This window comes from Candidatus Neomarinimicrobiota bacterium, from assembly GCA_012964825.1.
GTDB lineage: Bacteria > Fidelibacterota > Marinisomatia > Marinisomatales > S15-B10 > UBA2125.
The window spans coordinates 1-57,671 of record DTTI01000073.1; the positions used below are offsets into that span (position 1 = coordinate 1).

Below are 57,671 nucleotides of genomic sequence, written 5' to 3' on the forward strand. Positions count from 1 at the left end.
AGGTGCCTCGGGGCTGGTCGATGGTTCACGAAATAACCGCTAATTCGGTCACTCTGGATAAACTTAGCAATAGCAAATGGGATGAGCTATTCCAGGAAAGAAAGTATATTGTAAAAGATACGCTTGAAAACGGTAATCCACGAAAGTTCAAAATACGTTATCCTGGCCTCTTTCGGTTGGGAGTATCCAAACGGTTTGACCAGGACTTAACAATTGCCGGGGACCTGGTAGCTGGTTTTACTAACAGGCTAGGTGTTCATCAGAAGTGGAAACTTTCAACAGGCCTTCAGTTCAACAGGTTCAAGGCTTTTCCCCTCCGTTTGGGTTATATGTATGGCGGGAAATATTTAAAAGAGCTTGGGTTTGGGGCAGGCTTTCACGCCGGGCCCATTATTTATGATTTTGCTCTTTCTTTTCGAAACGGTGTCTGGATTCACAATATGAAAGGAATATCTATTTCATTTGGTGTAGCCCTCACCAGTTTCAAGAGCCGCAAGGATAAGACGCCTCCCAGCCAGTAGCTATTTTCTCGCCCGCATCAACAATATAATTCCTCCCAGACAGAAGACAATATTGCCAATCCATGCCGACAAGGCAGGCTCAAGTATTCCCTTGTAGCCAAGCGTCTGTCCGAACCGAATAAAGGCGTAGTAACCGAAAATCAAAAATACGCTCATTCCAGCGCCAAAGGCGAGGCCTGTCCTCGGTTTAAATGCCACAAGAGGAAATGCAAATAGAACAACAATCACGTTGGTGAAAGCGAAAGAAATCTTACCGTAAAGATTTACCTCCCAGCGGGTCGTGTCCACACCGCTCTCATTTAACTCTGCGATAAATGTTTTTAGATTGCTGTAGTTCTTTTCCTGGGGGGAGGTTGCCTGTCTCGTAAGATCTTCCGGGCTGAAGTTGATGGTGAGCACCGTATCGCTCCGGGAGAAATAAACTGCGGTCTCAAAGCCGTCAGGGTGGAATTCTCGGATGGCGTAAGTCTCAATTCTCCACTTCTCATCTTGGGGAAGCCAGGTCATTCTATTTGCATCGATACGCCGTGTAAGTTTCCCTTCTTCCATAAAGTGAATCAAAACACCGGCAGCCTTCAGAGTCTTTGGTGTATATCGATCGATAGCGATGTGAAAATCATCGGATTTCCTCAGAAAGATGTCACGTTTTTTTGTTGAATATCGTTTACCACGAGACTTAATCAAGTACTCCTTTTCAATTTCTCGCCTTTTCTGATTTCCGATTGTCACGACACGGTCATCAAAAAAGAAGGAAGCTACGCTGATAATTATAGAGCATATGATAAGGGGAGCGGCAATCCTGTATAGTGAAACGCCGGAGGCCTTCATGGCTGTCAATTCATTTCTTCTTGAGAGAAGACCCACTGTGAAGATGGTAGAGACAAGGACCGCCATGGGCAGGCCGATACTAACAAACCATGGCAGTGAGTAGAGATAGTAAGTGATAATCAAATTACTGGGGACTTCCGCATCGATGAACTTGTCCATATTCTCAACGGTGTCCACGACAATAAAGATAATCAGAAACCCGAAAATTGCGACGCCCAGGAGGGACAGGAATTGATGAATGACGTAGAAATCAATCCTTTTCATCGCTCAGTCAAGTTACTCAGGGCATTGAGAAAAAGGGAGGAAAAATCACTTTTCTCTCTCTGGCTCACCGCCTATATTGACACCCTTTGTGAACGGACAGACCCGTAAACTTTCTCTTATCGCCGTATTTATCGCTCTTGTGGTGTGGGAATTGTTGGTTCCCACGGGCAATGTGACAGACTTCCGGGTTTCTTTTTCCTCCCTTATACCTCCGTTGTTTGCCATTTCCATGGCACTCATTACAAGAGAGGTGATCCTTTCACTGTTTTGCGGTGTTTGGATCGGCGCTACCATGCTCATGGGATATAACCCCGTGGAGGGGCTTCTGAAGACCATCGATACTCATATTTTGAATTCCATCACTGATACTGATCAGGCGGCCATACTGCTTTTTACCCTCGGTTTCGGCGGTGTCATCGGTGTGGTCAGCGCAAATGGCGGAATGGGAGGCGTCGTTGAAAGTGCCTCGCAGTACGCCAATACACGAAAGCGAAGTCAGATGGCTACTATGCTCATGGGAGTGGTCATTTTCTTTGACGACTATGCCAACACTCTTTTCGTCGGAAACATGATGCGTCCGTTCACCGATAAGCTCAAGGTTTCCCGGGAGAAACTTGCCTATCTCGTAGATTCCACCGCAGCACCGGTGGCGAGTCTTGCTGTTATCAGCACATGGTCTGTTTTTCAGATGTCGCTCTTGGAAACACCCTATAAAGAATACGGTATTGTGGAGAATCCTTACATTACGTTCCTCAATTCCATTCCGTACTCTTTCTATTGCATTCTCACAATCGCATTCATGGGTTTCTTGATCTGGTCAGGCCGCGATTATAGCAACATGCTCAAAGCGGAGCGTCGTGCTCTCAATGACGGGAAGGTTCTGGCTGATGGTGCACAACCTCTCACAGATACAGAACTGTCCAAGGATGGGGGATTGAATTCAGGCACTTCACACTGGACAAACGCCATGGTGCCAATTCTTTTGCTTGTTGTCATAATTGTCATCGGGCTGTACAAGACTGGGACGGACGCACTGGCACCCGGTGACGATCATTCCATCAGAAATATCATCGGCTCCTCCGATCCATACCGTGCTTTAATGTGGGGTTCTTTTATAGCGGGATTTGTGGCCATTTTTCTTTCTTATGGAAGAAATCTCCTCACCTTAAGGGAAAGTCTGGAGTCTTGGGTAAAGGGAGCCAAGTCAATGCTTATGGCTTGTATGATCCTTGTTCTAGCCTGGACGCTGGGAGATATCTGCAGGGAGGTTAAGACGGCTGATTATATCATAAGTTTAACTGAAGGTTTTCTCACTCCGGCCCTTTTGCCGCCGGTCACTTTTTTAACCGCGGCTGTGGTCAGTTTTTGTACAGGTACCTCTTGGGGAACTATGCCTATTCTCGTTCCCATCGCTGTACCGTTGGCTTTCAACCTTTTGGGAGGAGACCCCAATTCTCTTGTTGGTGAACCCATCTATCTTGCAACTTTTGCCAGCGTTCTCTCGGGATGTGTATTTGGTGACCACTGTTCACCCCTATCTGATACAACAATACTCTCTTCAATTGCTTCCGGCTCGGACCATGTTGATCATGTAAAGACTCAGTTGCCTTATGCTTTAACCACAGGGGTTATCAGTCTTGTTTTCGGTTATTCTCTTGTGAGTTACCTGCCGGTGGGGGTGGCTATTTTGTTGGGTGTTGCGGCAGCTGTGGTAGCTGTAAGGCTGTTGGGACGAGAGCCTTAATCTAACCTCATTTTTTCCTTATATGAATTCGCTCGACCTGACTTGGAGTGGAACGAAGGATTCTTATTCTGAAACCGGCTGACTCTAATTTTTCCCCGGGTGTAGGAATTCTTCCTAGCCTGTGGATGATGAAACCGCCGATTGTTTCATAATTCCCTTTTGGCAGTCTGACGCCGGATTCCGATTCAAGTTCTTCCAGATCCATGCGACCATCCATAACAAAACTACCATCGGTGAGCCGGGATACTCGTTTCGTCTCCTGATCAAACACATCTTCAAATTCACCAAAGAGCTCTTCGATGAGGTCTTCAACCGTAACCAGACCGGAGGCCTTTCCATCGACCCCTACAACAATGGCGAGCGTTGACCGGTATCGCTTTAATTCCCGAAGTGCTTCGCTGGATGTCATCGTTTCGCTGATAAAGAGCGGTCTGTGAGCAATTTCATATAGGGATTCAGCCTCTGAGAAAAGGTCATGAAGGAAAACGATTCCCTGGATCTGATCGAGGGAATCCCTGTAGAGAACAAGTTTGGAGAGGCCGGTTGATGCCATGAGTTGGACGGCATCCTCAACAGAGGCGTCTTCATGCAGGCCTATGATGTCGGCGCGGGATGTCATGGCTGCCCGGACCGGTTGTGAACCGAAATCAAAAATATTGATGATCACCTCTTTTTCTTCCGCTTCTAATTCTTCACTTACTTCCATTTCATCAAACAGAATCTTCAGTTCATTTCGATTCAAAAAGTGTGTGGTTGATTTTTCCTTCCCGTCAGGGAACAGGGACGCGTAGCTCCGAGCAATCCAGACAATAGGAGTGAAGAGAATCTCCGACGCCCTAAGAAATGGCGTGTTGAAGACAGCCATTGAAGTGGCCCTTTCCCTGGAAAAACTTTTTGGTAATATTTCACCGAACACCAGGATAACAGCTGATATTGTTATAAGGATCCACAGTTGCGGCAGACCCAAGTGGATGAGCGTGATGGTGGCGTAAGATGAGGTCAACACATTTGCCAGATTCGTCCCAACAAGGACAGTGATGAGGTATCTGTCCGGTTTGCCCAGAAATTGCTCAGTAAGATTTACGGTCCCGTATCCCCGCTCGCGCCAAACTGCCAGTTGGAGAGGATTTGCCTGATGGAATGCAATTTCAGTGGCTGAGAAAAATGCTGAGAGGACTAGGCCGATGATTGCTAAAGTGGGTTCTACCATATACACAATTTACACAAAATCAGTTGAGCGAAGGGCTGTTCAGAGGTAAATGGAATACACTTCATTGAGACAGTGGAGGTTGATTAACTTTTTCAAGATAAGAGGACCACTTCGGACAATGGGTGAAAAACTGAACAGGGCTTCTCTAGCAACGGAACAGCAGAATCCTAATTCCATTGATCTCGATTCCAAATCAGTGGCTGAGATCCTGGAAATTATCAACATGGAGGATAGTACTGTGGCGGGATCCGTTCGTGAAGTGCTCCCTCAAGTGGAAGAGGTGGTGAATCTGGCTGTTGGTGCCATCAGGGGCGGGCGACATGTTGTTTATATTGGTGCCGGGACGAGCGGTCGTTTGGGTGTTTTGGATGCTGCCGAATGTCCTCCAACATTTTCAGCACCGCCTGACTTTTTCCAGGGTGTTATTGCAGGCGGAGAAAAAGCTCTCAGACGTTCAATTGAAGGGGCCGAAGATAAACCTTTGGATGCCGAAAGGGATTTGGACTTGGTGGATCTCACAACGGGAGATGTGGTCGTCGGCATTGCCAGCAGCGGAACAACAACCTATGTACTCCACGCCCTGGAATATGCGAAAACCAAGGGGTGCTCCACCGTCTTTCTCATCTGTAATCCTTCTCTGCTTGTGGATATTAGAGTGGATGTGCTCGTTGCGGTGAATGTGGGCCGGGAGGTTATCACTGGCTCCACCCGTATGAAATCGGGCACTGCCACAAAAATGATACTTAATATAATATCAACGGCCACCATGGTACGGCTAGGAAAAGTTTACGGCAACCTCATGGTGGATCTCAAAGCTGTGAATGAAAAGCTGGTGGACAGAGGTACCCGCATTGTCTCCCAATTGACAGGCCTGGACTATGATTCAGCAAACAGTTTGCTTATGGATTCCAGAAAAGAGGTGAAGACAGCCATCGTTATGCATCACAAAAAGTGTGATTACAGCACGGCCAAACAGACATTGGATGAAAATGACGGCTTTCTGAGGCCTGTTATCGAAAAGGCCAAATAATCATATCTAGAAACAATGCCTGCTGATCTGGACACTCTACAGAAGAAACCGTGCCTCACCATGGTGGGGCTGATGACAGGGACCTCCATGGATGGTCTTGATATCTGCGTGGCCGAAGTTGATTTAAAAGAGGAGTCAGCGCAGTTCAATGTGCTGGGAACAGGATCAGTTTCATACAGTGACAAAATGAGAGCGGACGTTGAAACGTGCCTGGAGGGTGACTCTGATGTGATATCACAGACTCATGTTTCTCTGGGCAGGTTCATGGCGGTAGAGACAGAGAAGTTCTTGCGTGCGAACGAATTAATCATCATAGATGCCATCGCCATGCATGGACAGACCGTCCATCATGTGAGCGGTGAATCGAGTCTCCAGATAGGGGAACCGTCCTTTCTGGCTCAAGCTCTCAATGTGCCAGTGATTTTAGATTTTCGTAGCGCCGACATTGCCGCGGGAGGCACCGGAGCACCCCTGATTCCAATTGTTGATAAATGGCTGTTTCAACGCCGGGAGGAGGCGGTCATCTGCATGAACTTGGGTGGCGTTGCCAATGTCACTTATCTTCCCTCCAAAATTTCGGATGAACCGATACTTGGTTTTGACACCGGTCCTGGTATGGGACTGTTGGATGAAGCCTCAAAAGCCCTTACAGGGAACAATTTTGATGAGGACGGCACTCTGGCTCAGGCTGGTACCGCTCATGAGGAATCAGTGGAGGGGTGGCTCCGTCACTCCTTCATTACAGCATCACCGCCCAAATCCACCGGTAGAGATGAGTTTGGTGCCGATTGGATCTCGGAACATCTACCTGATATGAAAAGTTGGAAAGTGAATGATGTTTTGGCAACACTATCCCTTTTTACCGCTCAGAGTGTGGCAGTAAATTGCCGAGAGAACCTTCCGCTTGACAGTGTTAAACAAATCTTAATCTCAGGCGGAGGTGTCTACAACAAATCTGTGATGAATCAATTAAAAACTGAATTTTCTTCTATTTCAATTCTCACTTCCAATGATTTCGGCATCGATCCTTTTATGAAGGAAGCGCTGGGCTTTGCTATGCTGGGGGCGGCACACCTGAAGGGAATTCCGGGTAATCTCCCTTCTGTGACGGGTGCCTCTGAGGCTGTTATTCTCGGTAAACTGATTGTTTAGAATCACACCATGAAAATTAATCCATACATTTTTCGACAGTATGATGTAAGAGGTATTGTTGAGGAAGACTTTCCTTCGGAGTTTGTTTCAGGGTTTGGCAAAGCATTTGGGACACTCGTCAAGCGGTCCGGCGTGCGAGAGGTCGCTCTCAGCGGTGATGTCCGGTTAAGTACACCTCAGCTTAAAAAACTTTTCAAAGAAGGCGTGCTGAATACAGGAGTTGACATCATTGACATCGGTACGCTACCCACACCTGCTAATTACTACAGTATGTGGAAGCTGGATGCCGGCGCCGCAGTCCAGATTACAGGGAGCCATAACCCTTCAAATATGAACGGATTCAAAATGTCCCTGAAAAAGGGTGCTGTGTATGGTGATCAGATCCAGCAACTGAAAGGCTTCATGGAGCGAGACGATTTCGAGAGCGGCGAAGGGACTGAAGTGAGGTACAAGATTCTGGATGAATATATTGAAATGATACAGAGCAAGATCACGTTTGACCATCAGATGACCTTGGCCATGGACAGCGGCAATGCCGCGGCATGCCTCGCTGCCCCATCCATATTTAAAGGATTAGGCGCCGATCTTACTGAATTGTTTTGTGACGTGGATGGTAACTTTCCAAACCATCACCCGGATCCAACTGTTACGGAGAATCTTACCGAGCTGATCTCAACGGTTAAAGGTGGCAACTTTGATGCTGGCCTTGCCTATGATGGCGATGCCGACCGTATCGGTTTAGTGGATGAAAAGGGGGAGATCGTATTTGCCGACCAGATCATGGCTCTTATGCTGCCCGAAATCGTGAATGAAGGGGACGAGATCCTTTTTGATGTCAAGTGCTCACAGGCACTGGAGGAAGAGATAATCCGGCTGGGGGGGAAGCCTGTCATTTGGAAAACGGGGCACTCGCTTATCAAACAGAAAATGAAGGAGCTCTCCTGTAAGTTCGGTGGGGAGATGAGTGGCCATCTCTTTTTTGCTGATGACTATTTTGGTTACGATGACGCCATTTATGTATCAGCGCGATTCGTTCAGATGCTGTCTCGCCAGGACAAAAAACTTTCTGAACTTGTTGCGGCTTTGCCTCAGTATCACTCCACACCGGAGATGAGGCTCAACTGTTTGGATGATGAAGAAAAATTCAGGATTAACAAGGAGGCGACGGCTTATTTTAATGAACATTACGATTGTCTGGACATTGACGGTGTAAGGATCAGATTCCTTGACGGCTGGGGGCTTGTCCGGGCATCCAATACACAACCGGTAATCGTTTGCCGTTTTGAAGCGAAAAGTGAAGATAGGATGAATGAAATCAAGAACCTTGTTTTGAATAAGATAAGTGAACTAGGCGACGTGGAGACTCCAGCGGATGACTGATGATTTTTCCGGCAGAGTTGAGCGATACCGTAACCTTATTGATGCGGCTCTGTTGGATATTGGTAAAAACGATGAACCTGCCTATCTCTACGAGCCCATACGTTACGTTCTTTCCGGCAAGGGTAAGCGACTTCGTCCCACTTTAGTCTTTATTTCCGCTGACGCCTTCGGCGCTAGCGAAGATGTGGCACTACCGGCAGCCATGGCTGTTGAGATTCTTCACAACTTCTCCCTCGTTCACGATGACATCATGGACGGTGATGATCTCCGGCACGGCAAAGAAACTGTTCACAGACGTTGGGACAACTCCGCGGCCATTCTGACCGGTGACGGCATCTTTGCTCTTGCCTATGATCAGCTTACCCGTCTCGATGATGCGGCCACAGAAAGTCTGAAAGTTTTCACAGATGCCACACTGAGACTTTGCGAAGGTCAGGCAATGGATAAGGATTTTGAATCCCGTAAAGGGGTTAGTGTGGATGATTATCTAGAGATGGTCCGGCTCAAGACTGGGACACTTCTCTCCCTCTGCTGCCGGCTCGGTGCCATCGTGGGCAGTGCATCTTCGTATCAGACTGATCAGATTGGGCGGTTTGGCGAACGGGTAGGGCAGGCATTCCAGATTCAGGATGATATCCTTGAGATCTATTCGAGTTCAGAGAATATGGGGAAGAGCCTCGGCTCTGATGTTCTAGCGGGGAAGAAAACATTTCTCACTTGCAGTGCTGAGGAGGATAATGTTTCTCAGTGGTCTGAATTCAGGGCCAGTCTTAGTGGGGAAGATTTGAGCGCAAAGATATTACCGGAACTGCGACAATACTTTCACGATAACGGAATCCAGGTAACGGGAGAGGAGAAAGTGAAACACCTAGTGAATGAGGCACTTTCATTTCTGGGGGATATTCCTGAAAATAAACGGGAGAAATTTGAGTTGTTTGTGCAGATGGTGATGGAGAGAAAGCATTAACCATGGACTTCAGGAAGCTTGACCCGGCAGATATGCACGGTCAGATAGTCAATTTTCCTAAGCAGATTGAAGACGCATTGGCTATTGGAGGGGGCCACGATCCGAAAGGTGATTTTTCAGATATTTCTTCAGTTGTGATCGCTGGTATGGGCGGCTCTGCCATAGGTGGTGACCTCATCCGAGCTCTAACCGTAGACAGTACCAGCGTGCCCATAGAAGTGGTCCGTGATTATCGACTGCCTGCCTGGGTGGATGGCAAAACTTTTGTTATCTGTGTCAGCTATTCGGGCAACACTGAGGAAACCCTCTCTTGCCTGGATGACGCTCTGGAGCGGGGTGCAAAGGTTGCCGGAGTCACCTCCGGCGGGAAATTGGAAGCGAGGTTAAATGGTTTTGACAGTGATGTTATCAAAATTCCCGGCGGCAATCCGCCGAGGGCTTCTATCGGTTATGTTTCCATTCCTGCCATTGTGCTCTTGCAAAAGATCGGGTTAGCTGACGAATCACTTAGCAAAGATCTCCAGAGCGCTGCCGTCGAGCTGAAAGAACTGAGAGATAATTTTGCCGAACCTTCTGACAGTAACCCCACATTCTCTTTGGCAAAAACTGTTTATGACTCTGTGCCGATCATCTATGGTGATGCCCGTTACACAGGTGCTGTAGCGCTTCGCTGGCGCGGACAGTTCGAAGAAAACGGAAAAATGGCCGCCTTTCACCACACATTGCCGGAGATGAACCACAATGAAATTGTTGGGTTCAAGAATAATCCAGAATTACTGAAACAGATGGGCGTTGTCTGGTTAATTGATAAAGACCAGCATGAGAGAACTGCATTGCGACAGTCACTGACTCGTGAACTGATTGGCGAGACTGTTCGCTATCAGAAAGAGGTCCGGAGCCAGGGGAATTCCCTGGTAGGACGCTTACTCTATCTTGTCCATTTCGGGGACTGGGTAAGTTATTGGTGTGCAGTGTTGCATGGGGTTGATCCCACACCTGTGGAAAGGATAGAATCGCTGAAAGCGAGACTTGCAAAAAATGACTGATTTGGTGGTTAAGAAGGTTGCATTGAGAACAACGATCACCTAAATTAAAGCAGGCTCGAACTCATCATCTATGATACCGGTAGAAGTCACACGCATCTCTTTTTACCCACCAAGCAAAGGGTATGCCGTGGTACTGCAAGAGATCGGCGGCGAAGAAAGAAAGCTACCGGTCATTGTAGGATCTTTCGAGGCCCAGTCCATCGCCCTTGCCATGGAGAAGGTGGACACGCCTCGACCCATGACTCATGATCTATTAACCTCCATCCTTGAACAGATGGAAGTCGATGTTAAAGCAGTTGTTGTTACTCATTTGTCTGAAGGGACTTTTTTCGCCGGTATCAGGATAGATATTGATGGAGACGATGAGGCTGAGGTTGATTCGCGTCCCTCAGATGCCATTGCGGTTGCGCTGAGGTTGGGAGCGCCAATTTTCGTTGATGAAGCTGTCATGAATGAAGCAGGCGTGGAAGATGAGGAACAATCTTCTGTTAGTTTTGAAGAATTAGTGCACAGTCACGATAACAACCGGCGTAATATTCTCGAAGATAAATTGCAGAAAGCCATTGACGATGAAGAATATGAGCGGGCAGCAAAGATCAGAGATCAGCTTATGGAACTGGAAAAGGGGGCTTCCAAGGTCTGATCAGGACTTTATAGATTCCAGTGTTTTTTGAGAAGCCGTTTGTTCAGCGGCTTTTTTTGTTGGTCCGGATGCTGAACCGTGAGTTCGCTGGCCAATTTTTACAGTCACTTCAAAGATCTTTTCGTGCTCAGCACCTTCCGTGTCAGTGATGTTGAAGCGGGGTGTCTCCATACCGTTGGCCTGGCAGTGTTCAATTAGCAGACCTTTGTAATTGAGTGTTTTCCAGGCTTCTCTCCGCTTTTCCCAGACTGTTCTGTTTATCAGCTTTCTGCATGGTTCAAGCCCGCCGTCAAGCCTCATGGCGGCGATAAGCGATTCAAAAACATTTGCCAACTGTTTCTCAGACACTTTCGGTTGACTCAGGTCCAGAGAGGAACCTGCTTTTATGTACTTCAGGAGATTCAGGGAAGCACCCATTTTCGCCAGGTATCCCTTTTGCACAAGCGTTGACCGCCGCTGTGTCAGCAAACCTTCTCTTGCCTGAGGGAATTCCCTTATGAGCAGGTCCGACACCACCTGATCAAGGATGGAGTCCCCCAAAAACTCCAGCTGCTCGTAATTGCCGGTCACTTCGGGATTTTTAGATTTGTGTGTCAAAGCAGTTTTGAGCAAGGAAGAGTCTCGAAAAAAATAGTCCAGCGCTTCCTGGAGTTCTATGAGTTTGCCGTTTCTGTGAACAAACCGCCAAATAAGTCGTCTGAAAAACTTTCTGAGCAGATTCAGTTTTCCCACTGCTTTACGATAAGCACAGCATTGTGCCCACCGAAACCAAAGGTGTTTGACATAGCCACCTTGACATCTCTCTCCGCTGCAATATTAGGTGTATAGTCTAGGTTGCAGTCAGGATCGGGCGTTTCATAATTGATGGTGGGGGCAATCTTATTATCTATAATAGTCATGATGCATGCGACGGCCTCGATCCCGCCGCTGGCACCTAAAAGATGCCCAGTCATAGACTTGGTTGAACTGACACTCAGGCTGTCGGCACAAGTACCAAACAGTTTCCGGATAGCTGCAGTTTCATTCTTATCATTATACGGAGTGGACGTGCCATGTGCATTAATATAGTCAATATCTTCAAGATTGAGGTCAGCGTCGGAGACGGCTCTTTTCATGGCACGAACAGCACCTTCGCCGCCGGGGGCGGGAGCAGTGATGTGATAGGCATCGCTGGTGGCGCCGTAGCCGGCTATCTCACCGTAAATAGTGACGCCCCTGGCAGTGGCATGGTCCGCCGCTTCCAGCACCAGAAGCCCTGCCCCTTCACCCATGATAAAACCGTCCCGTTTCAGATCGAATGGCCGAGACGCTTTCTCCGGTTCATCATTATTGCTTGAGAGAGCTTTCATGTTTGAAAAACCGGCATAGGCAATAGGTGTGATAGCAGCTTCGGAACCTCCGGTAAGAATGACATCAGCGTCTCCGTACTGAATGAGTCTGTAGGCGTCGCCGATTGCGTTCGTGGCACTGGCACATGCTGAAACAACACTGTAGTTTGGCCCTTTCATTCCCCATCGAATTGAAATATATCCCGGTGCGATGTCCGGAATGAACATGGGGATGAAGAAAGGGGAAATGGCACGGGGACCACGGTTAATCATTTTCCGGTTCTGCTCTTCCATGGTTTGAAGACCGCCGACGCCTGAACCGAGGATGACACCGAATCGGTCCATATCATTAATACCATTTTCCAGATTGGCATGCTTTAATGCTTCATCTGCGGCGGCCATGGCCAAAACTGCGAACTCGTCGAGGCGGTTCAGCTCCTTTTTATTGAGATAGTCATCGGGCTGGAAATTCTTTACCTCTCCGCCAATCTTGACGGCGAAATCTGAGGTATCGAATTTGGTAACAGTGGATATCCCGCTCTTGCCCGCGAGCAGACAGTCCCAGAAATGGTGGACACCCACACCGAATGGGGAGACAATTCCCATCCCTGTGACCACGACGCGCCGTGGCACGGTTATCAGCTGGCGTGTGAGTCTATATAGTCTACGGCGGAGCCTACAGTGGTAAGCTTCTCGGCTTCCTCATCAGGAATTTCCATGCCGAACTCTTCTTCGAGCTGCATAATCAATTCAACCGTATCGAGTGAATCGGCGCCAAGATCATCAACGAAAGATGCTTCAATGTTGATCTTATCTTCATCAGCACCGAGCTTGTCCATGATAACTTCCTTCACCTTGTCGAAACTGGACATCTGTTTTCTCCTTTACATGTAGAGACCGCCATTAACGGCAATTGTCTGACCCGTAATGTAAGCTGCTGCGTCGGAAGTTAGAAATAGTGCCGTTGCGGCAATCTCTTCCGTATTCCCAATTCTCCCCAGGGGAATCTGTTTGATCATTTCTTCTTTCATTTTATCGTTCAAATCGGTTGTCATGTCAGTATCAATGTAACCCGGGGCGATGGCGTTAACGGTGATATTACGTGACGCCAGTTCACGAGCGACGGTTTTTGTGAGACCGATTATTCCGGCCTTTGCTGCCGAATAGTTGGCCTGCCCCGGATTGCCCATCATACCTGATACCGATGTGATATTAATAATCCTGCCGAAACGGTTTTTCATCATGTGAGATATGACTGCCTTAATGCCGTTGAAACATCCTTTGAGGTTCACATCAATCACACTGTTCCAGTCACCTTCTTTCATCCTGAGTAAAAGATTGTCTTTCACAATGCCCGCATTATTTACAAGCACATCAACGCTCCCAAACTTTTCCGTAGATTCTTTCACAGCTTTTTCAAAGGCGGTCATGTCCGAAACATCCATGGGCACAGCCAGTGCGGTTCCGTCATTTTCTTCAATCTCAGCAACTACCTTTTCAAGGTCTTTCGCAGTCCTGCTGGCGCAAGTCACCTTGATGTCGCTCTCAGCAAACTTTTTAGCGATAGCGAGACCGATTCCGCGGGAAGCACCAGTGATAAATGCCGTTTTTACTTCAGGCAATAGCCAACTCCTTTATCTGGTCAAACCGCTCTATTCCTCTTGTTGAAAGGGTACGATCTATACGGTGGTTAAGTCCCTGAAGGACGCGTCCAGGACCGACTTCAACAAAATCTGTTGCACCTAAATCCCGGAGAGTTTCTACAGTTTCGATCCATCGGACCGGATTGTCGAGTTGGCGAATCAGATTTTCTTTAATCTCATTCGGTTCCGAAACAGCCTCAGCGGAAATATTCATCACAACGGGGAACCGTGCACGGCTCAGGCTAATTTCATCAAGAGCCTTTTTCATGGACATTTTCGCGGTGTCCATTAGCGGAGAATGGAAAGCGCCACTCACATTCAGTTCAATTGCTTTAATGGCGCCTGATTCTTCTGCCAGCTTCATGGCATTTTTTACCGCATCAACATTCCCGGAAATTACAATCTGCCCCGGAGAATTGAAATTCGCCGGTACTGCTACTTCTACTCCTTCAGACGCTTTATCACAGATGCATTTTACAGCGTCAGCATCAAGTCCGATGACGGCGGCCATGGTACCTGAGCGTTCCTGTCCGGCCCGGCTCATGGCGTCACCCCGGAGTTTGACCAGTTCCAAAGCCTGTGTGAAAGTGAAAACGCCGGCGGTTGTGAGGGCGGAATATTCGCCGAGACTGTGCCCGGCTGAAAAACTCGGTGTAAGTCCTTTCGCCATTATGAGTTCTGCCAGTGCAACGCTGGCAACAAAAAGTGCGGGCTGAGTGACTTCGGTCCGCCGAAGGATCTCTTCAGGTCCTTCAAAGGAAAGTTTTGCCAGGTCTATACCCATAATGTCATTGGCCTCTTCGTACCTCCTCTTTGCTGAAGCTGAGGCCTCAATTAAATCTTTTCCCATGCCAACTTTTTGGGAACCCTGACCTGGAAAGAGGAAAGCCGTAATCATACGCACTTCCCCCATCTGATTAGAGTGGCTCCCCACGTAAACCCTGCTCCGAATGCGGCCAGGACAACAAGGTCTCCCTCTGCCAACCGACCCTCATTGACGGTCTCGCTCAAACCAATGGGGATAGTGCCGGCAGTGGTGTTGGCAACTCGGTCAATGTTTACCAACACTTGTTCTTCACTCAACCCCAGTCGCTTGGCGGTGGCATCAATGATTCTTTTATTTGCCTGGTGTGGAATAAAAAGGTTCACATCTTTATTTGAGAAACCATTCCTTTCCAAAAGTGTCTTAGCGGCATCAGCCATTCCCCGAACAGCCGACTTGTATACTTCCCGACCGTCTTGTTTCAAGTAATGCAACCGCTGGTCCACCGTTTCGTGAGTTGCGGGCTGGCGGCTTCCGCCGGCAGGCATATAGAGTCGATTACCGCCACTCCCATCTGTGAACATGATTGAGTCAAGAATACCATCATCCCCTTCAGTTGGTTGAAGGAGCACAGCGCCGGCACCGTCACCGAAAAGAACACAAGTGGAACGATCTTTATAATCAAGGACTGAGGTCATAGTGTCGCCCCCAATGACAAGCGCTTTATTGTGCCTTCCACTGTAAATGAGACTGGCGGCCGTTTCCAGCGAAAAGAGAAACCCCGAACAGGCGGCATTCAGGTCAAAAGCCCAGGCATTGGTGGCACCGATTGAATCTTGGACAAGTGCGGCAGTAGAGGGGAAGAACATGTCCGGCGTCACCGTTCCAACAATAATCACATCAATCTCCTGGGCACTTGTGCCGCTTTTTTCCAGAATCTGTTCAACAGATTTGATTCCCATATGAGATGTGGCTTCTCCCTCAGCCACAACGTGGCGCTCCCGGATGCCTGTCCTGCTTTGAATCCATTCATCGGAAGTGTCAACAATCTGCTCGAGTTCGGTGTTCGTCATGACGCGATCAGGAAGATAGTGGGAAACGGCTGAGATGGTTACCCGCAAAATTATGTGCTTTCTTTAATGAGGGATACAGTGGATGAGATATTGTCCCTGATGGATCCAATTAGATCAGTCTCGACACATTTTTTTGCCGCAAATACGGCATTCTTTATAGCTCTGGAAGGAGAACTGCCGTGACAGATGATAACAACACCATTCACACCAAGGAGGGGGACACCGCCGTACTCTTCATATTCGAAGTGTTTCATGGCTTTGGAAAATATGGAATTGAACAGTTTTTTCTCATCTGTGGAATTGACTTTATCTTCCAGCTGCAGTGAAACGTTCCGGTGGACATGGGCTATCCAGCCTTCAGCAAATTTCACAATATTATTCCCCAGAAAACCGTCACAAACTATTACATCAACATCTCCGTCAAAGAGATATCTGCTTTCAATGTTTCCTTTGAATGATGGAAGACATTTTTTCATCAACTTGTGGGATTTAACGTAAACCTCGGTACCTTTTGTTTCTTCGGCTCCAATGTTAAGGAGACCTACAGAAGGATTTTGAACCCCTTTAATATGAGATATATATTTTGACGCCATGACTGCAAACTGAAGAAGGTGAGAGGATTTAGCTTCGGTATTGATGCCTGCGTCGCAAAGAACAAGACCGTTCTGACCAACGGGAAAGTAAACACCCAAAGCTGGCCGCTTAACACCTTCGATTCTACCGAGGAGGAAGAGCGAGGCTGCCAAGATTGCTCCCGTGTTTCCAGCACTCACGAAGGCTTTTGCTTTCCCTTTTTTCATTAGGTTAATGCCTGAAACAATTGAGGAGTCCGGCTTTTGTTTTATCACTTGAGATGGCCGATCTGTCATCTCGACTTCCTGAGAAGTATGATGTATTGTTACTGATAATGATTCATTTGAATCAGTCAAGCTCTCTTTGATCTTGGACTCATCTCCAGTAAGAGTGAGATCAATTGTGGAGTCGTCGGATACGGCTTCCAGAGCACCTTCAATGACTTCTGACGGCGCGTGGTCACCCCCCATGGCATCGACGACTATTCTCATCGAGATTGTTAGCTGGTAGGTGTGGTTACCGGCCTGCCTCTATAATAGCCACAGTTGGGACATGCCCTATGGGGCATCTTGGGCTGATTACATTGCGAGCAACTTGAGATGGTTGCTTCCTTCGTTTTCCAATGTGTCCGCCTTTTTCTACTACGGGCTTTTGACTGTTTTCTTTTTGGAAGTGCCATATTAATTCTCCATGTCAGATAGGTTTATTTCTTTCATAGGAGCCCAACGTTCATCCATCTCATTTTTTTCACATTGACAGCTCGAAGAATTCAGGTTTACGCCGCATCCGGCACACAGTCCTTTGCACTCTTCGCTACAAGTTTCCTTCATGGATTTCTCAAGAGCGATCGAATCTCGTAAAGCCGGTGAGATATCAATTTCATTTTGATCTATGGGGAAAAGCATTATATCAGAATCTGTGGACTCATTTATGATAGAAGCGTCTTCTGTGACAAGTATTCGGAAAGTGCCATTCACTGTTCTACCGAAAAGTTTTAGGCATCGGTCACAGCTCTCTTTCAAATCAGCGGTAACTTCACCTCGTATATCCAGGGTAGAACCGCTTCTCTTGATATTCAATGTTACGGGAAGATTATCTTGAATAAAGGACAAATCGTCAAGTCCCAAATTGCTGACTGATGCAGTGCAATGGAGTGCCTCCGATGATTCATACAGTTCCCGTCGAGAAAGTTTCATAACAATGATTGCGAAATTACCCTTCTAATAAACTCCAAGTCAAGCATTCCTGTTGATGCTGGTAAAAAAAAGGGGCGTGTTGCCCCTTTTTTCATCAGTTTTATTGCTTCAAGAATTAAGTCTCCTCAGACGATTCGTCCTCATTTTCATCGCTGTTATCCGCACTTTCATCTGAGTCATCGTCTGATTCTCCCGATTCTTCTTCGTCATCCGATAAAGAATCTGAATCGAAGGACCAATCATCCTCATTTTCCAGCTCCAGTTCTTCCTCATCTTTCCTTTCTAGGAGATTTTCTTCATCGGTTTTCATCCTGAAAATTATCACAGCAATCGTCTGAGCCACAATCTCCACACTGAGTCCGTATGAGAGTACGGTGCCGACGATTAAGAAAAGTGATGTGGCAATGAATACAGCGCCGAAGTATTCCATTGGGCCAAGGGCTCCGGATGCATCTGGGAGATAGACCGTAGAGAGTAACCCGTCAAAAGTAAGAGCTTCAGTGATGGGAGAGATCGGTTCCAAAACCTTATCAGAAGCCCAAGATACCATTCTGCCAAGTTTCGATCCCATGAGTGAATCATGTCCGAAAACAATATTGATAAGGCCGTAACCCATGCACAAGAAAGAAGAGAAGATGGTCACACCTGCATAAACAAGTGCATAGAGTAACGGGAGATAGAGAAGTGTTCTCCACGGTTGTGACCAGGTTATGGAGTAATTCTGGAAGACGGCGCCCATTGTGTCCTCTTCCATGGTGCCCACAACGGCATGGGTGAAAAAGATCGATACAACCAGGACAACTATAGTGTAAGCCACAAAAACAGAACCGAAGAACCAGAGCAGGTAGGGTATACCGAAGAAAAGTTCACCGAGATACGGAATTTTTCCGATGAGAGCAAAGACAGCAGCAATGACGACGAAAAAGAGCACAATGACTGCAATGGAGAGATGAGTAAAAACAGGCGCATGCCAGTGTTTCTTAACAAACTTCCATGCGTCGCCAGAGGAGTAAAATTCGTCCCCTTTGAGTTGCTTGTAAGTCACTCGGGCTACAGCTGTAGCACCCAGTAGAATAGCCACGATCCAGGCGAGACATCCCAAAAGCCAAACAACCAAGGCTACCGAACCGTAATCATTTCCTATGAGGCATGGGTAGAGTCCGTATTGCGACCACACTTCTCCCATAGACCAGCCGTTTAGGAGGAAGGAGAGATGAGTGATAACAAAGTAGGCAACATATCCCACGAGGTTTGCTTGAAGAAGAATCCAGATTTTTTTCCCTCCCAGTGCAAGTCGCGGCGCCCTGAAAATGTCCCTAACGTCAAAGTGAAGTTTCATAGGTTGCATCTTTTAACCCTTTATTGATTTGATTAAACTACTGATCCACGCGGACTTTGTCTATCCAAGCAACGATACCGGTCCTTGAGTTGATTTCATCAGCTGCTTTCTTTGCCTCATCCCGCGAGTTAAAGGCACCAATCCGTACCCTGTACCAGAATTTGGTACCCGGACGTGCTTTCTGAATATAGGCATCAAAGCCCATTTTTCTAAGTTCACCCATTTTCCCTTCAGCTTCTTTTAAGGTCGATTCAGAATAGATCTGTATGGTAAATCTCCCTTCAACTGAAGCTAATTGATCTGCTTTTGGCGCTGGTGGTGGTTTTGGTGACTTTTTCTTTACCGGTTTAGGTTTTTCTTTCACAGGGGGAGCCGGGGCTGGTGAGGGAGGCTCCGGCGATGGTACCTTAGGAGCTAGAGGCTCTTCAAAAGTTACCGTTTTTTCAACAACTTCTTCTGTTTCAGCAAGTTGGGTGTCAACCAAAATTTCCGTCGTAGTGGAAGACGAAATCTTGAAAAGATATTCATTGCTAACGATGGCCTCACCAGTGCTATTGAAGATGATCAATTCAAATTTGTAGTCACCCGGGGCATCGGGCTGGAATGCCATTTCGCGGCCGCCCTGGCGAATATAGAGGTTACTGTAAGTGAGCAAGCTTTCATTCGGAAAAGAGAGAATATCCCAACCGTAAGACGGATTTTCCACACCCACAGGCTTTTCAATCTGAATGCTGTAATAGTTGCCAACCGTTCCCTGGTGTGAACTATAACTCTCACATGTTGTTAATGTTAATGAAAGAACAGATAGAAGAGGAATGTATAGTTTCGAGAATGGCATACGTACTGAATGGGCGTTTAGTCGGTAGAAATTTCGAGGGAAGAAAAGAAAAATGCAATTTCTTTTACTGCATTCTCATTAGAGTCAGATCCGTGAACGGCGTTGTTCTGAATGTTCTCGGCGAAATCTCTTCGAATTGTCCCTTCATCTGCCTCTTCAGGATTGGTGGCACCGATCAATTTTCGAAAAGATGTCACGGCACCCTCTTTTTTAAGTGCCATGGGTACGCACGATCCTGAAGTCATGAATTCAACAAGGTTGTTGAAGAAAGGCCGCTCCCTGTGAACAGCATAGAAAGCTTCAGCTCTTTCCCTGGTAAGCATTACTTGTTGCATGGCGAGGATCTGAAAACCGCCGTTAAGAATTCGGTCAATGATTTTCCCTGTATTGCTTTTACTGACTGAGTCTGGTTTTATAATTGCTAAAGTGTGATTGCTCAAGTTTAGTTCTCCAATTGTTGCTGCATTGCAATTCCAATATCGGCCGGACTTGCCACCACCGAAATCCCAGCATTTCTGAGGGCTGTCATTTTATCTTCCGCCGTCCCTTTTCCCCCATCGATGATGGCTCCTGCGTGCCCCATTCTTCTTCCAGGAGGGGCTGTTTGGCCCGCGATAAATGCCACCACCGGTTTATTAAATCCGGACTCTTGCATCCATGCTGCAGCTTCTTCTTCAGCTGAGCCGCCGATTTCGCCGATCAGAACGACACCATCGGTACCGTCATCCTCAGCGAAGAGCGAGAGCAGATCGATAAAGGTGCAACCGATAATAGGATCACCACCGATGCCGACACATGTGGACTGACCGATGTTCAGCTCCGTCAGCTGGTACACTGCTTCGTAGGTGAGCGTTCCGCTTCTTGAGATGACGCCGATTGGGCCCTCTTGGTGAATAAAACCGGGCATGATGCCAATCTTTGCTTTTCCAGGAGAGATAATGCCGGGGCAGTTTGGCCCAATCATTCTGGTATCTGTTTTACGAACGAAGTTTTTCACCTTTACCATATCCGCAGCCGGAATACCTTCGGTGATACAGACAACAAGTTCAACACCTGCATATGCAGCTTCCATGATGGCATCGGGACCGAAGGGAGGGGGAACGAAAATGACGGAAGCGTTGGCATCTGTTTCATTGACAGCTTCCGCAACGGTGTTAAAGACGGGCAAGTCAAGATGTGTTTGTCTGCCCTTTCCGGGAGTGACACCGCCCACCACGTTTGTCCCGTAAGCAATCATCTGTCCACCGTGGAAAGACCCTTCCTTTCCAGTAAAGCCCTGGACAATGACCCGAGTATCTCTATTAAGGAGGATGCTCATCCCTGTGTAGCCGCCTCCACCGCTTTTTCAGCACCATCTTTCAAGCTGGTAGCAATAATGAATTCAAGAGGGGATTCTTCCAGTAATGTGACGGCTTCTTTAGCGTTTGTTCCCTCAAGTCTGACAACCACGGAAACTTTTACATCCATGGTGGAAAGGGCGTCTACAACACCTTGGGCCACGCGATCACACCGGACAATGCCGCCGAAAATATTGATGAGAATAGATTTTACGTTAGGATCAGTAAGGATAAGCTTAAACCCCCGTGAAACGGTTTCAGAATTAGCAACACCGCCCACATCTAGAAAGTTGGCAGGTTCTCCCCCGGATAGTTTAATAATATCCATAGTGGCCATGGCGAGGCCCGCGCCGTTAACCATACATCCTACATTACCGTCCAACTTTATGTAATTAAGCTGGTAACTGGCGGCATCGGTTTCGCTGGGCAACTCTTCTGAGGTATCTCGCATCTCAGCCAAATCATTGTGACGGTAAAGACCGTTGTCGTCAAAGTTCATTTTGGCATCCAGCGCCATCACCTGGCCGTCGCCTGTAACCACCAGGGGATTGATCTCCGCCAGTGAACAATCATAGTTATCAAACGCTTTCCAGAGGGCCATAAATGTTTTAACGCCATTCTTCAACTGATCGTCATCCAGCCCAAGAGCAAAGGCGAGCTGTCGCGCCTGGAAAGTTGTGAGGCCAAATTCAGGATAAATCCAAACTTTTATGATCTTTTCCGGCGTCTCCGCTGCCACTTTTTCAATCTCAACACCACCTTCTGTTGATACCATGAAAACAAAATTTTCTTTGGAACGATCGAGAACAATTCCAGCGTAGAACTCCTTTGCAATGTCTACTCCTTCCTCAATAAGCAGCCGGTTCACCTCTTTTCCTTCCGGTCCCGTCTGATGGGTTACAAGCTTCATCCCAAGGATTTGATCAGCCAGTTTTCGTACCTCCTCCATAGTCTTGGCAATCTTGACACCACCGCCCTTGCCGCGGCCACCAGCATGAATCTGTGCTTTCACCATCCACAGATCGCCGCCTATTGCTTCCGCCGCTATCACGGCCTCATCAACAGAAAAAGCAGGGATGCCCGCCGGTACCGGGACGCTGTTCTGTCTGAGAATCTCTTTCGCCTGATACTCGTGAATCTTCATGACTGATTAGTTATGACTGTGCCTGTTTGTCCTGAAAGTGCTTCAGCTACGGAATCGATGGCAGAGATGAGCACCCGCTCACCACCTCTTTTGATGAAATTCACGGCAGCAGAGATTTTCGGTTCCATGGTGCCGGGTGCGAACTGTCCGTCTTTTAAGTGTTTTTTCGCATCTCTCATTGTCATGCGGTGAATAGGCGCCTCGTTTTTCTGTCCAAAGTTAAGAAATACAGTTCTGACGTCCGTCAGAATGAAAAAATCGCGAGATCCAATTTCGTTTGCTATAATGGCCGATGCAAAGTCTTTGTCCACCACTGCATCAAAACCTTCCATGTCGCCATTGTCAATGGAGTACACGGGTATACCTCCACCACCGCCGGCGATCACAATTATTCCAGCATTCACCAGTTCTCGGATGACATTCGCCTCCACAATTGAGATTGGTTTCGGCGAAGGGACCACCCGCCGCCAGTCTCCCGATGATGTCTCTCTTACAGTCCAACCGTAACGGTCAGCCAAAGAAGCAGCTGTTTTTTCATCATAATGTTGGCCGATCTCTTTGGATGGATTTTCTATTTCAGGATCATTCTTATCCACTAATACCTGCGTGATTATGGTGACCACATCTCTATGAATATTTTCACTTTTCAGAAGGTTTTGAAGAGACTGCTGGATCATGTATCCCATGCCGCCTGCAACATCCGCCACGCAGATTCCCAAAGGTAGGATAGGTGCCGTGTCAGCGGTGAGTTCCGTTCTTAGCAGGGCGTTTCCCACTTGAGGTCCGTTGCCGTGGGTGATGACAAGGTCGTACCCTTCCGAAATAAGGTGCATGATGGCGCTCATGCTCTCCCGCGTGTGGCGGAATTGGTTGGTGATGGTATCCACTTCTTTTTGGGGAGAGATGGCGTTTCCTCCCAGTGCCAGAACGGCGGTCCTGTTTCCGTCCTGTGTCATTTCATGAAAGGAGTCAATACCTCAGCTACTGTCGGTTTTCCGATCTCTTTCAAGTCGTAAGTTACACGTACCGATGGCTTTTCAATATGGAGTACTTTACGCAGATCTATAGGCGTTCCAATTAACACCGCATCACAATCGGCGGCATTGATGGTACTTTCCAGATCTTTTATTTGCTGTTCGCCGTAGCCCATGGCCGGTAACAGTTTTCCAATGTCGGGATACGTCTCAAACGTCTCCGCAATTGTTCCGGTGATCCAAGGCCTCGGATCGACGATCTCACTGGCACCGAACTTCTCCGCAGCTACTACGCCGGCGCCGAATTTCATTCCACCGTGTGTCAGGGTGGGACCATCTTCCACCACTAGGCACCGTTTTCCTTTGATAGCATCAGGTTCCTCAACTTTCACAGGTGAAGCAGCTTCAATGACGGTGGCGCTGGGATTAACCGAGGCTATGTTAATTTTTACTGTTGCTACGTTCTCAGGATCGGCTGTGTCCACCTTGTTGATCACTAACACGTCTGCCATCAGGAGGTTTGATTCGCCGGGATAGAATAACAGTTCATGTCCGGGTCGATGGGGATCTACGACCACAAGAAAGAGATCGGGCTTGTAGAACGGCATATCGTTGTTACCGCCATCCCAAAGGATAATGTCTGCTTCCTTTTCAGCTTTGTCAAGAATGGCCCCGTAATCGATGCCAGCGAACACTACCGATCCGCGGACAATGTGAGGTTCATATTCCTCCATCTCTTCGATAGTACAGTCGTGCTTTTTCAGGTCCTCTATGGTGGAAAATCGCTGGACTTTCTGTTTTGCTAGGTTGCCGTAAGGCATGGGATGACGAATGATGGCCACTCTTCTTCCTACATCGGTCAGCACTTCTGCCACCCGTCGACTCGTCTGACTTTTCCCGGATCCTGTTCTAACGGCGCCGATTGCTATTACCGGCTTATTAGATCTGATCATTGTCTTTTTGCCGCCCAAGAGCTTGAAATTTGCCCCACACTTGAGGACTTCTGACGCCTTGTGCATAACGTATTCATGGGAAACGTCACTGTAGGAAAAGACAACATCATCAACCTTCATCCCCAGTATCAATCGAGACAAATCTGCCTCGTCCAGGATGGGAATTCCATTGGGATAAAGCTCACCACTGAGCTCAGGTGGATATCGTCTGCCTTCGATGTTGGGGATTTGCGTCGCAGTGAAGGCTACTACCTCACTGTGAGGATCGTTACGGTAGATTACGTTGAAATTATGAAAATCACGCCCGGCGGCCCCCATGATGAGGACTCGTGTTCTGTTCATATCTATTCAGGCCTTTCGTAGCTTCTGATTTATTCTAAAAAAACTCCATGCCGAAACAGTTGTGCAGGAGTTGCTAGAAAAGGGGGAAGCGCTAACTAAATCCGAAAAAGTTTCTGAACCCGAGAATTCTTTGGATAAACTTAATCATTCGTCAGCCATGAACGGGTAGCGGTAATCCTTGGGGGGATCGAAGTTCTCTTTTACGGTTCTCTGGGAGACCCAGCGTGCAAGGTTCCAGATAGAACCCGCCTTGTCGTTTGTCCCTGATGCTCTGCTGCCGCCGAACGGCTGCTGGCCTACCACCGCTCCTGTAGGTTTATCATTGATATAAAAATTTCCTGCGGCATGAGTAAGTGCTTGAGAGGCATCATCAATGGCTTTTCTATCCTGAGCAATAACACATCCTGTCAGGGCGTAGATGGATGTCTGATCAATCAGTTGCAGTGTCTCCTGCCATTTATTTGAATCGTAAACAAAAATAGTCAAGACAGGGCCAAATATCTCTTCTTCCATCGTTTTGAAGTGAGGATCGGTAGTAATGATAGTGGCCGGTTCAATAAAGTAACCAACCGAATCGTCATATCCTCCCCCAGTGAGAAACTCGGCGTCGGACGATTCTCTTGTGTAGTCGATGTATTCGATAATGGAGTCGAAAGCGGCCTTATCGATGATTGCATTCATAAAGTTGGTGAAATCCTCTACATCGCCCATTCTGATGGATTTCACCTCTGCCACATATCGCTCCTTGACCTCTGGCCAGATGGTTGACGGAATGTACGCCCGCGAGAGGGCGGAGCATTTCTGACCCTGATATTCAAATGCACCCCGGACCATGGCGGTCACAAGTGCGTCGGCATCGGCTGATTCATGAGCTATGCAAAAATTCTTACCGCCTGTTTCACCGACGATTCGGGGATAGCTTTTGTAATTGGCGATGTTCTCGCCCACTGTTTTCCACATACCTTGAAAAACAGCTGTTGATCCAGTGAAGTGTACCCCGGCCAGGTCCGGATGACGCATGACCGTGGGGCCCACCTTTGAGCCCGCTCCCGGTATAAAATTGATGACACCGTCTGGGAGTCCGGCTTCCTTGAACAGTTCCATAAAAAACCAGGCAGGATAGACAGCGCTTGATGCCGGTTTCCAGAGCACCACATTTCCCATAAGAGAAGGTGCTGTGGGGAGGTTAGCCCCGATGCTGGTGAAATTGAAGGGACTCACCGCGAAAACAAAACCCTCCAGAGGACGATGCTCGACCGTGTTTTTAGTGGGGGGTGGAGAATGCATGGGCTGATGGGTGCTGAGTTCCTGTGCATAATAGGGGTTGAAGTTGAAAAAGTCAGCCACCTCACAAGCCGCGTCAATTTCTGCTTGAAAAACAGTTTTGCTCATGTTAAGCATGGTAGCAGCATTCAGTGTTTGCCGCCATTTACCGGCAACCAGTTCACCCATTTTGAGGAAAATTTTTGCCCGTTTTTCAAATGGAGTAGTAGACCAGCTTTTCCAAGCTTCTGTGGCTGCATCAATGGCCTGGTTCACTTCCGATTCACCAGCCTGATGAAAATGGGCGAGAACGTACTTATGGTTGTGAGGGATGATACACTTTCCGATATTGCCGGTCTTTACCTCCCGGCCACCGATTATCAGTGGGATCTCAATCTCCTGACCTTTCAACTCATCGATTTTGGCTTTCAGTTCATCTCGTTCGGGCGTTCCGGGTGCATAGGATCGAATAGGATCATTTTCAGGCTTAGGAACAACGAAATCACTCATGAGTCAAAATCCTTTCAGCTTTAGAGTTCTTAGGAAACGAGCGAGCGAATTTAGGGGAAGATGGAAGTTGTAGGCAAGGGCAAGGTCTCACCACACTTCTCTGAAGAGCCTCTCCCAATTTTTTCCTAGAATTTTTTCTACGCGGTCCACACTGTGACCTCTTTCCAAGAGTTTATTTCCGATCATTTCCATCCTAAGCGCTGAATTCATGTCTTTAACAAAGAAAAATTCATCTTCCCTCGGAGCGGCAATACCTGCGGAATTCCTGATTTCAGCAAACTTTATGTGTTGAGCTATGTATTCATCAGTGACGACATGTGGGGTGATTGACAGATCACTGCCGATTCCTACATGATCCTCTCCGCACACATTAACGGCATGTTCTATGTGGGCTAAAAGATGTTCAGAGGTTGGTTGATCATTTGCATTCAAAAAAGGCATCATATAAATGCCGATGACCCCTCCGCGATTAGCCATCAGTTTAAGTTCTTCATCGCGTTTGCTTCTGGGATGATCATAGACTGCTTTGCAGCCACTGTGTGTTATGGATACAGGCTGATCAGATGCGAGGATACTCTCGCGAGTGGTTTTAGTTGAACAGTGGCTTAGATCAATGAGAAGACCCATCTCATTCATCTTATTGACTACTTCCTTACCGAAGCTGGTTAGTCCGCCAGCATTTGGTTGCAGACATCCGTCCCCTACGGAATTCTTAAGGTTATATGTGAGCTGAACTATCCGAATTCCAAGATTGTGAAAAGTGACTAGAAAATTCACATCTTGTCCAAGCATATTTGTGTTTTGAAACCCGAAAATCAACCCCAATTTTCTATCTTTTTTAGCTTTAAGAATGTCGCCAACTCTCCTGATTTTCATCAGAAACTCAGGATGTTCTGCAATTTCCCTTTCCCAATAACCGATGCTTGACACAGTTTGTTCAAAAGCTTTATCACCTATTCCGCTGTTGACTGTAACATTTACTGCTGTAATTCCTGATTTTCGGCTGTTACTCATCATTTCATCGGTTAATGGGCTGTCCATTCTTCCTGGAACGTTAAAAGGGCCAGGCGAAGCGAGATTGTCAATTATGACAGATCTGTCGTAACGAAAGTGTCCACTTGGTGGAGCAGTTTGGAATGAACCGATTGATATGCCGGTTGCGGGAAGAATAGCAGCGGTTAGAGTTAGTTTTGTGAATTCTCTTCGCGTAATGCGTTTGGTCATAATTGTGTCCCCAACATTACCATTATAGTTAAATAATCCCGCCACCCAGCGCCACGGAGACCAGAATCAAACCAATCCCAACGATCTTTCGGATTTGATCCATGGTCACTTTTTTTAGAACTCTCTGACCGATAAAGACACCAAGAAACGCCGCCGCACACGCCGCGCCCATGAGTGCCATATTCTCCCCGCTGATGGATGAAAGATTTACACCGTAAACAGAGATACGTGTAATGTCAACAAGGCAAGCGATGGTTACACCCGTCCCAATGAACGCTTTTTTGCTCAATCCGGAACTGGCCAGGAAAGCACTCCGCATGGCGCCCTGATGCCCGGAAAGCCCGCCAAAAAATCCACTCACCAGTCCGCCCACAGGTAGGAATTTGGGACCAAACTGGAGATTCTTATTTTGTGGCAAGAGATCAAAAAGTGCAAAGAAGAATATCAGAACGGACATGGTGAAATTTACGGGTAAAATGACCATTTGGTAGCCCGCCAATGAATAGGACAAAAGAGGGGGCTGTTCAGCAAGTTTCACCAAAAGTTTCGCTCCGCCGTAAGCAGCCACAATAGCGATAAACCCAAACTTTGTTAGAACATCAATTTTGCAATGGCGACCGAAGAGCGTCAGTTTTAGCAAGTTGTTCGCCAAGTGGACAACAGCAGTGGCCGCCACGGCGGCTTGCGGAGGAAAGAGAAGAATCATAGCTGGTAATAGGAGAGTACCTAGGCCAAAACCTGAAAAAAGTGTCAGCCCGGAGGCGACAAAAGCAACAAGCGCAACCAGAAAGTAGTCCAAAGCTATTTTAACAGTTCAAGGACCTTTTCCGGAGGCCGACCCAGCACTGCCCGCCGGCCAGTTACAGCAATGGGGCGCTCCATCAGTTTGGGGTGCTTCGCCATTGCGCTGAACAGGATGTCATCATCCTCAAGGGACTTTTTCATGTTGAGCGTCTTAAACTCGGCCTCGCCTTTTCGGATGAACTGATTTGGTCTGAGACCCATCATTCCTGCCAGGGATCGTAGTGTCGATTCATCGGCGGGATTCTTTAAATATTCGATGATCTTCGGTTCAACCCCGTTACCTCTGAGAAGCTGCACGGCTTCCCGGCTTTTTCGTCAACGGGGATTGTGATAAAGTGTGATCTTACTCATCAGTGGAAACTCCTTATAAAGTTTGTCATTTTTTCCTTGTCCAATTTAATGCTCAAGCTAGACCCCACCGATTCTAATCTCTCTATTATGATTGATTTAGACAGAACTTGTAGGTAATTTTGAATCTCCGCGATTAATCCGAGGAGACCACTTTACAGAACATTCATCTTTCGAGTGAGCAGGTGAGTATAGTCAAGAATGGTATAGGTTCGGCAGGCTGGGTATCCGGCGACATAGCTATAGACTTAGGAACGGCCAACACTTTGATTTGGGTTCGTTCCAAGGGTATCATCATTAATGAACCTTCCATCATTGCAAGAAACATAAATGACGGATCCGTTCTGGCTGTAGGCAAAGAGGCCAGCTTGATGGTTGGGAAGACACACCGGGATATTGAAACCATCTGTCCTCTCAAGGATGGTGTTATTGCAGACTTTGAAGCGACAGATGGGATGCTCCTCGGTTTTGTGAAGAAAATCAATTTCAGTCCCATTGCACGGTTCAAGATGGTGATCTGCGTGCCGAGCGGTGTAACGGGGGTAGAGCGAAAGGCGGTGCGGGATTCTGCTGAGCGCGCAAACGGAAAAGAAGTTTACCTTATCGAAGAGCCGGTGGCTGCTGCGATAGGAATCGGAATAGACATTTCCCGACCGGTGGGGAATATGATTGTAGATATTGGCGGTGGCACCTCCGAGATCGCGGTCATCGCTCTCAATGGGGTAGTAACCAAAGAGACGATCAAGATCGCCGGCCACGAAATGGATGAAGCTATTGTTCAGTGGTTCCGCAATGAGCACAAACTTGACGTTGGTGAACCAACGGCTGAGAAGATCAAGATAAAAGTCGGCAGCGCAATGCGAATGGATGAGACGCCTATCCAGATAAGGGGGCGGGACTTGGTTTCAGGTATCCCCAAAACGGTTGAAGTCTCCTCCGACGAGATCCGTCAAGCTTTGAAGGATTGTGTTACTCAGATCGTCGATGTAATCAAAAGAGCACTTGAAAAGACACCCCCCGAGCTCGCCGTTGATATCCTTGAAAGGGGTATTATTCTTACCGGTGGCGGTTCAATGCTTAAAGGGCTTGATCAGAATATCAGGGAGAGAACAAATCTTCCGGCAAACTTATCTGAACGTCCCCTCACAGACGTGGTGAGAGGCACCGGTATGGTTTTATCCGATATTAAGAAGTACACAGATGTGCTTTTGTAGCTGTTGATGCGAAGGCTCGTCGGCTTTATTGTTGATAATCGTGACTGGTTCTTTCTCACTTTCTCAGTAGCACTCTCACTTCTCCTCCTTTCGAATAACGAGTCACCTGATGTTCAGATCCTCCGTGGGAAGGTCAATTCCGTTCTGTCCGTCATTTACGCACCCGGGAACTGGGTACAGGGGATTGGTACCCTGAGGGAAGAGAATGACGTCCTTAGAGCAAAGGCTGTGCAGCTCTCTCTTCTCAATTCTGAAATGTTGCAATACAAGACCGAGAACGAGCGTCTTAAAGCCATGCTGGATTATAAGGAATCGGTGGGCATGTTTCTTTTGCCTACCCGGGTGGTCAGCACTGGACTTTCACCGCTCATGAAAGTGGTGAACATCAATGTCGGTTCTCAACAAGATGTGAGGCCTAACCTTGCCGTGGTAAGTGTTGACGGTGTGGTGGGAAAAACCGTCTCAGTGGGTCCGACAACAACCGTGGTTCAGCTTATGACGGACTACAGCTTCCGGTTGAGCGTCAAAATGGAGAAAAGCGGGACTATCGGCATTATGCGCTGGAGAGAAGGAGATGTCTTTGAAGTGTGGGAGATCCCCAAAGCTACGGGGATTGAAGTAGGTGAGAGGATTGTCACTTCGGGCTACAGTGACATATTTCCACCCAATCTGGCTGTGGGCTATGTTACAGGCACCATTGACCAGCCTGAAATGCTGCACAAGGTCGCTGTATCGAAAGCCAACACCGATTTTACCACTTTGGGTCATCTGTTTGTCATAGGCGGTGAATAATGGCGAATCGCGTTGTACCTTTTTTGAACGGTTTGGCCGTGCTGTTTCTTCAGATGATCCTAAGCGATTTCCTCACCATAAGGGGTCTCCGGCCTGATTTTATTCTTATATTCGTGGTTTATCTTTCACTAAGATGGGGAAGTCTCACAGGAGTTGTTGCCGGTTTTACCCTTGGGCTGGTGGAAGATATTTTAAGCGCCGGTTCGCTCATGGGCCTTGCACCACTCACGAAGTCACTCACAGGATTCCTGGTGGGAAGGCTTCAGGGGAGGTATATCCGTATGAGCCCAGTTACTTTTCATGCTGCTTGGGTCGGAATAATGATGGCTCATTTCTTCATTTTCATTTATGTCAATTATCAGTCTGTTTTTGAGACCAACTCAAGTATCTTTTGGAAAACCTATATCTTCTCTGCAGTCTACACATTCATTTTCATAGGTATGTTTCAGGTGATCAAACCCCTCAGCACCATCAAACCACCTGCTAATTGAGAAAGCTGTGCTGAGGACAGAAATTTATGTTCCTGTCCGGAGACGGGACGTTTCTTTTGCGGTGATCCTGCTGTTGTTTGCTTTGCTGTTGGGGCGGTTTTACTACCTTCAGATTTATCGACATGACCAATATAAACTTGTGGCCGACGCGAACAGGGTTCGCATGGTTACCAACCCGGCGCCACGAGGTCATATCCTCGACAGGAACGATAAAATCCTAGCGGCTAACCAATCCATTTATGCTGTTTCAGTTATCAAGGATGAACTCATTGATGAAGATGTGCAGATGAGTATGATGGCCAGATATCTCGATCGGGATCAAGAGGATCTTCAGCAAAATTTAAAGAAGTATCACCAAGGACGTTTCCTACCAGCTCTTATAGCAAGGAACGTTACTTTAGACAAACTGAGTCTAATTGAAGAACACAGGAATGAGCTGCCCGGAGTTTTCTCTACAAAATTTCCGGTGAGATTTTACCCCAGTATGACAGATATAAGAGCTTCCCATGTCCTCGGCTATCTTCGTGAAATCACTACAGAAGAGCTCAATGCCACGGAGGAGGGTGATTATGCGTTAGGTGACTATTCTGGCTTTCAAGGGCTGGAAAAGTATTATGAGTACTTACTGAGAGGTGTTAAAGGTGTTGAATTCAGGCAGGTTGATGCTCTGGGGAGGGAAGTGGGCACTTTGATCGATCGCAAACCGATTCTCTCCAAGCCGGGGGAAAGCTTGCGCCTTACACTGGATGCGGGCCTGCAGTCAAAAGCGGAATCATTGCTTGATGGTAATCGAGGCGCCGTGGTGATTATGAATGCAGAAACAGGTGGAATTCTCGTCATGGCCAGCAAGCCCGATTTTCCACTGAGTGATTTTTCCGCCGGCATGAATCTGGACAAGTGGCGGAGTTATTCCGCTGACGTAGACCGTCCCCTCTTTAACCGGGCCGTCCTTGGGCTCTATCCACCCGGTTCTTCAATGAAACTTATAACAGCCATCGCTGCACTTGAGCGAGGTCTGGTGGATGAGAAGTGGAGCATTCAGTGTACGGGTAGTTACGAATTTGGCGATCGGACATTTGGATGTTGGCGACAGAATGGACATGGTCGTGTAAATCTTTCGAGGGCAATAGTAGAGTCGTGCAATGTTTACTTTTATCAACTGGTTGAGCGAATGAACATCGATACATGGGCTGCTTACGCGAAACTGTTCGGTTTTGGAATGCTAACAGGGGTAGATCTGCCAGATGAAAGCAATGGCCTGGTAGCGGACAGGGCCTACATGAACAAAAAATACGGGCGGTGGGGGTGGGCCAAAGGATCGCTTCTGCACCTTTCTATTGGCCAAGGCGACATTTTGGTAACACCTCTGCAAATGGCCCAGTTTATAGGAATTGTTGCCATGAAAGGGGAGAAGCATCGGCCAAGGCTTGTGGAAAAAAGTACGATAGACGAGACGGTAAGAATACCGATAAAATCAGCCACTTGGAGAGCCATTCACAGAATGACATTTGATGTTGTGAACAAGAGTAGTGGTACCGCCTTTGACAAAGAATTGGCAGCATCCGATGTGAGGGTGTACGGAAAAACAGGTACGGCTGAGAATCCCCACGGAGATCCTCATGCTTGGTTTGTCGGTTTTGCCGAAGGAGAAGGCGAGACTTTTGTCATCAGTATTATTATAGAAAATGGCGGGACAGGAGGCTCTACTGCTGCACCCATTGCTGCGAAATTAATCAAATCATATTTCAGAGTGGGAAGCGCCAACCTGGCCGCACAGTCATGAACTTCTACAATAAACTGAAAGATGCCCCTCTTCACTGGCTCGTTCTGGTTTTCATTCTGAATGTATTTGGTCTTATGGCTCTGTACAGCATTTCCCAAGATAGTGTTACCCTTTCCATGTCATCCCGTTTTGTGAAATTTCTCTTCTGGTTTTTTCCTGCCATTGGAACTTTTTTCTTCTTTTTTGCCATACCAAAGCGATTTATTCACGAATACTCCTACATCGCTGTTGTGCTCGCTTTCGCTTCACTTTTTCTCCCTTATCTTACTGGACCTGTTGCAGGAACATATCGCTGGGTATCACTGAGCGGAGTCAGTTATCAGCCGGCTGAAACTATGAAATGGCTTGTTATTATTGCCCTTGCAAGATACTTGTCAGATAACAGGTTCAAGCTGAAAAAGGCCCGGTCTATGTTCGTGCCCATTGTTGCAGTTCTTATACCGACCGTTGTTGTTGTCAAACAGCCGGATTTAGGTTCGGCTGTCATTGTTATGGCGCCGCTGATCCCGCTGCTCTATTGGGTAGGCGTCAAACCTCTTCACATTTTTCTGCTGTTAGCACCGATATTGAGCATCATCACTGCTTTTAACTATTACACTTTCACAGCCTGGATAATTCTGATAGCTGTTGTTCTGTATCTCTCCCAGACGACACTTCGGGTTATGCTGACTAACTTCTTTGTGAATATTTTCCTCGGTCTGCTGACTCCTTTACTATGGAACGGTCTGCATATTTATCAGAAGGAACGCGTGCTTGTTCTTCTTGATTTGACCCGAGATCCACTGGGTGCTGCGTATCAGGTGATACAGTCTCAGACAGCCATAGGCTCCGGCGGCCTCTGGGGTAAAGGCTTCGGGCGGGGTACTCAGACACACCTGAAATTCCTCCCTGAGCAGGAAACAGACTTCATATTTTCAGTTATAGGAGAGGAATTTGGATTTATTGCTGTGGCATTCATTCTGGTTCTTTTTGCCGTCCTGGTGCTTGACATGGTTCAGCGTGCCTACAGAACTTCGGAGCGTTTCCCCAGCCTCGTATTGTTCGGTATTGCTGCACTTTTTATGTCTCACATCTTCATAAATGTTGGTATGACTGTGAATCTTCTACCAGTAAAAGGTTTGCCTTTACCGTTTATCAGCTATGGCGGGACTTTCCTTGTTTCCTGTTATTCCATGCTGGGTCTGGCCATGAACATGAGCGTTGAGACCAACGATTGAATAAACCGGCCTTACTCTCAGAAACTGCTTGAAGTATGACCACTAAACAGATTGGTGAAATTGACAAATAGAGGTAAATTTGACTACGTTAATACCTGATGAGTAGCCCAATTTGTCTTCTGGCGACTATGAATCGCAACTCTGCCTCCCAATTTTCCCGTCTTTTTCCACTTTTTTTCTGTGGTGTTTTTATTACTGCTTTTACCACGGCTCAGACCCAGTCATTGCAGGATAGAGATTTGAAAGACAAGGTGTCCACACTGGAGACGCAAGTGAACCAGTTGCTTGGTATTGTCATCCCTGATGTGGAAAATGCAATGGAGAGTATGGTCCGGGCGAAAGCTCAATCCGACAGTACCACCATTTTAATCATTAACCGGATCAACACGATCCAGAACAAAATAAGAACTCTAGAGAGCAAAGCAGCTTACACGGACAGCATCAACTTTCAGCTCCTTCAGCAGCTGATGATGATTGAGAATAAAATTGTTACGCTGACACGAAGTTTCAATGAACTTTATGATCTCAAATCAGGCACCATTGATGTCTCAGCATCTAGGATTAGCGGTGATGATTATAAGAGAAGCTATATTGGTGCTCTGAGTTCCTACAATGATGGTAACTATGACTTGGCTATTCAGGGATTTGGGCGCCTAGTAACAGGAGATCCTGATCACAAGCTTGCAGATAACAGTCAATTCTGGCTTGGCGAATCCTATTATGCTTTGAAGAACTATAAACGGGCTGTACTTGAATTCGAAAAAGTTTTCCAGTTCAAAGAACAGGACAAGTGGGACGATTCACAGTTAAAGCTTGGAATCTGCTATCAAAAGATTGGCAATACTGAGAAGGCAAGGGCTGAGTTTCAGAAGCTGGTAGACCATTACCCCGGCAGCGAATATTACCAGCGAGCGCAACAGTACCTTCGTCAGTTGTAACCCGCTATTCTATTTAGATATTTTTGGAGATTCAATAAATGAAAATATATTTTCTTGCATCTGAGATTGTTCCCTTTTCTCAGACATCTTTCCTCGCGACTTTTTGCAAAAATGTCCCAATCAAGCTTCAACAGCAAGGACACGATATCAGGCTTACCTCCCCTAAGTACGGATATATCAGTGAGCGCAAGTATACTCTTCGTGAGGTGATCCGACTCAGAAAGATCGAATCAGAGATTGGCGGCGAGATTCAAATCGCTTCAGCGAAATCAGCTTTTATTCCAAAAACAAGAGTTCAGGTTTACTTCATGGAACATGCTGACTGGTTTCAACCATTAACAACACTTCTCTACAAAGCGAAGAACGGCCGGCCGCTGTCTGATAATGATAACCGGTTTGGTTTTTACAGTAAGATTGCGCTAGAAATGCTGGTTAATCTTTTTTGGGCGCCTGACATCATAATCTGTAACGATTGGCAATCGTCTTTTGTCCCTATCCTTTACAACCAGCTTTTTTCCGATCTGGAATTCTATAAGGGTATCAAGACAGTCCAGCTTATTCACTCAATTGATGATTATTCCAAAGTTTCAGCTTCATCCTTCGAAAAGCTGGGAGTGGAATTGCCAAAAGAGTTTGCTCGCGATGAACTCAATTGTCTTGCGGTAGCTGCCACAAATGCAGATCTTGTCATTGCTGTGGATGGTCCTAATGCCAAGATTTCAAAGGAACTTTCAGGCCATGCAGACTTTAAACCCCATATTGCTGGCATCAAGAAAAAACTTAAGGTCATAAATCTAAAGAATGTAGATGAAACTTCAGTTGAATCAGCCGCTGACAGTATTCATAAAATTCTTCAACACACTTTCAGCTTGACATAGGCCTTTCCATTTTAGTTTTCATCATCTCTAAGACCGGCGAATGAATCATCTCGGCTTAAGGATTCCCTGCACCATCGTTTCACTTTTCCTCATTTCCTGTGAAAGTGAAGCTTTTGTCACAAATTTGGATGATGCTCCGCTTCAGTCCCAGGTAGCCTCAACAGCATCTTTCCAGTTTAAGACTTATCAGGTGCCGCCAACTCTTGGAGGACTACACAGCATCTATGTGGGACGCAACGAACAATTTGACGCTTCCCGGACGCTGGTGGAATTTGAATCTCATACCATTTTAAACTGGGCAAACTTTGAGATAGACAGCGGTTATTTTCAGTTCACGCTGGACAGCACTTTCTCTGGCGATATCCCTGATGAAAGTACAATTACTATGGGTTATTTCAGGAGGGATTCCAACTATGTTGAACTGGAATCTAACTACACCAATGTTGACTGGATAACTGAAGATTTCCCAAAGCTTTCCTCCAGATTTGCCAGTGATACCACAGGACTGATACATCTTCGGTTCTCCGTGGACTCCACACTTGTTACAACCCTAGGCGATACAGCGGAAGGGAGCTGGCTCTATCTGCTGGGGTCACCTGAAGACTCTGATTTCATGCTGAAATTTTATTCTTCTGACAGTCCTATCTATGGACCTATTCTGAGAATATTCATGCATCAACCAACAGATGACTCAGACACCTCAGAAACAGTTGTGGACTCGACCCGTGTTTTCAACGGTCAGTCGGATGCGACACTTTTCATTCCACCCAGCTTGGAGAATGGCCTTTTTGATTCAAGCTACAGTTACATTGGCGTTGCAGCTGGTTTGGTGACAGTTGTGAAAGCTGATTTAGCTTCCATGAATATTCCCAAAAATGCATCCGTGGGGCGAGCCAAGCTAATACTCACCATAGATGAAGCCCACAGCTCAGCAGGAGCGCTGGACTCACTGTTTTTCCAGGCTTACGCGCTGGAAGACACTGTCACGAACTGGGGTTGGGGAGAAGTGCTGACTGAAGACATTTACAACCATCTTACTGCCTCCTTTGCCAGATCCTTTTCAGCGGCACCAAGTGGATCAGTATTGAAACTGGATGTGACCGATTTACTTCAGTCTCTTATCAGTGAGAGAGAGGTTGATGATAAAACTATTGTGAATCTTGGTTTTAAGCTGAAGATGATTAATTCAGGATCGATTTTTGATTATGCGGCTGTGCGTTCTGACAGTTCAGCCCTGGGGCAGCCGTTGCTGGAGCTTTTTTATGAAATTCCGTAGTCTTTTCTTTCTACTGTTTTCCACTTGTCTGGTGGCTCAATCGCCCTACAATGCTGTAGGTCACGGTATTATTCTAGACAGTCCAGATGCGGCCAGTCTCGGACTCTCCAGTACAGGGCTAATCCCTTCTTTCAACAGCCGTTTTTCACCGTCAAATCCAACAACTTGGACCGATCTCGTTTTTACTTATCTCATGGGTCATTATAACGCAAAAGAAGTGAGCACCGAGGGTTTTCGCTCCGGATTCGGTACCCTGTCAAGTGCTGCTTTAATTGTTCCGATTCAGGGTAAATATGCTCTTGGCTTGGGGATGACCCCAGTAACACGTAAATCTTTTGATTTGATGGCAGATACCACTTCAGAGGTCTTTTCTGGGGATACGCTTACCCTGTCAAAAACAATGGACGGTTCCGGTGGTATCAGCACAATGTTTGCAGGCGCTGGTTGGAAGGTCTCACCAAAACATACCATCGGAATTCGATTCGATTTCCTTTTCGGTGTTTACGATGAACACACCGTCAGCCACATAGACTATAGATCATCCGATTATGCCAGGAGATTTGCCTACAAAGGGACCATGCTATCGGGGTATTACCGATTTGTACCGACGATTGAAAACCGGCGTTTGTCGGCGTTTGCAGGTTTTCAATTACCCTTTGGCAATCAGTATATTGTAAGAACTGATTTATTTACATATGTTGAACCGGACGCACAACCTAGAATGAATTTTGTCTTGCCCTCTACTCTCAGCGGCGGATTGGTATACCACATTTCGTCATCAACTCATGCCGGCGCTGAAATGTTCATCAGATCTTTTGGCTCCCCGGAGACAAAAAATTTAAATACGCTCGATGGTGAAGTTGGTAAAGCAAACAGAATAAGCATTGGACTAACACGCGAAAAGATCTATGGTTCAAGGGATATTATGGACAAGGTCCACTACCGTGTTGGATTTTTCCGAAGGTCACACTATATTCGCGGGCCCAAAAATAATCTGACTGAGATGGGGTTATCTTTCGGTATTGGCGTTCCTTTCGGGCTGACTCAAAATCAGCTGGATTTCGGCTTCAGAGTTTCGCAGAGAAGCGGGTTCCTTACCGAAGATCCTGAATCAATAAATCAGTTTTCAGTCGGACTTACTCTTGGTGACCTGTGGCTGGTAAAAGGTAAGAGGAGATAACATGACTTTTTATTCCTTGAGAGAAATTTTCTCCTTTAAAACTGCGCAAGTTGTCATGCTTGTGGCACTCGTTTTTTCAGCATGTGTACCTCCTTCCCCTGTTGAAGAGGAATTGGCAGCACCCGAACCAGTGAGTGAAGAGCAATGTTTACGACTTTTAAGCAGTGCTGCTGAGTACTACAAGAACAAAGACTGGAACTCAACTTCGCGAGTTTATGGTGAGCTTGTTGATTTGGGATGTGATAAGGGCAGTGAGGAGGAAATTTTCCAGTACTGGGCCATTGCTTATGAATTCCTCGGCAGGTTCGACAGTTCAGAATATGTACTTCTTCAGGGCTTGAAGCGTCTTCCTGACAACGTCAATTTGCGCAAAAGGCTAGCCTATGCTTACAAGAGGTTAGGAAATGCTGAAAAAGAAATTTTTGAATATGAAAATCTCATCGACCTAACGCCTGATGATTTAGATCCGTTAAACAGCCTCAGTGAACTCTACGCCAAAGTTGGCCGCTACGACGACCAGGTTTTCGTGCTCCAGCGGATACTGGAGATTGATCCTAACAACAAAAATGCTCAAGGTGACCTTGCTCAGGCTTTTGAAGCCACCGGCAAGGATCCTCTGGATATCCACCGGCGGAGGTTCGAAGACAATCCGACCAACTATTCTTTCGGGATCGACCTTGCCGATCAGCTTATGTTAGCTGGAGAGGAAGAAGAAGCTGTGGAGGTATTGAACAAACTCCGCCGCGATGGTGGTAACAGTGGATCGGTGACCAACAAACTCGTTTTGCAGAAACTGGCTACAGCATATTCTGAGATTGATAATCTTGAATTAGCTTCAGGTGCTTACGAAAAACTTTACGATCTTGACCCCAGGGATTTCAAAACAATTTTGGAGATTGTGAAGGTAAACACTGCTATTGGCGATTATGGAAAGGCTATGAAATGGGCCGAGGAATCCATTAAAACTGCGTCTGATAATGGTGAATCATTCGGTGCGAAGGGAAGTGTCTACTACGCCGCATTTCAAGATTGTCGCGAAAACTTTCCCACCACTAATGACAAAATAGTAGCAGCACTTGCATACAACTACTTTAAAATGGCCGAAGACAAAGGTCACAACAGGTATAAGCGTGATCGTATCTATCTCGAAAATAACCGTGACGACCTTGTTTTCGGTCAAACTGACTGGTTTATGCTTGATGAAGATGTAAAGCGTCAAGGTTCTATTTCCCCGAAAAGTGAATGCTATGCGTGGGTCTCAGAACCGATAAAGAAAGACCCAAGCTGGAATTAACCGTAATACCACAGATCATTATTAACTTTTGATGCCGGACATGTTCCGGCGTCTTTGCATTGTGCTGGTGAAGACGTGTGTTCCCTTTTAAATTTGTGAGTCGCTTATCCGCACTGTTCACCAATGACGATTAAACCAGTTGCATCCGCAGGTCTTCGCGATTGTGATCCTGAAATCTTTTCCGCCATCCGCAGCGAAATCTCACGAGAAAACGAAACTCTTGAATTAATCGCTTCTGAGAATTTCGTCAGCCAGGCGGTTCTCGAAGCGGCCGGCGGCGTAATGACCAACAAATATGCCGAAGGATATCCTGGTAAACGTTATTATGGAGGATGCGAGTGGGTGGACGAAGCTGAGAACATTGCTCGTGACCGCGCCAAAAAGCTCTTTAATGCCGACTATGCCAATGTTCAGCCTCACTCAGGCTCTCAGGCGAACATGGCTATCTTTTTCACATTTCTCCAGCCCAGGGAAACCATCATGGGCCTAGATCTGGCCCACGGTGGACATCTGACCCACGGAAGCCCTGTCAACTTTTCCGGGAAACTATATAATGTAGTCTCTTATCAAGTGGAAAAGGATACGGGACGTGTGGATTTTGACAAATTTGCAGAACAGGCCCGACAGGCCAAGCCGAAGCTCATCATCTGTGGCGGAAGCGCTTATCCAAGGTTTATTGAGTTTGAAAATTTTAGAACCGTTGCTGATGAAGTGGGTGCATTTCTCATGGCAGATATTGCTCACCCTTCCGGTCTCGTGGCGACCGGAATTCACCCAAGTCCGTGGCCACACTGCCATGTGGCGACGTCGACCACGCACAAGACCCTGCGCGGGCCCCGGGGCGGTCTCATCCTCATGGGGAGCGACTGGGAGAATCCGTGGGGAATTATTGCACCGAAATCAGGCCGTACGAAGAATGTTTCTGAACTCTTGGATTCCAACGTCATGCCAGGTATTCAGGGCGGCCCACTCATGCACATTATCGCTGCAAAAGCAGTCGCCTTTGGCGAAGCGCTCCGGCCAGAATTTCAAGTCTATTCCAAAGCTATCATCGCCAACGCAAAGGCTATGGCAAAAGCTTTCATGAGCAAAGATTATTATCTTATTTCCGGTGGCACTGACACCCATGTTATCCTCATTGATCTCTCAAACAAGGAACTTTCAGGGAAAAAAGCCGAGAACAGTCTGGAAGCGGCTGGTATAACAGTTAACAAAAATATGGTTCCCTACGATGAGAGAAGCCCCATGATTACAAGCGGAATTCGAATCGGAACGCCTGCTATGACTACACGAGGATTGGGAGCTGATGAAATGGTTCAGATTGTTGATTTGATTGACCGTGTCATTCAGGCTCCTGATGATGAATCAGTGACCGAGATCGTCAGAAATGAAGTGAAGGAAATGTGTGATCAGTTTCCTCTCTACAGTGAATTGGATTAATACTCAGCTGGTATGAGCTTGATTTTTCGGTTAATCACCGCCACTTTTTTCTTTTTATCTCTAACAGGATGCTCAATGAGGGAATTTGTTTTAGGGAGTGTGCTCAATTCCGCAGGTGACAGCATATCAGCCATTTACCTTTCCGAGGATGATCCCGATCTCGTGAGGGAGTCGCTTCCAACCAACATGAAACTTATTGAGCTGTTGATCCAGCAGTCGCCGGGGAATCCTGTTCTTCTCACATCCGCCTGTCAGGTCTTTACTGTTTATGCCTATGCGTTCATTGTGCGGGATGCCGAAATTGCTTTGGATGAAAATTTCAGTGAGTCCAGGAGGCTGGCCAAACGAGGCGGAAAGCTACTATTGCGGGCCCGGGATTATGGAATGGCTGCTCTCGAGGCAAAATACCCCGGATTCGGTAAGAGCTACAGCTCCGATCCCCAATCGGCTCTTGCCAGGGTGAGTAAGGAAGACCTTCCCATACTCTACTGGACTGCCGCCGCCTGGGGTCTACTTATCTCTTCATCAAAGGACAATCCCTCCGCCATTATCGAATTACCAAACGTGGGTCACTTTATTGAAAGGGGACTGGAACTTGACGAGTCCTATGACAAAGGCTCCCTTCATGACCTGATGTTTACCTATACACTGAGCCGCCCTGATGGTGGAAGCTCGGCTCCGGAGGTTGCAAAACAACATTACAACCGTGCCTTGGAACTATCAGAAGGGAGCCGGGCTTCTCTTTATATCTCTTATGCTGAATCCATTTCGGTCAGAAATCAGGACAAGGAAGAATTTCTCGAACTTCTTGATAAGGCGCAGGCTGTTGACGTGAATGAAATTCTTGGCCAGCGGCTTGCCAATATTCTGGCGCAGGAGCGGGCACAGTGGCTCAGAGAGAGAGTGGATGAATTGTTCTTTTAGGCGACTGGCTTCACTCGTCGGTTTTTTCTTCTTTTTTTCATCCTTTCCAATGGAAGGAAAGACTGTTATAAAGATGGCTACCCTAGCTCCCGTAGGTTCTCCGTGGCACAATCTTTTGCTGGAGTTGGGACAGAAGTGGCGGGACGCCACTGAAGGGGAGGTTGTATTGAGAATTTATCCCGCAGGCGTCGCCGGTGATGAGCGAGATGTGATCAGGAAGATCAGAATCGGGCAACTCCATGCTGCAGCAGTCACCATCGAGGGGCTGGCTGAAATAAGCCGTGACATGTCTGTTTTCTATATTCCCATGCTGGTGGACTCTTTTGAGGAACTGGACGCTATAAGAAATATTCTCATGCCCGAACTGGAGCAAGGTCTTACGGATAGTGAATTCAAACTTCTGGCGTGGGCCGATGTGGGGTGGGCCTACTGGTTCACCCGGGAGCCCATGTATGAGCCGTCGGATCTGAAAGGCATGCGGCATTTCAGTTGGGCTGGTGATTATGCCAGTGAGCAGCTGTGGCGCAAAGGGGGCTTTCATCCCGTTCCTCTGGCATCTGTGGATGTTGTTATCTCTCTACAGACGGGCGTTATTGATGCATTTTCTACCACGCCTCTTGTTGCACTCTCTTTCCAGTGGTTTGGTTTTGCACCAAACATGCTGGACCTAAAGTGGGCCCCCATGATCGGTGGATTGATCATCAGTGAAAAAATGTGGAGTAAAATTCCCGCTGAATATCAACCTATTCTGGAGGGAATCAGTAAAGAGATGGAGGTGGAGACGAGAGCTTTGGTCTCAGAGATGGAAAAGGCCCTCCAGGTGATGGTTGAGAACGGCCTCAACATTAATCAGCCATCCGTTGAAGATCGAAAAGCGTGGGAGGAACTGATCATATCTTTCTATCCCCATATCCGGGGGAGCCTTGTTCCCACAGGAATTTTTGACAGGGCAATTGAGCTTAAAAAGAATTTGCTGGAAAATAGATGAACTTTTCTCAAAAATCAGCACATGCAGTTGCAAGAACATTTGAATGGTGGGAAAACACGCTGGTCCTGGCGGCACTTCTTTCCATGGCCTTCCTGCCGTGCGTGGAAGCTATCACTCGTGTCATGGGTGTTCCGGGAGTTCCTGGCTCCACCATTATTGTACAGCACCTGACGCTCTGGATCGGCTTCCTGGGTGCCATTATCGCCGCCCGAGAGAACCGACTCCTTTCCCTCACACAGCCGATAGAGATAGAAACAGATGGAAGGAAGGGATTCAGTTACTGGTTTGCCAGAGGCGTAGCCATTACTGTGAGCCTCATTCTTGCCTACGCCAGTTTTATCCTGGTCAAGACCGAATCAGAATATCCTAGGGATCTTCTGCCGGGTATTCCTATCTGGGTTGTGGAAGTAATCATGCCTCTGGGTTTCTTTTTCATCGCCATGGAGATGTTGCGAACGAGTAAAAAAGAACCTGTCTACCGGGCTCTGCTTATAGCCATTCCCCTTGTCATTGGGGCTATGGGACTGGGAGAGACTCTCCAAACGCCCACCGTATTATGGGCTGGTGTGATTGCCATCATAGTCTCACTTGCTTTTGGGGCTCCCATTTTTATCGGACTGGGTGGTTTTGCCGTTCTCTTTTTCTGGTATGATGGAGTACCCATTGCTGCTGTGCCGGCAGAAATGTACAGAATTGTTGTTTCGCCTACACTTCCCACCATTCCTCTTTTCACCTTGGCGGGATATATCCTTGCCCAAAGCGGTGCTTCCAAGCGGCTTATTGAAGTGTTCCGGCACTGGTTTGGGTGGATTCCAGGTGGAACGCCCGTCATGATCACTCTTCTCTGCGGTTTTTTCACCACCCTCACCGGCGGTTCCGGTGTCACCATCCTGGCGTTGGGAGGACTGCTTCTTCCCATGCTTATTTCCGAAAAGTATCCTCGCGAGTTCTCTGTAGGGCTCATCACAGTGTCAGGTTCCCTCGGTTTGCTTTTTCCGCCAAGCCTCCCGGTTATCATTTATGGTGTGACGGCGGGTGTCCCAATAAACAAGATTTTCCTGGCTGGTATTATCCCGGGTTTTTTCCTCGTTGCCATGGTAGCAATGTGGGGCGTAAGGCAGGGATTTATCTCGAAAGTCACAAGGCAACCTTTCCAACCAGCAGAAGCATTTCAGGCTTTCTGGAAAGCCAAATGGGAAGTGTTTATTCCCGCCTTCATTCTCATCGGTATCTTTGGCGGTTTTACCACGCTTGTGGAGGCGGCGGCGTTTACGGTTGTTTATGTTTTATTCGTTGAGGTGTTTGTCTACAAAGATTTGAAACTGAACGACCTTCCCAAAGTGATTGTGGATTGTGCCACGCTGGTAGGTGGTGTGTTGATCATTCTTGGTGTGGCTATGGGGTTTACCAGCTATCTGGTGGATGCCCAGGTGCCGCTCCTGGCCCTGGACTGGGTGAGGGAGAATATTCAGAGTAAGTATGTATTCCTTTTGGCTCTCAATGTGATGTTGCTTATCGTCGGCTGCCTCATGGATATCTTTTCTGCTATCATTGTGGTTGTGCCCCTCATAAAACCCATGGGTATTTACTTTGGGATCGACCCTGTCCATATGGCGGTCATTTTTATCGCGAACCTAGAGCTTGGTTATCTCACACCGCCTGTGGGGATGAACCTTTTCCTGTCGGCGTACCGTTTCAACCGCTCCATGCCTGAAGTGTACAAGGCAACTTTGCCATTTTTCATCATCCTGCTCTTAACAGTGCTTGCCATTACATATATTCCGGCTCTGTCGCTCGCTCTCCTGTGAGAGGACAAAGTTTTGACAAATGATTGAGGTCGGGTATATTTAACGATAGTCTCTATTCAGAGGATGTTTGGAACAGACGCGACAGAATTGAGTTAAAAACCCACTTTTCGCACTAATGGTGAAACAGTCGAGAAAAATAGCTCTTGTTTTAGCAACGGTTACTCTCTTTACGGGTATTTCGCCTCTCAAAGCAGGGAGTGAAGCGGGAGCTCTGTTCCTGCTCATTTCTCCCGGTGCCCGTGCCGGCGGAATGGGTGAAGCCCAGGTGGCCGTGGCCAACGACGCTTATGCCAGCTACTGGAACCCCGCGGGCCTGGCGTTTCTTCAAGGTTCCGAGGTTGCTCTCATGCATGTCAACTGGTTACCTAACCTGGTCTCTGACATGTACTATGAATTTGTTGCCTTTCGCCATCATGTACCTACCTTGGGTACCTTGGGCGGGCATATCATTTTTCTTAATCTCGGTGAGCAGCAGCGAACCGATGAGCAGGGGGAGAATCTCGGTACATTCAACAGCTTCATGTTCGCTGCCACCGCTTCTTACGGAGCATTCATTTCCCGGAACGCGGCCATCGGTCTCAACGTGAAGTTGCTTCATCAGAAGCTGGCTGAGATTGGCGCTGGGGCTGAGAAAGGGAAAGGTGTCACTACTGATTTCGCATTCGACCTCGGCTATCTTCAGAAAGGTTTTCTTTCCAACAGACTGGATATGGGTGTGACGGTGACCAACATTGGTCCGAAGATTGCTTTTATCGATGAGGCACAGGCCGACCCCATGCCCACAAATTTCACTCTTGGCCTGAATTTCAAAGTCGTGGACACCGAATACAACAAACTGAGCATCGTCATGGATATTGACAAAATGCTTGTGGCATCCTATCCAGACATGGATTGGAACAGTGATGGTGTTGTGGGCATGTACGACAAAAAAGGTAAGTATGTGGGCCCCAGTGGGAGTTACAATTCAAAAGGTAGGATGGAAAAAGCTCACACCGATCCCATCTATCTTGGCATATTCACTTCGTGGGTGGATGACTGGCTGTTGGGTGGTGACATTGACCGTCCCGGGAGGAATGGTGTGTCGGACGGGAAAATTGGCGGCTACACCAAAGATGCCACCGACAAGTTTGTTCCCACAGAGGCGGAGTGGGGAGATTCTGACTACGGGAAGTATAACGATGCAGGAGAACTTGAAGTGGGCACCGGCAGATCGAGAACATTCCAAAACGAACTGGATGAGACTGTGCTGAATCTTGGTGCCGAGTACTGGTACTCCCGCTACTTTGCTTTGAGGGCAGGTTACTACTACGATAAGACAGGAAAGATTCATAACCCCACTTTCGGTGTGGGACTCAGGTTTTCGGGCTACGGCTTTGATGCCGGGTTTACCCTTGGAGAGCCGGGGCACCCTCTTACCAATACCATGCGGTTTTCTCTCAATATTGAATTCTGAGGATTTCTGGAAATTTTTTGAAAAGTCCTGCCTTTTCTAACGGCGGGACTTTTTTATACAAAGTGATCTGGCGACTGTTTTTAATCTGTCTGTTCGTCATCCCTCTCCATGCTCAAATGGTTCTTGAAAAAGAGGCTGTTTCTGTTCTGGGCTTACGGGTCAGCTTCAGTCCGGATGATGACGTTTCTTCCACGGGTAACGGTACGTTCCTTGCCGAACCAGAATTGGATCAGTGCGGTGATTATGTCATCGATCCGCCCCCACATAACAAGGCCTATTTTGACGCGCACCTACGTGCTGTTGACAACTACTACCGTTCCGTCTCCCGAGGAAAATTCGGAATCGATCTGGATAGTTCCGTCATTCTGCCGGAGGAGGCATCCTCAAGCTATGTGCTTAATGAGACAATGTCGAGTTATTACCCTTACGATGATGATCAAGCTCAACAGCAGGGACTGGCCCGTTTATTCGAAAAAAGTCTGGAGGCGTCTTACGCTGAAGATGTGCTAAATTTCGACGAATTTGATATTATTATTGTTTTCCATGCCGGTATTGGCCAAGACTTTTCACTTCCGTTCATAGATCCAACGCAGACTGATATTCCCTCCACATATATTGATTCACAGTTTCTGGAAGAACAGCTTGGTAGCGGTTCCATAACTTTTCCAAATGGGTCGGCAGTTTCTTCCGGTATCATCCTGCCGGAGACGCAGAATCATCTTCTTTACAGTATTTCCTCTGAAATATTTGCCGGCCTTTCGCAGCCGTGCGATTATCAGTTTGGATTGACTGGAACATTTGTCCTCATGTTTGGATTTGCAGTGGGGCTCCCGCCACTTTGGGACTTGGAAACCGGGGAAAGTGGTGTAGGTATATTTGCACTTATGGATCAGGGCTCGAACAATGGTAGAGGGTTGGTTCCTTCCCCACCTGATCCGTGGACAAGGGTCTGGGCCGGGTGGGAGTCGGCACAAGTCGTAACACCCACGCAAACTGTCACAGTGGTGGCCAGAGATACTTTAGTTGATGAGATTGTCCGGATAAACATTTCTACCAATGAATATTTTCTCATCGAAAACCGTAATAACTGGGTGAGAGAGAATGTTGACATCGATTCTCTGAGGTGGGCAATTGGGGGTCTGGGAATCAGCGTGCGGGGCTATGTTGAAGTACTCCTAGATTCGGCAAACCTCCAGCGGGATAGTACAACGGGGGTGGTGACATCTGTCCCCAACTATGATCTGGGCCTGCCAGGTTCAGGCCTGCTTATCTGGCACATTGATGAGGAAAGAATAACCGAAGGGTTCGCGAGTCAGACAGTAAACGGTAACCGTGACAGGCGTGGCATCGATTTGGAAGAGGCTGATGGCGCACAGGATATGGGATACCCTTCGGCATTTCTGTTCACCGATCCATCAGCAGGTCTCTGGTCAGACATGTGGTTTGATGGAAACAGCCAGTATACTATCGCCAACCCTGCTTTCGTAAATCAATCGCCCTCTTTCGGCCCTGACACCTACCCTAGTACCCGGTCAAACAGTGGTGCTGATTCGTATCTGGAGATCAATGACATAACCAAGGCGGGGAAGGTGATGACGTTCACACTGGCCAATTCTCTTTTGGCTGACGGATTTCCAGATTCATCTTTGCAGATGGAGTTCCTTTACGACTTCGATGGAGATGGTCAAAGGGAGATCATTGGCATGTCCGATTCATTATGGTGGTCCGGTCCTGGCGAGATCAAACCTGAAGGGATTACACTTCGTCCAGTTGGCGACTATCGCTTGGCAATTACCAATAGCGGCCCGGCTCCAGAGCTTGTGCTTACTTTTGAGCGAGATGGGTTACTTGCTGTGGAGATAAAATCTTATTCCTCAACCATTTCCGGATTTGAGTCAGTATGGTCAGCCAGCTTACAACTTGCTCTCCCATCAAGGGTTGTTGGTTATACTAACGCTTCGAAAGTTGGTCTGTTTTACGATGATCACATTGTAATTATTACACCGGATTCTTCATGGGAAGAAGTGACGAATGAAGGACTGACTGTTTCGTGGTGGACGAGAGGTCCACTGTCAGATGTTGGCTCTGTTGTACATACCTCTGGAGAGGGGTTAGTGAGCATGACAAATGGTATCACCTATACAGGCTTTGAGGAAGTCGGTTTTGTTTATCTTGGCGTGGTCGACTTGGATGGTGACGCTGAATTGGAGATCATTGCGACTGACACAGAAGGGACGGTTTACGCTCTGAACCGTAACCTCACCCTTTTGAGCGGTTTCCCAATGGAGCTGGATGCGGCAGGCCCTTTTCTGGCCGGACAGATCACGGGAGACGATCATCCAGAGATTGTGACAAAAACCTCTCAAGGGGATGTTTTGATTATTGACTGGACCGGTAGGATAAGTTTTCACTTGGCCGGGGATGAGACAAGTGAACTGAAGATGATTGCAAATTATCAGGGGAGAAACGCCATCCTTACTTCTTCAGAAGTGTGGCTTTTTGATGAGGCAGCTGCAGATGAAGGCAATTCATGGCCGTCCGAGCACGGCGGCCTGCTCAACGGGCGATTTTTTTCAGGTTCTCTATCGGAGTCACCTGTTTCGGCTAACAACGGTATTCTTGACAAAAAAAGAACATACTGTTACCCAAACCCTGCTGATGATGGTTCCACCACACTTCGGGTGACCGTAGGTGAAGTCGATAACATTACCATCACCGTCTATGATCTGGCGGGCTTTTTTGTGGAACGTTTGAAGATAGCCAATGTTCATTCAAATGAAGTGAATGAAGTTGTTTGGGATGTGAGTCAGGTTGAGAGCGGTGTTTACTTAGCTAATGTGGAAGCTACCTTAGCTGGAAAATCGGCATCCAAGATTCTCAAAATTGCTGTCATCAACTGACAAAGGAAAACAGGTCCAAAATTTCCAATTGAAAGTGTGAAACGATCCCTCTTTATAGCTGGATTACTTTTCCAAACGGTGTTCGGGCAGGTGGCATTCAATCATCCCGAATTGACGTGGAAGACCTTCGAGACGGACCATTTTACTGTACACTTCCATAACGGGACGGAGAGAACTGCCAAAGAGGGGGCCGTGGCAGCGGAAACCATCTATTCTTATGTCACAGGTCTCTATCAATATGAACCTGTTGAGAAGACTCACATTATTTTCATTGACACTGATGACTATTCTAATGGTGCCGCTTACTATTATGACAATAAGATAGAGATTTGGGCCTCTCCTCTTGACATGGAGCTGCGCGGAAGTCACCGTTGGATACAGAATGTGATTACCCATGAATTCACGCACATTGTTTCCATGCAGGCGGCCATGAAGTTCGGGAGGCGTGTGCCCGGTGGTTATTTTCAGTGGATAAGGTATGAACCGGAAAAACGGGAAGATGTGCTGTATGGTTATCCCAATACGCTAGTCTCCTATCCTTTGCCCGGTACTACCGTGCCGCCGTGGTTTGCTGAGGGGGTGGCACAGTTCATGTACGATGGGGCTACTTACGACTTTTGGGATACGCACCGGGATATGATTCTAAGAGACAGGGCACTGAACAATAATCTTCTTTCGCTCACGGAGATGAATACCTTCGGTAAGGCGGGCATTGGGAATGAATCCACCTATAATTCCGGATTTGCCTTTTCCCGGTATCTAGCATACAAATACGGGCAAGAAGTGCTTCCTGTCATTGCCAGGAATCTATCCCGTAAGTCAGGTGCATCAATCCAATCTGCAATTGAGGGGGCGGCCGGTTTTCCGGCCGATAAAGTGTTTTCGGATTTTCAGACAACATTGATGGAACGGTATGAGCTTCTCACCGAATCAATCAATAGCGGAGAAGTAAAAGGCAAGATCATACGGAAGAAAGGGACTGCCAATTTCCACCCCACCTGGGCTCCGGATGGAGAAAGGTTTGCATATTTGTCCAATGAGGGAAACGATTTTCTCGGCCAGACCAACTTGCGCATTTTCACCTTCAAGGACAGCACGGATGAAATCACGGCAAAAGATGTTTTCTCTTCCCCGGCATGGTCCTCATCAGGAGATAAGATCTATTACACAAAAAAATCGAAACCGGATAGAAAAGGTTCTAAATGGTTCGACCTTTACGTTTATTCATTTGAAGATGAGGAAGAGGAGCGTCTGACGAAAGGTTCCAGAGCTTTTTCACCTGTTATATTTCCCGGTGATTCACTGCTGGCTTACCTGGCAACCCGGGACGGGACACAGAATGTCTTTCTGATTAACCTGAATTCAGAGGAATCAGAACAGATAACACGTTTCGATGATGGACGCCAAATTTCCAATCTTACTTTCGATGCCAACAAAAGGTGGCTAATGTTCGATTATGTGGAAAGCCATTTCAGAAATATCGCAGCCCTCGATATAAAAGATACGACTTTTGTTGACCTTATGGCTGTTCCCGAGTGGGATGAACGGGATATAACGGCCACGGCCAACGGGGGTCTGATCTATTCCTTAGACCGTTCAGGCATTTTCAACCTTTTCTACGTCAATTCTTCCGATGGTCGCCAAGGATATATCTCCAACGTTTTCGGTGGTGCATTCATGCCCGATGTGAGCAGGGACGGGAAGGTGCTCTATTCCCTCTATGAAAATGGTGGCTACAGGATTGCGCTCATGGACTCCGTCCGGCTGGTGGATGAAACTGTTGTCGGTTACAGCCCTGACTATTTCACAAAATTCGACGGCTTGCCACCTCCTGTAATGGCGGACGATTCATCTTATCCTGATTCTGTTTTTAAGAATTATGAGGACTCATTTTCCAGAATGTTTTTCTTCCCAAGACTGCAGCTGGATTACGGCATGATGAAACCTGGGTTCTATTTCCAATCCAATGAAGTGATCAACCGGGTCAGCGTTTTTGGCGGTGCCGGTCTTAACAGGCTTACTGATCTTGATCTATTCTTACTCTTTGAACTGAGAACGCTTTATCCCACGCTTTATGCGGAAGTCTTTTTCATGACGCGGCACATCACCAATCAATCCACCCTTTGGGATGTGATTGATATCGACTCGGATGTGGCTTACCGGCTTTTCCAAATGGAGGGAGGGGCAAGGTTTCCATTTCGGGGTCGGCACAGTGTCACTCTCTTTGGCTCATATCAGAATTACCGTTCAAATGCTCTCTGGTGGGTTCCTGGAGAACAGCTTTTCGGCAAGTCAGGGATCGATTACTACAGCGGTGTTCATACGGGGATGAGATGGGACACACAGGTTTTCCGAAGAACGGTTGACTATGACATCCTGCCAAGTAATGGGTTCAAGGTTCATCTTGATTTCCGCCAGGAAAACAATCGGTTTTACAGTCCGGAAGAATCGTTGTTCGAGATTGTCTTCAAAGATTTCAACTTTGCCAGAGTGAAGGGGAGCGGTGAAGCTCATTTTGAGGTACCTAATACGGACCGATGGACACTCTCCGCTGAAATTGCTGGTGGGTGGATGTCAGAGACGGAAGTGGATTCATTTTTCAACTTTTTTGCAGGAGGTTTGCCGGGGATAAAGGGATATCCTTTTTATGCACTTGAAGGGAACAGAATGGTGGCGGCGACAGCTACAGCGAGAATCCCCATCATGAGACAGCGCCATATTTCTTTGGGACCGTTTATTCTACAGAATATTGTAGTCGGGTTCATGGGCCAGTTTGGTGACGCTTGGAACGGGAACGGAGGAAGCTTCTCAGCAAAGCGTTCGGTGGGTGTTCAGCTTCGGTTTGGAGGCTTTTCATTCTACAATTACCCGACGGGAATTGGCGTGGAATTACACAGGGGATTAGATAAATTCACCGCGCTAAATCATGAGTATGGCGGCGACTCACGGCTTTACTTTACCCTTCTCTTTGGATTCTAAGTGACAAAACAGCCAAAACTGATACCGGTCATACTGATCCTCATTGCTCCTCTTTTTTCAAGCGGGTCGAGACTTCTCATTTATGAACCCCGTTTTCATGGCCCACTGTTGTTGATCCAGCCTGAGGCAAAAACAGATTCAGCTCAGATTAAAGTAGACAGCACCATTTATCCCGCCAGGGGACTCATTTTGTCCATGGCCATTCCCGGTATGGGGGAGTGGTACGCCGGAGCAAAGAAAAAGGCCCTCTTTTTCGCTGGGATGGAGGTGGCCGCCTGGATGAGCTGGAGGTCATTTACCAAGAGTGGGGAAAGGATCGAAACTGAATACGAACTGTTCGCCAATGAGAATTGGAATCTTTATCAATGGTGGCTGAGGACACCATGGCTTACATCCAGTTATGGTGATGTGGTCTGCGAAGGGACTCACCACCTCAAACTGTTTCTCCCCGGCCAGACAGCCACCATCAGTTCAGACTCCCTTTGCGGGTGGGACTGGATTGAAGGTGTGGAAGTTGTGAAGGATCATGAGTTCTACGAGAACATTGGCAAGTATGATCAATTTGTTGCAGGATGGTCGGATCTTTTCAAGGAAGACGGGAATAACGGTTGGTGGGAGAAGGAAAAGTCTGTGGGGGACAGCGTTGAAATTCTGGTCATGACAGATTTAAAGAATAATTATCTCGACCAGCGGGCAGATTCAAATGATGCATTCAGGCTGGCTACCTACACCGTCAGTGCCATTATGTTCAATCATTTAATTAGCGCTTTTGATGCATTCATTGAGACGAGACGCCGCTTATTGGCACCAAACACAGAATCTGCATTGGGACTGACCTTTTCTCCCTTCGCCCGGTCTGGCGTGGGAGGGATCTCTCTGGCCATAAGATGGTGAGAGAATATTAATGATTGAGAGGCTCAGATATATTTTCCCACTGTTTGCGGTTTTGTTGGTCAGCTGTGCCAAGGATGAGATCGATCTCAGCAAAGATGATATTGATGAGCGATATGAAAAGGCCATGGAACTGTTGGAGAAACGGAAATACTACCGTGCCCAAGAGCATTTCCAGTATGTCCTTTTGCGGGGTAGACATACAGAAATCGGTGACGATGCCCAGTTCTATCTGGGTGAGGCTTATTTCCACAATGAAGAATACGAGAGCGCTATCAGCGAATATGATAAGCTGGTTCGTCAGATGACATTCAGTCCACACGTCAGGCTTGCTCGTTACCGCATCTGCCAGAGTTATGAAAAAAGTTCTCCAAAGTTCTATTTCGATCAGGGTGCCACAGACAGGGCGATACAGAAATATCAGGAATTCATCGAGGACTTTCCCGATTCAGAGTATCGTGATAATGCCACTGCCACCATCCGGGAGATGCGAAACAAACTGTCTCAAAAGATGTACGAGTCCGCTATTCTCTATGTGAAGATGGAAGAGTATGACGCCGCCGTAAATTACCTGGAGGGTCTTTTGGAGCTTTATTTTGACACAGATTTTTCTGACAAGGCACGGTTCCTGATTGTGGACACACTCATCGTAGCCGGTAAGTTTAAGGAATCAGAAACGTTCCTGAAGGACAACACCGGGAGGTTCATTGATCAGACCTTGCTTGAGGATGCGAAAAAATTGATTGACAAACACCGGCAAGAGGAAGGAAAGAAATTGTGAAGCTTTGCCTTTTCGGAGGAACCTTTGATCCGCCCCATGTGGGTCATCTTATCATTGCAGAGACCATTCAGGAATCTGAGAAGTTCGATCGAATTGTTTTTGTGCCAGCCTCCAATCCACCTCACAAGAAAAGAAGCATTTCGCCTATCGAGGACCGTTTGGAAATGCTTCGCCTGACTTTGGTGAATAATGACCATTTTGATGTGTCCAATATCGAAATAGAGCGGGGCGGTGTTTCGTATACGGTGGAGACCGTAAAGGAGACAAAGGGAAAGTTTAACCTCAATTCAGAGGGTATCTACTTTCTTATAGGTAGCGATTCCCTTTTGGACTTTCATAGCTGGATGGAATATGAATCAATCCTGAATGAATGCACAGTTATCGTTGCCCTTCGCCCGGGGTTTCGCCCTAGCAGGATTGATCCAAAGATTTTGTCTCAAATTAGGTTCGCAAATATTCCGCAAATTGAAGTCTCCTCCTCCCAGATACGACATCGAGTGAAGAGTGGATTGACCATTCGATACATGGTTCCAGACTCTGTCTGGGATTTTATCAATAAAAAAGGGATGTACCTCTGAATAATCACAGCATTCCTGTAAATCCTAATCAATGTTGATAACCCCCTTGCAAAGCCATATTATAATTAAAATGAGAAAGTCCCTGCTTAGCTAAGTTGTAGACTATTCAACTCCTCAGAAGGTAACTAAAAGGAAATCATGGAAGTTGTAAAAGATGTAATTATTGTTCTTGTGTGTGTCGGTGTGATAGCTAAAGGAGCAACTTGGCTTGTAGATAGTGCATCCAAAATTGCCAAGCGTATGGGAATCTCAGAACTGGTAATCGGGCTGACCATATTGGCATTGGGTACATCAGCTCCCGAATTTGCTGTTTCGATCTTGGCGGCTTTGAAGGGAATAGGTGATATTGCCATAGGGAATATTGTAGGTTCGAACATATTTAATCTAGGCTTTATTCTTGGTGGTACAGCAATTATCCACAGCCTGAAAACAAGTAGAATCGTCATTGTAAGAGATGGCTTATTCTTACTATTCGGTACGTTTATTCTATTGTTTTTTCTCTGGGATTTAGCCCTGACCAAATTTGAGGGAGGAATCCTTTTTTCCCTGCTTATTCTTTATCTAAGCTATCTTTATATCAAAAGAGAACCGTTAGAAATGGATCAGGTAACGGGTAAGATGGATTGGTGGGATCCTGTGTCGCTGATTGGAGGATTGGCGATGGTTCTCTTTGGTGCCCACTTTATGGTGGAGTCAGCGGTTAACCTGGCAAAATATTTGGGCGTATCAGACTGGGTCATAGGGGCTACCGTAATTGCGGCAGGGACTTCAGCTCCTGAATTTGCTACATCACTGGCTGCGGCTTTGCGTTCTCGTTATGGAATGTCTGTTGGAAACCTGATCGGGAGTGATATTTTCAATCTGTTCGGAGTTCTCGGGGTGGCGGGAATACTGAGTGATATACCTGTTGGTTTGGATGCCAGGGTGCATCTTGTGTTCTTATCTCTTATGGTTGCTCTTGTACTGGTCTTCATGCGCACAGGGTGGGTGGTATCCCGAAGGGAGGGATACATATTGGTGATGATCGGCCTGGTTCGGTGGATATATAGTTTTATCTGATTTCCTGTTTAAATCTTGAGTCAGTTGAACAGTTGACTGAACATATTTTGACTCTTTGCTCTTTATTCCTGAAAGACTTCATTGACATAAGACAAATAAGTATTATTCTTGTGTTGGTGTCATCATGATTAGTTTCAAAAATGTATCCTGTACCTTTGAAGATGGCGTCGGCATTGAGCATGTAACTTTTGATATCGAGCCAGGTGAATTCGTCTGCATTATAGGACCCACAGGGGCGGGTAAAACCACTTTTCTGAAACTTATCTATATGGACATCTTCCCTGAGGAAGGGACAGTAAGAGTGGACAAATACAGATCTGACAAAATCAAGAAACGCAACATTCCCATGCTGAGGCGCAAGGTGGGGATGGTGTTCCAGGATTTCGAGTTGCTGAAAGATAGGAGTGTTTTTGAGAATATCGCCATTCCGCTCCACGTTCAGGGAGTCGGAATGAAGGTGGTGAAAGATGAGGTTGAGAATGTGTTGGAACGGCTCAGCATCTCGGATCGTCGGGATCATCTGCCGACCCAACTTTCAGGCGGAGAGCAGCAGATTGTTTCACTTGCCCGAGCCCTTGTGAAGGATCCGCTGGTGATCCTTGCTGATGAGCCGACGGGGAACCTCGATCCTGCCGCTTCTCTCAAGGTGGTTGAGCTGCTGGAAGAGATTAACAGGGACGGTACAGCGGTTCTTATGGCCACTCACAATTTCTCCCTAGTGAGAGACCGGGGTTACAGATTCATGCAGATTGTAGACGGCGAAATCCAGACATGATTGATCGATTTCTATACCTTGTCTCGGAAGGCATCCGAAGTCTCTGGCGAACCAAATCAACGGTACTTGCCACCATCACCGCAATAGGTATTGCTTCCAGTTTTGTGGTGATTATCGCAGTGGTGGTCGAGAATGTTTCGGGCATTATTCAAATTGCCCGAGGGCAATACGAATTTCAGGTCTTCTTTTCAGAGGACGTTGACAACACCCAGGCGGCGAAACTAGTTGATCAGATAGGCGGCATTGAGGGTATCAAGTCCGCTTCACTGATTACCAAGGATGAGGCGGCTGATATTTTCCAGCGAGAGTTTGGAGAAGACATTTTTGAGCTTTTAGAGGAAAATCCACTGCCACCGGGATCTGTTCTTAAGCTGGAAGAGCCCAAAGAGGGAAGGATAGATGTCAATCCCATTATAAAGCAGATCGAATTTGTGGAAGGTGTGGATGAAGTGCGCTACCAGGGGCGCCTCATTTCACTCATCGAGAGATACTATGAAGGATTTTTCGCTGGGGTGACTGCCCTTGCCGCGGCAATCCTGTTTGGCACGGTCATACTTATATCAAATACCATTCGTCTGAGTATTTATGCCCGGCGGGACCTCATCAGGATTCTGAAACTGGTGGGTGCTACCAACAGGTTTGTCCGATTCCCCTTCATGGTTGAGGGTATTCTCGAGGGACTCCTGGGCTCTCTGGTGGCCGCGGCAGTTTCTTACGGTTTTGTTGAAGGGAGTAACTATTTTCTTTCACTCTTTACTCAGTACCGTCTGGTGTGGCAATTTCAGATCGTGGCTCTGCTTATGGGTGTCATCATCTTTTTCTCGTTTGTGGGGAGTGTGCGTGCGGTGAGGAAGTTCCTATAGCGACTGTTTCTCTCGACGGACGATAATCTTGATTAACCCTGACCGTGACTGTAATTTTGGAAGTTAGTCTAAAGTGAGATTTAAGAACATGAAAGCCGATATCACTCAGCCGTCTGACCGGGACAAGGCCATCCTCAAGATGGTCATTGAAGATTTTGTAGATACTGCTCACCCCGTGGCATCCAAACGGTTGAAAGAGGAATATAATTTAGAACTGAGTCCTGCCACTATCAGGAATACACTTCACTTCCTTGAGGAGGTTGGTCTTCTTAGTCACATCCACACTTCCTCAGGCAGAATTCCCACCGATTTTGGTTACCGCTTTTACGTAGATGAACTGCTGGAATCGAAAGTGGCATCTGAGTCCATGCGGCAGATCGCCATGGATGAACTGGCGGCAGCATCGTTCAATGTGGAGAGACTGTTTCAAATCACAGCCAATTCACTGGCGCAGCTGAATCACCTTTTCGGCTTTGCCATCCTTTTAGTTGACAGCCGGAGAAAACTGACAAATCTGGATCTTGTGAAACTCAGTTCAGGGCAGGTGTTGCTGGTGCTGGGTTTCAAGTCAGAGAAGGTGAGAACCGTTCTTTTAAATCTTTCCTTGGAGATCAAGGATTCTCTCATTGAGATGGTGGCTTCAATACTCAGAGAGCGGCTCATTGGTCTCTCCGTATCAGATATAACAAAAACTATCGGTAACCGTCTCAGGGGTCAGTCAATTTTTGAAAG

53 protein-coding genes and 1 pseudogene (1 of these 54 running past the window's edge) are annotated in these 57,671 nt (G+C 47.1%); 33 read left to right on the forward strand and 21 right to left on the reverse strand.

Annotation, left to right across the window (positions count from 1 at the left end):
* Window positions 1–20 precede the first annotated feature (20 nt).
* Entirely contained in the window at window positions 21–521 is a 501-nt protein-coding gene (locus EYO21_06960; protein ID HIB03542.1) for a hypothetical protein, read from the forward strand.
* Here the strand turns inward: EYO21_06960 and EYO21_06965 are convergent, their stop codons facing one another.
* On the reverse strand, window positions 522–1,613 hold the full coding sequence (locus tag EYO21_06965; GenBank protein ID HIB03543.1) for a YjgP/YjgQ family permease: 1,092 nt from the start codon (window positions 1,611–1,613) through the stop codon (window positions 522–524).
* An 88-nt stretch (window positions 1,614–1,701) separates the two neighbouring features.
* On the opposite strand from EYO21_06965, the gene EYO21_06970 reads away from it, so the two are divergent.
* Entirely contained in the window at window positions 1,702–3,357 is a 1,656-nt protein-coding gene (locus EYO21_06970) for a Na+/H+ antiporter NhaC family protein (GenBank protein HIB03544.1), read from the forward strand.
* 7 nt (window positions 3,358–3,364) lie between these two features.
* Here the strand turns inward: EYO21_06970 and EYO21_06975 are convergent, their stop codons facing one another.
* Complete coding sequence (locus tag EYO21_06975; GenBank protein ID HIB03545.1) at window positions 3,365–4,567, reverse strand: HlyC/CorC family transporter; 1,203 nt, start codon at window positions 4,565–4,567, stop codon at window positions 3,365–3,367.
* Window positions 4,568–4,685: 118 nt separating this feature from the next.
* Between EYO21_06975 and murQ the strand changes: the two genes are divergently transcribed.
* The 6 genes from murQ to EYO21_07005 all read left to right on the forward strand — a co-directional run bounded on the left by murQ (window position 4,686) and on the right by EYO21_07005 (window position 10,785).
* Window positions 4,686–5,597, forward strand: a complete 912-nt coding sequence (gene murQ, locus EYO21_06980; GenBank protein ID HIB03546.1) for an N-acetylmuramic acid 6-phosphate etherase — start codon at window positions 4,686–4,688, stop codon at window positions 5,595–5,597.
* A 15-nt stretch (window positions 5,598–5,612) separates the two neighbouring features.
* Window positions 5,613–6,749: an anhydro-N-acetylmuramic acid kinase gene (locus EYO21_06985; GenBank protein ID HIB03547.1), complete on the forward strand. Its 1,137-nt coding sequence runs from the start codon at window positions 5,613–5,615 to the stop codon at window positions 6,747–6,749.
* 9 nt (window positions 6,750–6,758) lie between these two features.
* A complete protein-coding gene (locus EYO21_06990; GenBank protein ID HIB03548.1) occupies window positions 6,759–8,129 on the forward strand; it encodes a phosphomannomutase/phosphoglucomutase in 1,371 nt (456 codons plus the stop codon).
* Window positions 8,122–9,096: a polyprenyl synthetase family protein gene (locus tag EYO21_06995; GenBank protein ID HIB03549.1), complete on the forward strand. Its 975-nt coding sequence runs from the start codon at window positions 8,122–8,124 to the stop codon at window positions 9,094–9,096. The genes EYO21_06990 and EYO21_06995 overlap by 8 nt, the downstream gene beginning before the upstream one ends.
* 2 nt (window positions 9,097–9,098) lie before the next feature.
* Window positions 9,099–10,142, forward strand: a complete 1,044-nt coding sequence (locus EYO21_07000; GenBank protein ID HIB03550.1) for a bifunctional phosphoglucose/phosphomannose isomerase — start codon at window positions 9,099–9,101, stop codon at window positions 10,140–10,142.
* A gap of 70 nt (window positions 10,143–10,212) precedes the next feature.
* Window positions 10,213–10,785 carry a hypothetical protein gene (locus EYO21_07005; protein HIB03551.1) on the forward strand — a complete coding sequence of 191 codons (573 nt, stop codon included), beginning with the start codon at window positions 10,213–10,215 and terminating at the stop codon, window positions 10,783–10,785.
* Here the strand turns inward: EYO21_07005 and rnc are convergent, their stop codons facing one another.
* The 9 genes from rnc to EYO21_07050 are packed head-to-tail and all read right to left on the reverse strand — an operon-like array spanning window position 10,786 to window position 17,361.
* Window positions 10,786–11,517, reverse strand: coding sequence for a ribonuclease III (gene rnc, locus EYO21_07010; GenBank protein HIB03552.1), 732 nt, complete (start codon window positions 11,515–11,517; stop codon window positions 10,786–10,788). It abuts the gene before it with no gap.
* Complete coding sequence (gene fabF, locus EYO21_07015; protein ID HIB03553.1) at window positions 11,505–12,746, reverse strand: beta-ketoacyl-[acyl-carrier-protein] synthase II; 1,242 nt, start codon at window positions 12,744–12,746, stop codon at window positions 11,505–11,507. Before fabF ends, rnc begins: the two co-directional genes overlap by 13 nt.
* A gap of 5 nt (window positions 12,747–12,751) precedes the next feature.
* On the reverse strand, window positions 12,752–12,985 hold the full coding sequence (acpP, locus tag EYO21_07020; GenBank protein ID HIB03554.1) for an acyl carrier protein: 234 nt from the start codon (window positions 12,983–12,985) through the stop codon (window positions 12,752–12,754).
* A gap of 12 nt (window positions 12,986–12,997) precedes the next feature.
* Window positions 12,998–13,735, reverse strand: coding sequence for a 3-oxoacyl-[acyl-carrier-protein] reductase (gene fabG / locus EYO21_07025; GenBank protein HIB03555.1), 738 nt, complete (start codon window positions 13,733–13,735; stop codon window positions 12,998–13,000).
* Window positions 13,728–14,654, reverse strand: a complete 927-nt coding sequence (fabD, locus tag EYO21_07030) for an ACP S-malonyltransferase (protein HIB03556.1) — start codon at window positions 14,652–14,654, stop codon at window positions 13,728–13,730. The genes fabG and fabD overlap by 8 nt, the downstream gene beginning before the upstream one ends.
* The gene (locus tag EYO21_07035; GenBank protein ID HIB03557.1) at window positions 14,651–15,640 is read right to left on the reverse strand and encodes a ketoacyl-ACP synthase III; all 990 of its coding nucleotides are present in this window, start codon (window positions 15,638–15,640) and stop codon (window positions 14,651–14,653) included. Before EYO21_07035 ends, fabD begins: the two co-directional genes overlap by 4 nt.
* A 2-nt stretch (window positions 15,641–15,642) precedes the next feature.
* Window positions 15,643–16,656, reverse strand: coding sequence for a phosphate acyltransferase PlsX (plsX, locus tag EYO21_07040; GenBank protein ID HIB03558.1), 1,014 nt, complete (start codon window positions 16,654–16,656; stop codon window positions 15,643–15,645).
* A gap of 8 nt (window positions 16,657–16,664) precedes the next feature.
* Window positions 16,665–16,844: a 50S ribosomal protein L32 gene (locus tag EYO21_07045; GenBank protein ID HIB03559.1), complete on the reverse strand. Its 180-nt coding sequence runs from the start codon at window positions 16,842–16,844 to the stop codon at window positions 16,665–16,667.
* A 1-nt stretch (window position 16,845) separates the two neighbouring features.
* Window positions 16,846–17,361: a DUF177 domain-containing protein gene (locus tag EYO21_07050; protein ID HIB03560.1), complete on the reverse strand. Its 516-nt coding sequence runs from the start codon at window positions 17,359–17,361 to the stop codon at window positions 16,846–16,848.
* A gap of 176 nt (window positions 17,362–17,537) precedes the next feature.
* Between EYO21_07050 and EYO21_07055 the strand changes: the two are divergent.
* A pseudogene (locus EYO21_07055) lies at window positions 17,538–17,636 on the forward strand (FmdB family transcriptional regulator).
* Window positions 17,637–18,737: 1,101 nt separating this feature from the next.
* Here EYO21_07055 and EYO21_07060 read toward each other — a convergent pair.
* The 10 genes from EYO21_07060 to arsC all read right to left on the reverse strand — a co-directional run bounded on the left by EYO21_07060 (window position 18,738) and on the right by arsC (window position 28,440).
* On the reverse strand, window positions 18,738–19,538 hold the full coding sequence (locus EYO21_07060; protein HIB03561.1) for an SPOR domain-containing protein: 801 nt from the start codon (window positions 19,536–19,538) through the stop codon (window positions 18,738–18,740).
* A gap of 17 nt (window positions 19,539–19,555) precedes the next feature.
* Window positions 19,556–19,978, reverse strand: coding sequence for a nucleoside-diphosphate kinase (locus EYO21_07065; protein HIB03562.1), 423 nt, complete (start codon window positions 19,976–19,978; stop codon window positions 19,556–19,558).
* A 2-nt stretch (window positions 19,979–19,980) separates the two neighbouring features.
* Window positions 19,981–20,856: a succinate--CoA ligase subunit alpha gene (gene sucD / locus EYO21_07070; protein HIB03563.1), complete on the reverse strand. Its 876-nt coding sequence runs from the start codon at window positions 20,854–20,856 to the stop codon at window positions 19,981–19,983.
* Complete coding sequence (gene sucC, locus EYO21_07075; GenBank protein HIB03564.1) at window positions 20,853–22,019, reverse strand: ADP-forming succinate--CoA ligase subunit beta; 1,167 nt, start codon at window positions 22,017–22,019, stop codon at window positions 20,853–20,855. The genes sucD and sucC overlap by 4 nt, the downstream gene beginning before the upstream one ends.
* Window positions 22,016–22,975: a carbamate kinase gene (locus EYO21_07080; protein ID HIB03565.1), complete on the reverse strand. Its 960-nt coding sequence runs from the start codon at window positions 22,973–22,975 to the stop codon at window positions 22,016–22,018. The genes sucC and EYO21_07080 overlap by 4 nt, the downstream gene beginning before the upstream one ends.
* Window positions 22,972–24,288, reverse strand: coding sequence for a GTPase (locus EYO21_07085; protein ID HIB03566.1), 1,317 nt, complete (start codon window positions 24,286–24,288; stop codon window positions 22,972–22,974). The genes EYO21_07080 and EYO21_07085 overlap by 4 nt, the downstream gene beginning before the upstream one ends.
* Before the next feature lie 144 nt (window positions 24,289–24,432).
* On the reverse strand, window positions 24,433–26,061 hold the full coding sequence (gene pruA / locus EYO21_07090) for an L-glutamate gamma-semialdehyde dehydrogenase (protein HIB03567.1): 1,629 nt from the start codon (window positions 26,059–26,061) through the stop codon (window positions 24,433–24,435).
* 87 nt (window positions 26,062–26,148) lie between these two features.
* Window positions 26,149–27,285, reverse strand: a complete 1,137-nt coding sequence (locus EYO21_07095) for a peptidase M19, renal dipeptidase (protein ID HIB03568.1) — start codon at window positions 27,283–27,285, stop codon at window positions 26,149–26,151.
* A gap of 28 nt (window positions 27,286–27,313) precedes the next feature.
* Window positions 27,314–28,084 (reverse strand): sulfite exporter TauE/SafE family protein, encoded by a 771-nt coding sequence (locus EYO21_07100; GenBank protein HIB03569.1) that lies wholly within the window; start codon window positions 28,082–28,084, stop codon window positions 27,314–27,316.
* A 2-nt stretch (window positions 28,085–28,086) separates the two neighbouring features.
* On the reverse strand, window positions 28,087–28,440 hold the full coding sequence (gene arsC, locus EYO21_07105; protein HIB03570.1) for an arsenate reductase (glutaredoxin): 354 nt from the start codon (window positions 28,438–28,440) through the stop codon (window positions 28,087–28,089).
* Between the two features lie 203 nt (window positions 28,441–28,643).
* Here arsC and EYO21_07110 point away from each other — a divergent pair, with 203 nt between their 5' ends.
* From EYO21_07110 to hrcA, 24 genes are all read left to right on the forward strand, one after another.
* On the forward strand, window positions 28,644–29,651 hold the full coding sequence (locus EYO21_07110; GenBank protein HIB03571.1) for a rod shape-determining protein: 1,008 nt from the start codon (window positions 28,644–28,646) through the stop codon (window positions 29,649–29,651).
* Between the two features lie 6 nt (window positions 29,652–29,657).
* Entirely contained in the window at window positions 29,658–30,443 is a 786-nt protein-coding gene (gene mreC / locus EYO21_07115) for a rod shape-determining protein MreC (GenBank protein ID HIB03572.1), read from the forward strand.
* A complete protein-coding gene (gene mreD, locus EYO21_07120; protein HIB03573.1) occupies window positions 30,443–30,934 on the forward strand; it encodes a rod shape-determining protein MreD in 492 nt (163 codons plus the stop codon). Before mreC ends, mreD begins: the two co-directional genes overlap by 1 nt.
* Complete coding sequence (gene mrdA / locus EYO21_07125) at window positions 30,924–32,717, forward strand: penicillin-binding protein 2 (GenBank protein ID HIB03574.1); 1,794 nt, start codon at window positions 30,924–30,926, stop codon at window positions 32,715–32,717. Before mreD ends, mrdA begins: the two co-directional genes overlap by 11 nt.
* Complete coding sequence (locus EYO21_07130) at window positions 32,714–33,934, forward strand: rod shape-determining protein RodA (protein ID HIB03575.1); 1,221 nt, start codon at window positions 32,714–32,716, stop codon at window positions 33,932–33,934. Before mrdA ends, EYO21_07130 begins: the two co-directional genes overlap by 4 nt.
* A 98-nt stretch (window positions 33,935–34,032) precedes the next feature.
* Window positions 34,033–34,872 carry a tetratricopeptide repeat protein gene (locus EYO21_07135; protein HIB03576.1) on the forward strand — a complete coding sequence of 280 codons (840 nt, stop codon included), beginning with the start codon at window positions 34,033–34,035 and terminating at the stop codon, window positions 34,870–34,872.
* Between the two features lie 38 nt (window positions 34,873–34,910).
* Window positions 34,911–35,750, forward strand: a complete 840-nt coding sequence (locus EYO21_07140; protein HIB03577.1) for a hypothetical protein — start codon at window positions 34,911–34,913, stop codon at window positions 35,748–35,750.
* Between the two features lie 40 nt (window positions 35,751–35,790).
* Window positions 35,791–37,026 (forward strand): hypothetical protein, encoded by a 1,236-nt coding sequence (locus EYO21_07145; protein ID HIB03578.1) that lies wholly within the window; start codon window positions 35,791–35,793, stop codon window positions 37,024–37,026.
* Entirely contained in the window at window positions 37,013–38,206 is a 1,194-nt protein-coding gene (locus EYO21_07150) for a hypothetical protein (GenBank protein HIB03579.1), read from the forward strand. Before EYO21_07145 ends, EYO21_07150 begins: the two co-directional genes overlap by 14 nt.
* Before the next feature lies 1 nt (window position 38,207).
* On the forward strand, window positions 38,208–39,500 hold the full coding sequence (locus EYO21_07155) for a hypothetical protein (protein HIB03580.1): 1,293 nt from the start codon (window positions 38,208–38,210) through the stop codon (window positions 39,498–39,500).
* 123 nt (window positions 39,501–39,623) lie between these two features.
* Window positions 39,624–40,940, forward strand: a complete 1,317-nt coding sequence (locus EYO21_07160; GenBank protein ID HIB03581.1) for a serine hydroxymethyltransferase — start codon at window positions 39,624–39,626, stop codon at window positions 40,938–40,940.
* A gap of 12 nt (window positions 40,941–40,952) precedes the next feature.
* The gene (locus EYO21_07165) at window positions 40,953–41,864 is read left to right on the forward strand and encodes a hypothetical protein (GenBank protein HIB03582.1); all 912 of its coding nucleotides are present in this window, start codon (window positions 40,953–40,955) and stop codon (window positions 41,862–41,864) included.
* Entirely contained in the window at window positions 41,776–42,852 is a 1,077-nt protein-coding gene (locus EYO21_07170; GenBank protein ID HIB03583.1) for a hypothetical protein, read from the forward strand. The genes EYO21_07165 and EYO21_07170 overlap by 89 nt, the downstream gene beginning before the upstream one ends.
* Window positions 42,849–44,660, forward strand: coding sequence for a TRAP transporter large permease subunit (locus EYO21_07175; GenBank protein ID HIB03584.1), 1,812 nt, complete (start codon window positions 42,849–42,851; stop codon window positions 44,658–44,660). The genes EYO21_07170 and EYO21_07175 overlap by 4 nt, the downstream gene beginning before the upstream one ends.
* Before the next feature lie 115 nt (window positions 44,661–44,775).
* A complete protein-coding gene (locus EYO21_07180) occupies window positions 44,776–46,113 on the forward strand; it encodes a PorV/PorQ family protein (GenBank protein HIB03585.1) in 1,338 nt (445 codons plus the stop codon).
* A gap of 17 nt (window positions 46,114–46,130) precedes the next feature.
* Window positions 46,131–49,013, forward strand: coding sequence for a T9SS type A sorting domain-containing protein (locus EYO21_07185; protein ID HIB03586.1), 2,883 nt, complete (start codon window positions 46,131–46,133; stop codon window positions 49,011–49,013).
* A gap of 36 nt (window positions 49,014–49,049) precedes the next feature.
* Complete coding sequence (locus EYO21_07190; GenBank protein HIB03587.1) at window positions 49,050–51,992, forward strand: hypothetical protein; 2,943 nt, start codon at window positions 49,050–49,052, stop codon at window positions 51,990–51,992.
* Entirely contained in the window at window positions 51,993–52,886 is an 894-nt protein-coding gene (locus EYO21_07195) for a hypothetical protein (protein ID HIB03588.1), read from the forward strand.
* Window positions 52,887–52,896: 10 nt separating this feature from the next.
* Window positions 52,897–53,664, forward strand: a complete 768-nt coding sequence (gene bamD / locus EYO21_07200) for an outer membrane protein assembly factor BamD (protein HIB03589.1) — start codon at window positions 52,897–52,899, stop codon at window positions 53,662–53,664.
* On the forward strand, window positions 53,658–54,242 hold the full coding sequence (locus EYO21_07205) for a nicotinate-nucleotide adenylyltransferase (GenBank protein ID HIB03590.1): 585 nt from the start codon (window positions 53,658–53,660) through the stop codon (window positions 54,240–54,242). The genes bamD and EYO21_07205 overlap by 7 nt, the downstream gene beginning before the upstream one ends.
* Window positions 54,243–54,380: 138 nt before the next feature.
* A complete protein-coding gene (locus EYO21_07210) occupies window positions 54,381–55,301 on the forward strand; it encodes a sodium:calcium antiporter (GenBank protein HIB03591.1) in 921 nt (306 codons plus the stop codon).
* 124 nt (window positions 55,302–55,425) lie between these two features.
* Complete coding sequence (locus tag EYO21_07215; GenBank protein ID HIB03592.1) at window positions 55,426–56,076, forward strand: ATP-binding cassette domain-containing protein; 651 nt, start codon at window positions 55,426–55,428, stop codon at window positions 56,074–56,076.
* Window positions 56,073–56,939, forward strand: a complete 867-nt coding sequence (locus EYO21_07220) for an ABC transporter permease (GenBank protein HIB03593.1) — start codon at window positions 56,073–56,075, stop codon at window positions 56,937–56,939. Before EYO21_07215 ends, EYO21_07220 begins: the two co-directional genes overlap by 4 nt.
* Before the next feature lie 88 nt (window positions 56,940–57,027).
* Window positions 57,028–57,671: the 5' portion of a heat-inducible transcription repressor HrcA gene (hrcA, locus tag EYO21_07225; GenBank protein HIB03594.1), read on the forward strand. Its footprint extends 394 nt past the window's final position; the window shows 644 of its 1,038 coding nt (coding positions 1–644); its start codon is at window positions 57,028–57,030; the stop codon falls past the right edge of the window.

Bases quoted from the DNA above. Each gene is read 5' to 3' on its own strand.
- EYO21_06960 (HIB03542.1), top strand. From the start codon at position 21: ATGGTTCACGAAATAACCGCTAATTCGGTCACTCTGGATAAACTTAGC.
- EYO21_06965 (HIB03543.1), bottom strand. From the start codon at position 1,613: ATGAAAAGGATTGATTTCTACGTCATTCATCAATTCCTGTCCCTCCTG.
- EYO21_06975 (HIB03545.1), bottom strand. From the start codon at position 4,567: ATGGTAGAACCCACTTTAGCAATCATCGGCCTAGTCCTCTCAGCATTT.
- murQ (HIB03546.1), top strand. From the start codon at position 4,686: ATGGGTGAAAAACTGAACAGGGCTTCTCTAGCAACGGAACAGCAGAAT.
- EYO21_06985 (HIB03547.1), top strand. From the start codon at position 5,613: ATGCCTGCTGATCTGGACACTCTACAGAAGAAACCGTGCCTCACCATG.
- EYO21_06990 (HIB03548.1), top strand. From the start codon at position 6,759: ATGAAAATTAATCCATACATTTTTCGACAGTATGATGTAAGAGGTATT.
- EYO21_06995 (HIB03549.1), top strand. From the start codon at position 8,122: ATGACTGATGATTTTTCCGGCAGAGTTGAGCGATACCGTAACCTTATT.
- EYO21_07000 (HIB03550.1), top strand. From the start codon at position 9,099: ATGGACTTCAGGAAGCTTGACCCGGCAGATATGCACGGTCAGATAGTC.
- EYO21_07005 (HIB03551.1), top strand. From the start codon at position 10,213: ATGATACCGGTAGAAGTCACACGCATCTCTTTTTACCCACCAAGCAAA.
- acpP (HIB03554.1), bottom strand. From the start codon at position 12,985: ATGTCCAGTTTCGACAAGGTGAAGGAAGTTATCATGGACAAGCTCGGT.
- fabD (HIB03556.1), bottom strand. From the start codon at position 14,654: ATGATTACGGCTTTCCTCTTTCCAGGTCAGGGTTCCCAAAAAGTTGGC.
- plsX (HIB03558.1), bottom strand. From the start codon at position 16,656: ATGAGAATAGTCGTCGATGCCATGGGGGGTGACCACGCGCCGTCAGAA.
- EYO21_07045 (HIB03559.1), bottom strand. From the start codon at position 16,844: ATGGCACTTCCAAAAAGAAAACAGTCAAAAGCCCGTAGTAGAAAAAGG.
- EYO21_07050 (HIB03560.1), bottom strand. From the start codon at position 17,361: ATGAAACTTTCTCGACGGGAACTGTATGAATCATCGGAGGCACTCCAT.
- EYO21_07060 (HIB03561.1), bottom strand. From the start codon at position 19,538: ATGCCATTCTCGAAACTATACATTCCTCTTCTATCTGTTCTTTCATTA.
- sucD (HIB03563.1), bottom strand. From the start codon at position 20,856: ATGAGCATCCTCCTTAATAGAGATACTCGGGTCATTGTCCAGGGCTTT.
- sucC (HIB03564.1), bottom strand. From the start codon at position 22,019: ATGAAGATTCACGAGTATCAGGCGAAAGAGATTCTCAGACAGAACAGC.
- EYO21_07080 (HIB03565.1), bottom strand. From the start codon at position 22,975: ATGACACAGGACGGAAACAGGACCGCCGTTCTGGCACTGGGAGGAAAC.
- EYO21_07085 (HIB03566.1), bottom strand. From the start codon at position 24,288: ATGAACAGAACACGAGTCCTCATCATGGGGGCCGCCGGGCGTGATTTT.
- pruA (HIB03567.1), bottom strand. From the start codon at position 26,061: ATGAGTGATTTCGTTGTTCCTAAGCCTGAAAATGATCCTATTCGATCC.
- EYO21_07095 (HIB03568.1), bottom strand. From the start codon at position 27,285: ATGACCAAACGCATTACGCGAAGAGAATTCACAAAACTAACTCTAACC.
- mreC (HIB03572.1), top strand. From the start codon at position 29,658: ATGCGAAGGCTCGTCGGCTTTATTGTTGATAATCGTGACTGGTTCTTT.
- mreD (HIB03573.1), top strand. From the start codon at position 30,443: ATGGCGAATCGCGTTGTACCTTTTTTGAACGGTTTGGCCGTGCTGTTT.
- EYO21_07130 (HIB03575.1), top strand. From the start codon at position 32,714: ATGAACTTCTACAATAAACTGAAAGATGCCCCTCTTCACTGGCTCGTT.
- EYO21_07135 (HIB03576.1), top strand. From the start codon at position 34,033: ATGAGTAGCCCAATTTGTCTTCTGGCGACTATGAATCGCAACTCTGCC.
- EYO21_07140 (HIB03577.1), top strand. From the start codon at position 34,911: ATGAAAATATATTTTCTTGCATCTGAGATTGTTCCCTTTTCTCAGACA.
- EYO21_07145 (HIB03578.1), top strand. From the start codon at position 35,791: ATGAATCATCTCGGCTTAAGGATTCCCTGCACCATCGTTTCACTTTTC.
- EYO21_07150 (HIB03579.1), top strand. From the start codon at position 37,013: ATGAAATTCCGTAGTCTTTTCTTTCTACTGTTTTCCACTTGTCTGGTG.
- EYO21_07155 (HIB03580.1), top strand. From the start codon at position 38,208: ATGACTTTTTATTCCTTGAGAGAAATTTTCTCCTTTAAAACTGCGCAA.
- EYO21_07160 (HIB03581.1), top strand. From the start codon at position 39,624: ATGACGATTAAACCAGTTGCATCCGCAGGTCTTCGCGATTGTGATCCT.
- EYO21_07165 (HIB03582.1), top strand. From the start codon at position 40,953: ATGAGCTTGATTTTTCGGTTAATCACCGCCACTTTTTTCTTTTTATCT.
- EYO21_07170 (HIB03583.1), top strand. From the start codon at position 41,776: ATGAAATTCTTGGCCAGCGGCTTGCCAATATTCTGGCGCAGGAGCGGG.
- EYO21_07175 (HIB03584.1), top strand. From the start codon at position 42,849: ATGAACTTTTCTCAAAAATCAGCACATGCAGTTGCAAGAACATTTGAA.
- EYO21_07180 (HIB03585.1), top strand. From the start codon at position 44,776: ATGGTGAAACAGTCGAGAAAAATAGCTCTTGTTTTAGCAACGGTTACT.
- bamD (HIB03589.1), top strand. From the start codon at position 52,897: ATGATTGAGAGGCTCAGATATATTTTCCCACTGTTTGCGGTTTTGTTG.
- EYO21_07210 (HIB03591.1), top strand. From the start codon at position 54,381: ATGGAAGTTGTAAAAGATGTAATTATTGTTCTTGTGTGTGTCGGTGTG.
- EYO21_07215 (HIB03592.1), top strand. From the start codon at position 55,426: ATGATTAGTTTCAAAAATGTATCCTGTACCTTTGAAGATGGCGTCGGC.
- EYO21_07220 (HIB03593.1), top strand. From the start codon at position 56,073: ATGATTGATCGATTTCTATACCTTGTCTCGGAAGGCATCCGAAGTCTC.